The following is a 45698-nucleotide window of genomic DNA, read 5'->3' as shown; positions in this document are numbered from 1 at the left end:
ATAAAAAAATCATTAATTAAAATCGATTTTTTTCATTTCAAAAATGAAAAGATTTTGCATTTTTTTGTTAAGTACTTGTTCAGAAAGTAACTGTTAGGTTCAATTGGTTGCATTTATTTGTTTATTTTTAACAATGATCAAATAAGAAATAGTGACTAAGTATGCGACCTATAAAAAATAACGACAGGGCTAGTTTAACGACCAATTAAATTAAGCTCTTTTGAAAGTAATGTTGAAGTACGAATGAGATGTAAGCTCACGTTGTCAGCACCTTGGCTTTTCAAGTGTGCTTGACGGCTAATGCATCAAATTCGACAAGGAGTGCAAATGAGTGATTTCAACCCAGGAATCATGATCGGTGTCTTCAGCCTTCTCGTCTTTGCGGTGATCGCTTCCATTTTATTTATTAGTAAGTCTATAGGTGGATTTGGTCGTCGTTTTGATAAAGAACAGCCTTTCGAGTGTGGGCTTTTACCCTCTGGAACAACAAAGCATAACTTTTCTATTAGTTATTACCTCATCGCTGTTGCGTTTCTCATTTTTGAATTAGAAGCCGCAATCCTTTTTGCATGGGGAGTCGACTATTGGCAACTCGGTATACCGGGTGTCATTGCTGGCGTCACCTTTTTGGTGATTTTACTTTTAGGGTTCATTTACATGATACGTAAAGGTGTCTTTCAAATCGGAGTGTATGAGTCATGAGCGATATAATTCAAACCGTTAACGTCGGTAATTCCTCGAATGAAAAAGGCAACAACATCATTACCAATATTGTTGGTAAAGTTGATGAACTTATTTCCTACAGCCGGAAGCATTCGCTCTGGCCTTACAACTTTGGGACATCTTGCTGTTTCGTTGAAATGATGACAGCAGCGACGCCTCGCTATGACATGGCAAGGTTTGGTTCTGAAGTACTTCGTGGCTCGCCACGCCAAAGCGATGTACTTATCACAGCTGGTACCTGCTTTGTGAAAATGGCACCGTTAATGAAGCATATTTATGATCAAATGCTTGAGCCTAAATGGGTTATTTCAATGGGGTCTTGTTCAAACTCTGGTGGTATGTATGACATTTACAGTGTTGTACAAGGCGTCGATAAAATTCTTCCTGTTGACGTCTATGTCCCTGGTTGCCCACCTCGTCCAGACGCCCTACTCGAGGGGTTGATCATGCTTCAAGAGCACGTTCAAGCTAACCCAGTCTCTGTGCTAAGTAAAAACCGTAAACCACTCGGTTTGAGGGTCGAATAATGAATAATAACGATCGTCAAATACTCATTGAGCGTTTCGGTGCTAAAGCGCCAAAACACGAAATCATTGGTTGTGAAAGTTTCGAGATAAAAAAAGAACACCTTATCGATACCTTGCACTTCCTAAAAAATGCGGCTTCTTCACAATTTGAAATGCTGTTCGACCTTTCAGCAATTGATGAATGTGAACGTGGTGGCGGACTCAGTGTGTTTTATTATCTGCTGAGTGTGAAAAATAAGCAATTTATTTCCATTCGCACACACATTGCTAATGACACCATTGAAGTACCTACTGTAGTTGGGCTTTGGCCTAACGCGAATTGGTATGAGCGTGAAGTCTATGACATGTTCGGGATTAAATTCACTGATCACCCCGATCTACGTCGTATCTTAACTTTTGATTTTTGGAAAGGTCACCCACTACGTAAATCTTATCCTTGTCGTGCGACCTTAATGGATGAACCTTTCGATCTTGCAGGATCTGACTTTGATGATGTTATGAAGTCCTATGATATTCAAGGTAAGCAAGACGATGGCAGCATGGTACTAAACATCGGCCCTAACCACCCTGGTACCGATGGCGTTATCCGCCTCAAAGTTAAAATGAAAGGCGAGTTCATTGAAGACTTGGATCAAGAAATTGGCTTCCACCATCGCGGAGCAGAGAAAATTGCCGAGCGTCATACTTTTCATAACTACATCCCTTATACCGATCGCATCGATTACTTAGGTGGTGTAGCTGGTGAACTGCCCTATTTACTAGGGCTTGAAGCAATGACTGGAATTGAAGTCCCTGAACGCGCCAAGACCATGCGGATTATGTTATGCGAATTATTCCGAATTTCGAGCCATCTTGTATGGTTTGGAAGTATCACGCATAACCTAGGGGGTATGGCTCCAGCCTTTTATGCTTTCACCGAGCGTGAAAAAATCTTCGATGTTATCGAGTTAATCTGTGGCGGTCGTATGCACCCTGCGTTCTTCAGAATTGGTGGTGTATCTCAAGATTTACCTGATGGCTGGGAAGAAAAAGTTGAACAGGCTTGCCAAGGTATTGAGCAACTGGTCCCCGATCTTGAAAAGTTAATGACCCACTCAATGATCTTCAAAGTACGGACACAAAACATTGCGGTTTACAGTCAGTCAATGGCACTTGATTGGGGTTTAACAGGACCAAACTTGCGTGCGACTGGCATTAACTTCGATATGCGTAAAGATTTCCCTTACATGGGTTACGAAGATTACGACTTTGACGTTCCTGTTGGCCAAGATGGTGATGCCTACACCCGTACCGTTCTTCGTGTGCAAGAAGTGGTTGAGAGCTTGAAGATCATTCGACAAGCGGCGGCACGTATGCCTGAAGGTCCTATCCTTGCTGACAATGCGCCTAACTTTGGTTTTCCGCGAAAGCAAAATGCATTACGCGATATCGAAACCCTGATCCACAGTTTTGTTGATACCGGCAGAGGCTTTAATTTCCCGGTTGCTGAAACCTTTTACGCAACGGAAACCGCTAAAGGGGTCACAAGCTACCACACCATCAGTAATGGTACTGGGTGCCCTTACCGTGTCCGAATCCGCACACCTTCATTTACACATTTCCAATCCGTTAAAGCCGTTTCTAAAGGCGACTTATTGAGCAATATCATCTGTTTAATCGGCTCTATCGATTACGTACTCGCTGATATTGATCGCTAAACAATAAAAACAACATCCCATGTAGATGTTGAGACGAATAAGCGAATGTCGCTCGTCATAAATAAAGTCCGCAATGTGAGGAAATCATGTTAACAGATCAAGAAAGAGCTCATCTGGAAGAGCATATTGCTCATTACCCAGAAAAAAGAGCCGGTGCCATCTATTGTCTTTATTTTATGCAAGATAAATATGGCTATATCACGAAACCAAGTCTCAACCTTGTTAGTAAACTTACAGACCTATCAACAACGCAGTTAGATGAACTTATTACGTTTTATACGCTTTTGCGCCGACGTCCTGTTGGTCGCAATATCATGCGTGTCTGTGACAGCATTTCTTGCTATACCCGAGGTGCGAAAAAAGTGCTAGAAGCGGCAGAAAATGCAACAGGTAAAGCATTAGGAGAGATCGCTAATGATGGCAGCATTACCGTTCTACCCAGTATTTGTCTTGGACTATGCGATCGCGCTCCAGCCGCTCTAATCAATGATGATCGTGTTGAAGGTGAACTAACACCTGAACGCATGAGAATGATCTTAACTGAATTAGCAGAAGAAGAGATCAAGCTATCAGAGAAGCCTGATTACCAAAATATTATTTCGATGCTGACTCCTCAAGATGCGCCAGCAAAACCAAATGAGGAGGTGCTGTAATGGACTTAGTACTTTCACGCAACTTTCATCATCCAAAACCATTAAATTTTGCTGAGTACTGTGAAAATGGTGGTTACCAAAGCCTTAATTCCATTATTGGTCAACCAAGAGAGCCTTTACTGGCAGAACTAAAAGCATCTGGTCTACGTGGCTGTGGTGGTGGTGGTTTCCCAACGGGTGTGAAATGGGGTTTCCTTGCAAAAGATGCCAGTCACCCCGTTTACTTGGTGGTGAATTTAGATGAATCAGAACCGGGCTCGTTTAAAGATAGACAAGTGCTTTATCGCGATCCGCACACTATTTTAGAAGGCGTTATCGCAAGTAGTTACATACTTGGTGCAGACAAAGCATTTGTTTTCATTCGTGGAGAATATCGCGAAGGGGCAAAAGGACTTGAGAAAGCGTTACAAGAAGCACGAGCGGCTGGGCTTGTGGGTGAAAATGTCATGGGCTCTGGCTGGGATCTTGATGTTGACGTTCACTTAAGTGCTGGGCGCTATATCTGTGGTGAAGAAACCGCCCTACTCAATGCCCTTGAAGGCTACCGTGGTAACCCGCGTTCTAAACCGCCCTTCCCTATCGTAAAAGGTCTGTGGGGACAGCCAACCATAGTCAACAATGTGGAATCCATCTGTCATATTCCTTGGATCGTTCATAAAGGTGCCGAGTGGTTCAAATCTCAAGGTAAAGGTGATGCCGCAGGAAGCCATATTTACCAAGTGTCTGGTCCGGTCAAAAAGCCTGGCTTCTTTGAGTTGCCATTAGGGACTACAGCTAGAGAGCTTATTTTCGAGCACGCTGGCGGATTACTTGACGATCGTGAGCTTGTCGGTTTTCTACCAGGTGGTGCCTCAACGCAATTCATGCTCCCTGAACATCTCGACGTTCCCCTCGATTGGGACGGCCCAGCGACTGTGGGTTCACGTTTAGGTACTGGCGGGATCATTGTGATGGACGATGCGATTTGTCCAATAGACTTCATGATCAACCTGACAGAATTTTTCGCAAGAGAATCATGTGGCTACTGCACACCTTGCCGTGATGGCTTGCCGTATGTCGTGCATGTATTGAAAAAATTTGAAACAGGAGAAGCGACCTCCAAAGATCTGGCTCTGCTTCATGAGCTCTGTGAAACCATCTATCCCAACACCTTCTGTGCGCTTGCACCGGGGGCGCTAATGCCAATCATGACTGGATTAAAACACTTCAAACATGTTTTTGAATCCCATATTGAAGGGCAACGCTGTACTCACAACCACCAGCTAACTGCGGAGGCATGTTGATCATGGGAACTATCTATATAGATGACAAAGCGGTCGAATTTGAGCCAGGACAGAACGTGTTAGACGCTGCGCGTAAAGCGGGGATCGATACGCCTTATTTTTGCTACCACCCAGCATTAGATGCCGCAGGCTCTTGTCGTATTTGTGCCATGGAAACCGTGCCACAAAAAGAAGGTGAAAAACCGCGTACCGTCATGACTTGTAGCATTCCAGCACAAGATGGCCAGCAATTTCGTTTTAAATCGCCAAAAGCAAAACAAATCCAAAAAGCCGTGGTTGAGTTTTATATGACCAACCACCCCAATGACTGCCCTGTTTGTGATGAAGGCGGTGACTGTCACCTTCAAGACACAACCATCAGTGTCGGCCATGCTTACCGCCGCTATGATGGACAAAAACGTACCATGCCGGATCAATTCCTAGGTCCGTTGGTATACCAAACCATGAACCGCTGTGTGACCTGTTATCGCTGCGTACGCTTTTATCAAGACTATGCGCTTGGTGATGATTTTGGTGCAATGGGGTCAAGCAATCACGTACTTTTCCGCCGAACAGAAGATGGCGCATTCGATAGTCCATTCTCAGGCAATTTAGTCAGCGTATGTCCAACCGGCGTTTTTACCGATAAGGTTTACCGCCGTAAATACAGCCGTACATGGATGTTAGAAAAAGCGCCTTCAATCTGCTCAGGTTGTAGTGTGGGTTGTAATATCGAAGTCGGTGGACGTGAAGGAACCCTACGACGCGTTCAACCTAACAACAAAGCATCAAAAGTAAATCCTTATTTTATCTGTGATCGTGGTCGTTATGGGTCTCATGGCACCGAGTCGTACTCAAGACCTAAATATGTATCAGAGCAAGGCAAAGTCATAAAAACATCACCTCTAGATGCACTGAAAATAGCCCTTGTTAGAGCTGAAGGTCATGTGGGTATTTTAGGTTCCGTAGAAGAAGATCTCACGACTAACTTGGCACTGAAAGCTATTGCAAAAGAGATGAATGCGCCGTTCTCACCATTTATTTCACCGCAACAAGAAGCTTTGACGAAAACCGCTGTAGCAGCGAATCACAATGCGCCTTCTATATCAGATATAGAGCAATCAGATGCGGTTTTCGTGGTAGGAGAGCTCACTGAACATGCGCCTATGCTTGATCTTGCGGTACGCCAAGTGATCAAGGCTAAAAAAGATGTGTATGTATTACATGCAACACCTTCTCACCTCGTCACAGCCTTGAATAAACTTCAGCGAGGCCATGTTAAAGCGTTAGCACCAAGCCAATGGCAAGACTGTTTAACACAAATTAACACAGCTGTTCATGATGGTGCTGTGGAAGATCTCTGGATTAAAGATGTTGCCAATGCACTAAAACAGGCGGAAAAACCTGTCATTATTGGTGTGGCTGAACTGCTTAACACTGCAGATATCTCTCTACTTAATACCATTACAGAGTCACTTGCACCTGCAGCCAAAATGGCGATTACTTTACCGAGTGCCGGTTCTGTTAATGCAGTATTAACAGCACAAGAAAACTCATGTGCTGAGCTGATGACGCAAATAGAGAGTGACAAAATAAAGACATTAGTTGTTGTCGGCAGCGATCCGCTGAATACCAATAACCCACAGTGGCATGCACTGCATGACAAGCTAGACCAATTGATTGTGATCGACAAAGTCTTAACCAAAACAGCACACTTAAGCGACACCTTATTGCCACTCGCAGCATGGCCAGAAAGGGACGGTATGACGATTAACTATGAAGGTAGACTACAGCGTTTTAGCAAGGCTTTCGCGAGAAAAACAGCCACGATTGACGCTCATGGCATGATTGAAACCTTAATGAAATCACCTGAGACAATCGAGCAATGGTTAACTGAGCTCGCACCGACGCTACCTCAAGCTGGTGATGACGGGATCATCATCGAAAAAGACAAGCTTAAGTGCACACAATTACCACTTGAACAGAAAACAAATCCACCTGCAATTCAAAGTACTCAGCCGCAAGTTGCACTAAGTAAATGGTTTGGTGAAGGATATGTTGCCGATCATGCGCCTGAAATCCGCTCTCTCAAGCCAGGATCTTCCGCTTCAATAAATCCTAAACTGGCTGCCTCGCTAAACCTTAGCAATAGTGATCAATTAATGATTATTTGCGGTGATCAGAAGTTGGTACGCCCTGCGGTGATTTCCTCTCAAGTTGCTGACCTCACGGTTGCTTTAAATCAAGCAGATATGCGCCTACTTCAGGCTGATATTGCTTCACCATTGTGTCTTGAGCGCACCTCTGAGCTTTTTATTGATGCAGATAAAAAGGAGGAAATCAAAAACATTATTGGTAGTGCATCGGTCATTATGATGGGAGAAGCCTAATGGATTCATTGCAGTACTGGATTTTTATTCTGGTCGGTATGGTTATCACTATCTTTGGTTTGATTTTAGTTGCAGGCTATACCGTTCTGTTTGAACGTCGCTGTCTAGCACTGTTGCAAGACCGTTACGGCCCTAACCGAGCAGGTCCATTAGGGTTATTCCAAGCACTATGTGATGCAGCAAAATTGCTAACAAAAGAATATTTCATGCCCGGGTTTGTCGACAAAAAGCTCTACGCTTTAGCACCAATCCTTGTCGTGGTATCGATTCTTGTTAGCTTTGCTTTACTGCCTATCGGTAAAAATATCTCATGGGCAGCAGACTTAAACATCGGTCTGCTCTTTTTAATGGGATTAAGCTCCATTCACGCTTATGGGGTCTTTTTAGGCGGATGGGCATCAAGCTCGAAATACACCATGCTTGGCGCAATTCGTACTATTGCTCAGTTAATCAGTTATGAATTAGCAATGGGTATGGCGGTATTGGGTGTGGTTATGCTTGCTGGCAGCTTTAGCTTAACGCAAATTGTTGATGCACAAACGACACCGTATATCCTCCTTCAACCGGTTGGCTTCCTTGTATTCCTAATCGCAGGTATTGCAGAAACTCACCGCTTGCCATTCGATATGCCTGAAGCCGAAAACGAGCTTAATGCAGGTTTTAATACCGAATATGGCGGTATGCCTTTTGCGATGTTTTTCCTTGGTGAATACCTAGGTGTGATCCTCGTCGGTGCAATGGCAACAACCTTGTACCTCGGCGGATGGCATGGACCATGGGCTGAAGCCTATCCGCTTGTTGGCGTCTTATGGTTTGTATTGAAGACCTTCTTGTTAGTTTTCTTCTTTGTATGGATGCGTGCCAGCTTACCGCGAACGCGTTACGACCAGCTAATGGCATTCGGTTGGAAATTCTTACTTCCAATCGGCATCGTCAACATCATTGTTACCGCCCTTGTCGGTACATTCTGGATGTAGCCCCCAACATTAGAGAGAGACAATCATGAAAGTTATACAGATTTTACAAGAGGTCACAGGGGCTTTTGCGGCAACCATTAAGCACGTTTGGGCACCACGCGATACGGTTTGTTATCCAGAGGTAAAACCAGACTTACCTGAACGCTGGCGCGGTCGCATTGTATTAACGCGCGATCCTGACGGTGATGAACGTTGTGTTGCTTGTTATTTATGCTCTTCAGTATGCCCTGCTAATGCAATCACCATTCAAGGTGCTGAGCGAGAAGATGAGCGTCGATATGCCAAAACATTCGAACTGGATTTCAGTCGCTGCATTTTCTGTGGAATGTGTGAAGAAGCATGTCCAACCCTATCGATTCAATGCACCACTGATTTTGAAATGGGTAAATATTCTCGTGACAAGCTGCTTTATGAAAAAGAAGACTTACTCATTGATGGCACAGGTAAACACCCAGACTTTAATTACTACAAGCAAGCAGGTGTAGCAATTACAGGTAAAGCTATCGGCGATGGTGAAAATGAAAAACCACCAATCGATGTGTACTCTCTGCTGCCATAAGGACATCATCATTCATGTTAACTTGGAATATTATTTTCTATGCCAGTAGTGCCATCATGCTATTGGCAGCAATCAGTTTACTGTTTGTCAAAGAGCCTATGCATGGTGCGGTGTATTTAACCACATCGCTACTCGCACTGGCTGTTATTTTCTATTTATTGGGTGCGCCGTTTATTGCCGCGTTACAAATTATTTTGTACGTCGGGGCAATCATGGTGTTGTTTGTCTTCTTCATTATGTTGAGTCCGGCAAGCCGAACCTTCCCACTCACGGCTAATCGCACTGTAATTTTACCGGTGATCTTACTAACCGTTATGTTAGTTGAGGCTTTCATCGTTCTAAATCACGGTCATCAGTTCTATACAATTGAAACGATCAAAACCATCAGTCCTAAAGCTGTTGGTGCGGATTTATTTAATCATTACAAACTCGCGATAGAAGCGCTATCAACGCTCTTACTTGGTGCGTTAGTCGCTGTGATTTATCTCGCGGCACAAATGAAAGCTCGCCACTCAGAGACTGATGATAAAGTGGAGGAGCACGCATGAGTCCACTGACTATCTTAATTTTATCCTTTGCCATGTTCATTATTGGCCTCCTCATTGTTGTTGTTCGCCGACAGTTGTTGTTCGTACTTATGGGTATCGAAGTCATGCTTAATGGCGTTGCGTTAGCCGCTGTTGAAGCAGGTCAACATTGGGGAAATCCAACAGGACAAATCATTACTATCTTTTTGATGATTGCAGCAGGCTGTGAGCTTTCTGTTGTCTTGATGCTCGCCATGTTGTCGTACAAACACCTAAAAACAACCCGTATCGACAAACTTAACCAGCTCAGCAATACATTAATGAGTAAGGGAGAACTGTAATGAATACATGGTTATGGTTAATTCCTGCCGCTCCGCTTTTCAGCGCCGCCTTAATTGTCTTATTTGGCAAGCACTTTCCGACTCGTGCAAGCGGTATACTCGCTTCACTCTCCGTCTTAGTATCGGCTGTACTCACTGGCATGCTATGGCTATCCAGTGATTTTAACCCAGCTTTCCACCAGCAATTATGGACGTGGATGGCTGTTGGTGATTGGAACGTCAACATTGGTTTATCGGTTGATCGTCTCTCGCTAGTAATGATGACAGTGACAAGCTGGGTTGGATTTCTTATCCACTTGTTCTCCGTTCCCTTCATGCGCCGTGATTTTGGTGAAAGACGCTACTTTTGCTATTTAAATCTATTCGTTGCTGGGATGTTGTTCTTTGTGATGGCGGATAATTTAATTCTGCTATACACAGGTTGGGAAATCATGGGGCTATGTTCATACGGACTGATTTCTCATTACTACAACAAAGAAAAGAATGTGTACTCAGGACGTAAAGCATTCGTCGTAACACGCATTGGCGATACCTTACTTGCGATTGGTATCTTACTGACATTCACCGTGTTCAAAACCGTTAACCTTAACGAGATCTATACTATTGCTAGCCAGCAATCGATGAACTTATGGTTAATTGGCGCGATTTGTCTTCTATTCTTGTTCGGCGGTATGGCCAAATCAGCCCAGTTCCCGTTTCATGTTTGGCTGCCTGAATCAATGGCAGGTCCTTCTACGGTATCGGCATTGATCCACGCAGCAACCATGGTAACGGCTGGGGTGTACTTGATTGCACGTAATCATGTGCTCTTTAATTTAGTACCTGATGTCACATGGTGGGTATCACTTGTGGGTGCATTTACGGCGTTTTATGCAGCAACATGTGCGCTGGCGCAGAATGACATCAAACGTATTCTCGCCTACTCAACCATCAGCCAAATTGGCTATATGTTTGCAGCGCTAGGTGTAGGCGCTTATGATTTAGCTATTTTCCACGTCATTGTTCATGCGTGTTTTAAAGCACTGCTATTTATCAGCTCTGGTGTCATTATCGATATGTTTAATCACGATCATGACATTCGCAAAATGGGCGGTCTCGGCAAACGACTTCCTTGGCTTAAGTGGACTTACCTAGCAGGCTCTGCAAGTTTAGCCGCACTACCTGTCATCACTGCAAGCTTCTTCTCAAAAGATGCCATCATAGCAGCAACGGAAACGGGCCATTTAGGTTGGTTACTGGGTGCACTTGGTTTAGCGGGCGCATTATTTACCAGTATTTACAGCTTCCGTATGTACTTTATGGTCTTCAATGGTGAAAACCGTACAGCGTTTAGTGAACCTCGCTACCTGAAAAATAATGGTCTTCCTTGGCAGATGAAAGTTTCAACGGGTATTTTAGCCGTTGGTTCGATCGCTATTGGTTGGATGCAGTTTCCTAACGAATGGTCTTTTGGTCCTCACCTATTCCTTCCGTGGATTGATAGTCAATTAGGTACAGCGCCAGAGATTGCAACCTCTGCAGGTCTTATGCTGCAAGTTGTTGGCTCATTAGTCGCTATTGCTGGAGTATGGATTGCATACATCTTAGTAAAACAAGAGCTTAAACAGGGACATGGCATCGGTGATTGTCAATTCCTGAACTCAGCATGGTATATCGACGACCTGTCAAAACTAACGGTTATTCGTGGCTTCAAAGGTCTTTCCAAGCTGCTAGAAACGGTTATTGAACGATGGGTGCTGAATCAGGCCATTGTGAAAGGGATCGCGGCAATGTTATCTCACTCAGGCGAAGCCGTTAGTGATGTACAAGGCAGCCAGCTTTCTCGTTATGTCATTATGATGATTGCAGGTTCTGTCCTTCTGCTTTTTTACTTGGTTTGAGCTAGTTAGGTTTGATATATGCTTAGTTTATTGATTTTCTTACCCATGGTAGCTGCACTACTTATCGGCTCAAGTTGCCGTAAGCTGCCATTTATTGCACGCTCCATGACATTAACCACACTCATTATTGAGTCAATGTTAGTAGCTTGGATATTTATCACCCATCAAGTTCATGGTTTTTCCATGACAGAAAGCCTCAACTGGATCCCTGACTTCGGCATTAAATATTTAGTCAGCATGGATGGGATCAGCTTAAGCCTGATTGGTTTAACCTGTACCTTGTTCATCGTTGCAATGCTTGTTGCTTGGCACCAAGTGAATCGTTGGCAGGCTTTTGGCCCACTAATGCTATTAACACTCAGTGGCATTATGGGGGCATTTCTTGCTCTTGATCTCATGCTCTTCTACGTATTTTGGGAGCTGATGTTAATTCCGATTTACTTCATGTTGAGTTTCTGGGGCGGTAAAGATACCAAACAAGCAGCATTAAAATTTGTTCTTGTGACCATTACAGGCTCTTTATTAATGCTTGTATCTCTTGTTGCCCTTTACATCATTAATGGTAACAACACAGGTGTATGGACATTTGATTACTTCTACTTAGCTTCCCATCCAATTATGGGTGAATTGGCTATTCCAGTTGTATGCGGATTCTTAATTGCTTTCTTAATTAAGATCCCAGGTTTCCCATTTCACTTTTGGGCGCCTGACACCTACCGCGAAGGGGCACCTGCGGTATCACTGCTGCTATCTGGTGTTATGGCTAACGTCGGCGCATACGGTATTTTGCGTTTCTGTTTAGCTATCTTCCCTGAAGCAATGCATCAAATGATGTATATCGGTATGGCACTGGGTGCAATCGGTAGCTTATACGCCGCCCTACTCGCTTTCCGTCAAAAAGATCTCCGTAATGTGATTGCTTACTCAAGTATCAGTCACATGAACTTAGTGGTCTTAGCGATTTTTGCATGGCAACTTCAAGCATTGAATGGTGCAGTGATCCAATTAATTGCTCACGGTCTTTCAGTAGCAGGTCTGTTTGCCGTTGTACGTATGCTTCAAGCGCGCGGGTTTAGCGGTAAGTTTGATGAAATGGGCGGCTTATATAAAGTCCTCCCGGGTATTGGCGTCTTCCTACTATTTATTGTTGCTGCAAGTGTTGGTATTCCAGGATTAGGTAACTTTGCAGGTGAAATCTTACTCCTCGCAGGTAGTTTCTCTGTCTCACCTCTTTGGACAAGCTTGGCTGCATTCTCGATAGTGTTAGGTGTGGTTTACTTCTTAAGAGCCTATGGACTGGCATTCTTAGGGCCAATCTCTGCCGGCAATGAACAACGTAAATTAATCGATCTGACAGCACGAGAAAAGCTAACAGCATCCATCATTGTCATTGGGTTATTCTGGGTTGGCTTAGATCCGAACTATTTACTGCAACTTATGATGTCATCAACCAAAACACTGGCATCCATTCATTCGGGTTCATATTCATTGATTGAAGGGGTTATCAATGTCATCTCATGAGTTAATTAGTGCAATACCCTTTGCCATCCTTGGACTAGGTGCTTTAGGTGTCCTCCTGTTAGGTGTTCTGCCGGGTAAGAACAACCAACAACTCCCTTATATGGGATCGATTGTGGTGCTATTAGCGACCATGTTGTCAGTGGCTTCTTTATTCGGACACAGTGCGAATATTGAAAACTTTGTGGTTATTGATCATTTCACACTCGTTGCTTTTGAATTATTCGCAGCAGGAGGACTGGCAACCATATTACTGGCTAAAAACTACCCAGCCCTCAACAAGCATGTTGCAGAAGAGTTTTACGCCCTGATACTGATAGCTGTACTCGGTACATTTATCTTGGCCTCAGCAAGTAATTTGTTAGCAGCATTCCTAGGAATGGAAACCATTGCCATTCCAATGTTTGCACTCATCGCATGGAACCCTCAACGTAAAGGAGCCATCGAAGGGGGGCTTAAGTATGCTGTCACAGCCACTGTTGCTGCAGCATTCTTTATGTTTGGTATTGCACTGATCTATTTTGGTGCGGGCACTATCGTTATTAGTGAAATACCCAAAGCGCTCACCAGTGCTAACGCGATGCCGATGGTCGCATTGATCGGCTTTATGTTGCTATTTGTAGGCATATGCTTTGAACTGGCTTTAGCACCATTTCATAGCTGGCTGGCTGATACACTGCAAGCCTCACCTACGCCTGTGATGGCATTTATTGGTAGTATCGCCAAAATTGCAATGCTGACATTTGTTATTCACTTCGTGATTCAGATTGAACCTATTTGGGATCAAATCTCGTTTGTGCTTTGGGGCTTTGTGTTATTTAGCATTGTGTTTGGTAACCTATTGGCTTTCCGCCAAACTAATATCAAACGTATTCTGGCTTATTCATCCGTTGCCCACTTCGGCTACGCACTCATGGCACTAACCAGTGTGATCCCGAACAGTAGCGCCTCTTTATCAGAAGCGGTTCATGCTACTGCTTATTACGGGCTGAGTTATGCCGTGATGAATCTGGTCGCGTTTGCTGTGATTGCAATGTTAAACAAACATAACCCAACGGGTGAATTAAAAGGTTATCGCGGTTTAGGTCGACGTTACCCACTCGCTGGTATTGCAATGGCGATTGCTGTGCTTTCATTGGCGGGCGTTCCCCCTACTGCTGGCTTTTTTGCCAAGTTCTTCCTGTTCGCAAGTGTACTTGGCAACGGATATTTAGGCATGGTTGTACTCGCTGCATTAGCTTCTGCAGTCTCCGTATTTTACTACCTTCGTATCCTACTGGCCTTTTTCGCTAAAGAGGAATATCACCACCACAACCAATCTGCGGATGTTGAAAGTGTAGAGTTTGGTTCAACAGTGGTGATCAGTGTCAGTGCGTTTGCCACTATCGCATTGGGCATCTTTGCTCAAGCAGTGCTTACTTATATGTTTTAACAAATGAGCAACCTCGCTGTACAAGCAGCGAGGTTCTTCATTGCTTTCTCTTTATTTCTTTCAACCCACACCTTCCTCATTTAATTTTGCCCTATCCCTCACGAAAAACCCTGCGAAAAAGCGCGTTACTAAAAGTACAATCCTCTGTTATATCAACAAAAAGTTAAATCCTCACCTAACCAAACAGAATATAAAACTAATTAACGTTGATTTTTGATATTAAAAATCAAAACCTCTTTTAGAAGTAAAAAATGACATCAAAAACACAAGAAACATAAAAATAAAAAGTCATAAAAACCAAAATTTAAATAATAAAAAGACCTAAATACTGCAATGACAAATAAAAAACAGTTATTAGAACCAAAAAACAACCATCAAAACAAACTATCAACTGTGACGAATGTCTAGTTTGGTTTTTAACACCAAAAACAAACGAAAAACTGGTTTCTTTTGTTGGTTATTAGTTAAAAAACAGTGACACATTTCAGGTTATTTTGTTTAACCTATTAATCATTCCAATAACAAGTAATAAACAAAACAACAGATATTAAGGCTTAAATTATGATCATTGGTATCCCTAAAGAAATCAAAACACATGAATATCGCGTAGGTATGATCCCAGCGTCAGTTAAAGAAGTGGTCTCTCATGGTCATCATGTTTTTGTCGAAACCAACGCAGGCACAGGTATTGGCTTTAGCGATCAAGACTACATTGATGCGGGTGCACAAATCCTAGCAACAGCATCTGATGTTTTTGCAAAAGCAGAAATGATTGTAAAAGTAAAAGAGCCTCAAGCTGTTGAGCGTGCGATGCTTCGCGAAGGGCAAATTCTATTTACTTACCTACACCTAGCCCCGGATCCAGAGCAAACGCATGATCTCATTAATAGCAAAGCCGTGTGTATTGCTTATGAAACCGTGACAGATAAAAACGGTCGTCTACCACTACTTGCACCAATGTCAGAAGTGGCTGGTCGCATGTCTATTCAAGCTGGCGCATTCGCATTAGAGAAGTCACGTGGTGGAAGTGGCATACTACTTGGTGGCGTACCAGGTGTTGAACCAGCAAAAGTTGTGATTATTGGTGGTGGTGTTGTAGGTGCAAATGCAGCACAAATGGCATTAGGTCTACAAGCTGATGTCACAGTTATTGACCGTAATATCGATGTACTTCGCCAACTAGATGTACAGTTCAACGGTAAACTAAAAACAGTTTACTCAACCAATGACTCAATTGAAAAACATGTGCTTGAAGCAGATCTTGTTATCGGTGGTGTGCTAGTCGTTGGTGCTGCGGCTCCGAAACTGGTTACTGCTGAAATGATCAAGAAGATGAAGCCAGGCGCGGCAATTGTCGATGTTGCTATCGACCAAGGTGGCTGTGTAGAAACATCCCATGCAACGACGCACAGCGAGCCTACCTACATTGTTGATGAGGTGGTTCACTACTGTGTGGCAAACATGCCAGGTGCGGTTGCTCGTACATCAGCTGTGGCACTAAACAATGTAACACTGCCTTACATTGTTAACCTTGCAAATAAAGGCTACAAAAAAGCGCTACAAGACGATAAGCACCTATTAAATGGCCTAAATGTTTACCGTGGACAAATCACTTGTGAGAGCGTAGCAACATCATTGGATTTACCTTACGTTGATGCAGACTCTGCTATCGCGTGATTCATAGCATTCCCCCCTCCTCCTGCTGGTTATCTCATTCACTCCTCCAGCAGGAGTTTTTACGTCCTCAAAACCCCATCAACACAAAATATTAAACCATTAAAATCACACTCAGCAAAATAAAATCAAATAAAAATCTAAACAAACCAAAATATTAATGCGATCAAAGTAACAAGTATTCCTATTTAGAATACTGCAAAGATTACCAATTTGTTAACATTGTATTCGATATGAAAAAACCTATAACAAATACATTAACCAATAAGGTCAATCACATGTCGACTTCCAATAACATTGAAATATCCACCCACGCAGAACAAAAACTCACCCTCAATAAACACGATAAAACTTGGATCATAAGCTTATTTGGCACAGCCGTTGGCGCAGGGATATTATTCTTACCAATCAATATTGGTGTAAATGGTTTCTGGCCTTTGATCACTATAGCCTTGCTGGCAGGACCAATGACATTTTTGGCCCACCGTGGCTTGGCGCGATTTATTTTATCGTCAAATAACTCGAAAGCTGAGTTTACTGATGTGGCCGAAGAACATTTTGGTCACCGCTTCGGTTTTCTGATCTCACTCCTCTACTTCTTATCTATTTTTCCGATTTTAATGATTTATGGAGTAGGATTAACCAATACCGTTGAAAGCTTTATGGTAAATCAGATGGGTATGGCTACACCGTCGCGGGTGTTGCTATCTGGTGTTCTAGTTGCCCTCCTAATTGGAGTGATGACAGCCGGTGAAAAAACCGTATTACGTGCCTTTGAAGTGATTGTTTATCCATTAGTCTTCATCTTATTTGGGATCTCGGTTTATATGATCCCTAATTGGCAAATGCCAAACTTTACCGATATGCCAGATGCAAAAACATTTACTCAAACTCTATGGCTCGCTATTCCTACCACCATTTTTGCATTCAGCCACACCGCTGCGATTTCCACTTTTTCTGTTGCCCAAAAAAGACATTACGGAGAGCAGGCAGGTAAACGTGTCGACTTTATCTTAAAACACACATCGATGATGTTAATCACCTTTGTATTATTCTTCGTTTTCTCTTGTGCGCTAAGCTTAACCCCCGCTCAATTAGCCGAAGCTAAGGCACAAAACATTTCTATTTTGTCTTACCTTGCAAATGTGACTGGAAGTGGCTTGATTGCGTCATTTGGTCCCTTCATTGCTTGTATTGCGATAGTCTCATCGTTCTTTGGTCACTTCCTTGGTGGACGAGAAAGTTTAAGCGGGATCATTGCCAAACATACCAACCTAAAACCTAAGGTTGTTAATAAACTTACCATTGGTATTTTATTTTTCTCTGTATGGTATGCCGCAGTAAAGAATCCAAGTGTACTGGGTATTATGGAAACATTTTCAGGCCCTGTGATCGCCCTGATTTTATTTATTCTGCCGATGTATGCGATTAGAAATGTTGAATCAATGAAGAAATATCGCGGAAAGATAAGTAATATTTTCGTGACTGTTATCGGCTTAATTGCTATCTCAGCGATTCTATATAATTTGGTATAAATCGTGCGATAAGAAAACAGCTGATTCGTTAGCTGTTTTCTTTACTGATAAATATATCAATTAAATAACTTAGGCTATTACCCCGTCCCCCCCCTACCTCCACATCCCCTTTAAAAACAATCAATAAGCATAAAATCAAAACCTTACGGTGACAGCTTTTATTCAAAAATGGGAAAAATGAGACGACATTAATGACATCGCAGTGTCTTAAAATAGGCAAAAAGCATGACGTATTGATAAAAATTGCTGACGGGCAACGTTGAATAAATTCAACATACACTATACCCATTAATCCCCCCCTTTTTTTGTGTGTTTACATCACAGTTTTTACACTGCAAATTGCGCGCAGATAAAACTGTGAGCTGTCCCTCTTTCCCCATCTTAAAATGAAAATAAACTCCACTTATCGCAACATGCAAAGACAATTCTAATTTTACGGAGTTTTTCACCATGTTAGACCGCATCAAAAATGGCTTTTTTGAACAAGCACAAAAGTTCGGAAAATCCTTAATGTTACCCATTGCCGTATTACCCGCAGCAGGCTTATTGCTCGGTATTGGGGGCGCACTTTCTAACCCAAATACATTGCAAGCTTATCCTTTTCTCGATATTTGGTTACTGCAATGTATCTTCACGCTCATGGCCAGTGCCGGCTCTGTTATTTTTGGTAATTTACCGGTCCTTTTTGCAGTTGGTTTAGCCGTCGGACTCGCACGCAGTGATAAAGGTACCGCAGGTCTTGCAGCGCTATTAGGTTACTTTGTCATGAACGCGACCATTAATGCGCTATTGGTGCTTAATGGACAACTTCTTACCGAAAACTTGGGGAATGCCGGTCAAGGTATGATCCTTGGTATGCAAGTGTTAGATACTGGGGTTTTTGGCGGGGTCATCGTGGGATTGATGACTTACAGTCTCCATAACCGTTTTAGCAAAATTGAATTACCTCAAATTCTTGGCTTCTTTGGCGGCTCTCGCTTTATACCGATTATCACCTCATTCAGTGCTATTTTGCTGGGTGTCTTGATGTACATTGTTTGGCCGTTTGTCCAATCCGGCATTGGTACGCTGGGTTCACTCGTCGATGCTTCTGGTTACCTCGGCACGTTTATTTACGGCTTTGTGCTTCGTTTACTTGGTCCTTTTGGTCTTCATCATATTTTTTACCTTCCATTCTGGCAGACCGCATTAGGTGGCAGTTTAATCGTTGACGGCACGCTAGTTGAAGGGACCCAACGTATTTTCTTTGCCCAACTCGCCGATCCGAATACACAACAGTTTTATGAAGGCACTGCCCGTTTTATGTCTGGTCGCTTCATTACCATGATGTTTGGTCTATTGGGTGCCGCATTCGCCATCTATAAGTGTGCTAAAAAAGAGCATAAAACACGCGTCGCTAGTCTGATGTTCACCGCTGCACTGACTTCTTTCTTAACGGGGATCACTGAGCCTCTAGAGTTCGCTTTCTTGTTTGTCGCTCCTGTCTTGTACTTCATCCACGCCATCTTTGACGGTCTGGCTTTCATGATGGCTCATATCTTCAATATTACGATTGGACAAACATTCTCAGGTGGTTTTATTGACTTCATTTTATTTGGTGTTTTGCAGGGTAACGCAAAGACAAACTGGGTCATGGTTCCGGTGATTGGTAGTGTGTGGTTTGCACTTTATTACTTTAGTTTCTCTTTCATTATCAAACGAAAAAACCTGAAAACACCAGGTCGTGAAGATGATGACAGCGCCATCATCGAGAACATTGCAGGCTCTGAACGTACTGAAAAAATCATCGAAGGACTGGGTGGCCGCGACAACATTAAAGACGTTGATTGTTGTGCGACACGATTACGTATCTCCGTCATCAAGGGTGAAAACGTCAATGAAGCACTATTAAAAATGACGGGCGCACGTGCCGTGATCATCAAAGGCAATGGGATCCAAATCGTCTATGGACCACAAGTCACCATTATTAAAACTGAAGTAGAAGAAGCAGTAGGATGTTAAGTATGAATATGTTGTCAATCGTGAAAAATAATCTGATTGTTTCTTGCCAAGCATTAGAAGATGAACCGCTGCATAGCAGTTTCATTATGGGTCGGATGGCATTAGCGGCAAAAGAGGGCGGAGCCAGTGCAATACGGGCTAACTCACCACAGGACATCATTGAAATTAAGCAAGTTACGCAATTACCTGTTATTGGTATTTTAAAGCGAGATTACGACAATTCGTCCATTTACATTACCGCAACGATGAAAGAAATCGATGAACTCATGGTAGCGAATCCTGACATGATCGCGCTTGATGCCTCATTAGGGTTACGTCCTGACGGTATGACACTTCAAGAGATGATCAAGAACATTCGACAGCGCTATCCATCAGTGTTATTGATGGCCGACATCGCCACATTAGAAGAAGCATTAACGGCACAAGAATTAGGATTTGATTGTGTATCCACTACCCTTCATGGGTATACTACTGAAACGAAAGGAATGAAACTTTACAACCATGATTTTTCATTCTTACGTGCTGTCGTTGATGCTGTTTCTATTCCGGTAATTGCAGAAGGAAATGTCGGTACGCCGGCGCAAGCAAAACGCTGCCTTGAGCTAGGTGCCTACTCCGTCGTTGTTGGTGGTGCAATCACTCGACCAAAGCAGATCACTACAGCATTTATTGATGAAATTAAAATGTGTTAGGTCATAACAATGAGGCCTAACCTTGTTAGGCCTTTTTATGACTTCAACAACATCATTACTAAAAGAAATTCAAAAAAACCAAGAAACCTTTACTAAATCGGGCCGAAAACTAGCAGAATATATTCTGATGCATAGTGATGATGTCGTCACTATTTCCATCTCAGATCTCGCCCTAAAGGCTACTGTTGGTGAAGCCAGCGTGACACGTTTTTGTCGTCAGTTAGGATTTCATCGCTTCCAAGATTTCAAAACAGCGCTTGCTGTTGACGCTACGCAACAAGAATACGGTATTGATCCTAATCTTGGCTCTTTTGAATTATCAACAACAGATGATGTTATTGATGTCGCTAGTAAGTTAAAGAACAACCTCAATACAATTTTAAACGATACCATATCACCTATTAAGCCAAACGAAATAAAATTACTTGTAGATAAAATCACTCGCTGTCGTGACATTTGCTTTTTTGGTATCGGATCATCCGGTATTGCTGCCAATTATGCCTACACAAAGTTAATGCGTATTGGATTAAAGGCAGAATCACTCCACAACAACCACATGATGTATATACGTGCGAGCTTGTTAAATAAGGAAGATATTGCTTTTTTTATTTCTCATAAAGGCGAGTCACAAGAAATCATCAAATCACTTTCCTTAGCTAAGGAAGAAGGTGCAACAACGATAGCACTCACACATTGTCATCAATCAACGGTAGCAAAGATGGCAGATCATGTATTGATCACCGGTGATGATCAAACTTTCATTCAGGGGGACTCTATCGGAACGGTTATGTCGCAATTGTTTATGATCGATCTTATTTATACACTCCTCATTCAACGCGAACCTCAAAAAGCACAAGACGTTAAAATGAAGACAATTAAAGCATTAGGATAATGTAAAAATATTTAAAACTGGCAATAGTGGCTTTTATTCTTGCTATTAAAAAAAAGCCACCGTACTTACATACGATGGCTTTCAATATTCTTTTTACTGTACGTTTTTATTCAGCGTCAGCGTGACCATGGATACGGTGTTTAGTGACAAAGCCGACTAAGAAACACATCAAGAAGACAACCGCATACAAACCGTTCGCGGTAACTAATGCCGCATGTGTGCCAAAGTTCTCCACGATTGGGCTGGTTACCACAAAGGTCAACATAGTACCGATGGTGCCACAAAGTAAAATGAAGTTCACCAACTTCGGTGATGATGCTTTAGTCTGCTGTGAGCCTAGCGTAATAATAGATGTGTAAATCGCACTACTAAAGAAGCCAAGAATAGAGATCACATACAGTAATGTTTTGGCATCAGTATCTTTATTAAACCAATACATTAATACTGTCGCTAATGCCGATAACACCATGACAAGACGCTGTAAGTCGAACTTTTTCAAAATAGCACTGAAGATCCACATACCAACCATGTATGCACCCCAGAAGTAACTGACTAAATGACCCGCATCGGTGATCGACATGCCCAAATCTTTAGTGGCATATTCAGGGATCCAAGAAACAAAACCTAGCTGACCAAGAATGTAGCATAAGGCCGCAATCGCTAAGAACACAACGCCTAAGCCCCATTTCTCTTTTTCAGGAATGACATCAAATTCTTCTTCGTCTTTTTTACCCAGTACAGGAAATTCAGCAAATAACGTCAGCACAAAAATCGCTAGATAAATAATACCGATAGCCACATACACCCAGTACCACTGAAGATGATGAGCCAGAACCGCTGCAGAAATTATTGGGAAAATCATCCCTGCCATACTAAAAAATGAGTCTGTAAACAGTAGACGCGAGCCGCGTTGCTTACCTTCATAGATATGGGTAATCAAATAGGTACCAATCGACATGGTGATACCACTCACCACACCTAATACAAACATGCAGCCAGAGAAAATCGCGATACTATGCCCAAACATCAGCCCGAATATCGCCAAGACCATAAGACAAAAACCAAAGATGAGCTGGCGTTTTAACGGCACAATTTCCATCAACCATACATTAAGGAAGATGGAGATTAAGATACCTGTATTTAAAAAGGTAAAGGTGTTACTCATGCTTGATATTGGTAAGTTGAAGTACTTAGCAATATCCCCCATCACGATACCTGTGACGATAATCAATGAGCCTGTTAGCGCATATGATAAAAAACTAATCCATGTCAGGAGGTTGCGATTTGTGTTTGTCATTGCAAATCCTGAAAACGTTCTAATAGATAATAATATGATGAATGCTATCAATTCATATTACTCTTAATTGTGATTATACTCACAAAGAATATTTATTATGGGTTTTACTCCGATTAAACACCAATTTTTTCAGTTTTTATTCAGCCATCAATACACAACAGAGTGAGTATTAATCTAACTACTCAAACTATTTGCTGGTTAAAACTTACTCTTTGACTGCTATTACATTGCTAGCTACCATGATGGATTAGCTAAATACCATTCGACTGTTTTTCTTAAACCCGTTTCAAAACTCTCTTGCGGCGTCCAGCCAAGCTCTTGAGGAATTTTGGATGCATTAATCGCATAGCGTTTATCATAATTATGGCGACAGCCTTCTACTTCTAGTCACTGGTTAGGAGATACTAAATTAAGCATTAATTACCTAACTTCCAAAGCAAAAGGTAGCAGTGAATATGAAGACTTTGTTGCCGTTAGTATTGCCATCCCATTAACACCTTGGCGTGATATGAAGCCTGACTATGCTCAGGTACGTGGTATCGATCAGTTTGTATACTCATTGCAAACACGCGTAGGTGAAAGCCACAATAACTTAAACTCTGGTTTAGGGGCTTCATCGGATCTTCAGCATAACATTGTTCGTCAATATGAGAACCGTGGCCGACTTTCTCCTGCTTACTTCAAAGCAAACACTCAACGTTTAAGAAATGCATACATCAAATATGTGAAAGTAACCGTAGAGTAAAATAATAAAGGATTTTAGGACTTCGCTAGTTAAAAATATTTATTTATCAACATAACTATAATTATAATATCCGTAGGTATTACTGATTTTTTTCTCTACCGAGTTAAGTATAAAGCCGGTGATCTCTACGCCAGCATGATTAAATCGCTCTTTTGCTACTTCAATTTCATGTATAGATGTCTTTTTAAATCGACCAACTAAGAAATTAGCCCCTGCATACTTACCAACTAATGCTGCATCAGTCACAGCTAATAATGATGGGGTATCTACAATAACAATATCATAGTTTTCATTAGCCCACTCCATTAATTCAGATAACCTATTTCCCATTAGTAACTCAGAAGGATTGGGGGGTATACAACCACAAGAAATAACATCTAAATTATCAACATTAGCTTTTTGTACAATTTCATCTAAATTACCTTGATAACTTAAATATTCAGAAAGTCCATTTTTACCTTTTAAATTAAATACTTTAGTACTCTTTCCTTTTCGCATATCAGTATCAATAAATAATACTTTCTTTTTAGCTTGAGAAAATACTATGGCTAAATTTTTCGATAAAAATGACTTACCAAGATCAGGACTTGAACCTGAAATCATTATTATCTTATTTTTCGCAGTAGATATTGAAAAATATAAACTTGTTCGTAACGATTTTATTGCCTCTATCGCTAAGTCATCAGGGTAAAGACACGCAAGTAACATCCCCTCTTCATTAAATTCACGACTGCTTTTACTTTTTTTAAGTAATTTACTTTGATTAACGGAGTATGGCACAGTTGCATAAAGAGGAAGTCCTAACGATGATATTTGACGAGGATCATCAATACCACTCATAACAGTTTTCTTTACTAAAACAATTACAATAGAAAGCATCCCACCAAGTAAGGTAGCGAGAACAACGATAAGGGCTTTTTTAGGTTTAATTGGAATTGGTGACGTTTCTGCTGAGTCAATTAATCTTACACTACCAACTGTACTTTCTTGACTTATTCTTAATTGCTGAACTTTATTAATAAGCGATATATATATATGTTGAGCTGCCATCACATCACGATTTAACGTAATTATTTTTTGATTTGTTTTAGGCATAGCGCTAACTTCATTTTCTAATTCAGCTTTTCTTTTTAGTAGTGTCCTTTGTTGTTGTAATAATGAAACATATGCAGGATGCTCTTTGGTATATAATTTAGATATTTCAGACTCTTTGAAACCCAAATCAATTAATTTACTTTCAACTGATGCTAAAACATTAAGTGTCGACTTAGCTTGATAATCCATATCAATAGAATCGCTAGACACTTTAAATGCATTTAGTTTATTTTCAGCAATATCCAACTCTTGTTTAACTTCAGGTAACTGATTTTCTATAAAAGCTAAACTTTTAGCTGCTTCTAGCGCATTATGATCGATATTTTGTGCCAACTCATTATTAGCGATATCATTTAAAATAGTCTCCATCCGCAGAGGATTACTACCTACTAATGAGAGCTGTAAAATACCCGTGTCTTGGCCAGACTCCTTTATAGATAAGCTTTTTCTAAGAGATGATACCGTATTATAACGATTAAGTTTCTTAATGATAAACTTCTGCCCAACCTCACCATTCAGGTGTAAAATAAGTAACTGATATCCATTTTTATTTACTAGTTTTCCAACTTCACCGGAGAAAATCAGTTCATTATTTTTATTAAAAAAATCGTATACCCCTTTCTTAGCATCACTTATTTTTACAATATAGTCACCCTCTCTATTGTCACTTGATCTATTATCATTTTCAGGTGTTATCAATAATGAAACTTTAATCTCGGGTACATCTCCTAAAAAATACGCGACCTTTTTACCTATGATAGGCGTAAATATGGGTGAGGAATATAACGTTAGATTTAGATTATCAACAGTTCTCCCCAGCACCATACGAGATTTAATAATTTCTATTTCTGTATTTGCTGTAGACTGTGATAGAAATAAGTTTGAAATATCATTCACGTGAAAATCTAAGTGCTGATGCTGTGTCTCTACTTGTAGTCTTGCTACAGCTTGATAAGTTAAAGGTGTTGACTTCACATAGAGCACACCTAATATAGTAAAAAAACACGTGATACTTAAAATCAGTTTCCAAGATTCAAGTAGCGATTTAAATAAATTTATTAAATCAAGCTCATCATGATTTAAATTACTGTTATCATCCATTCTTATTTCATCCCTAATTTAATCATGTTATTTAAGATCCGTATAATAATTCACACCTTGAGTGAGTGTTGTAAAGTTTGTAATGGTTGGTAAAACCTGCGCCATTACTCTATTCCACCCTCCCATTGGTGAAGCGGTAACATAGATTATATCTTGAGGTTTTAATTCGAATTGATTTGCAATAATCATAGCTGCTGCATTTTTCATATTCAGTTGATAAATGTTTGCGACTTTATTCTCTTTATTCTCTTTATTTATTCGAATAACAAAGACACCTTCAGCATCAGCACTAATTTCATTAATCCCACCAACATTGCTGAGCGCCTCAGTTAAATTCATTCCTGAACGGTCAATTTGAAGCGTTTGGGGATTATTCACCTCCCCCATTACGAATACTTTTAAATTATCATTATTGGCTATATGTATAATATCATTATTTTTTAATAAAATATTCTGAGTTAAATCTCCATTTTGAATAAGATCGTAAGCCGATAAATGAATAACATTATTATTTCTTGTTACTGTAACATCATGCCAATCGGCATCAGCACTAAACCCCCTAGCCTTATTAATAGCAAGCAATAATGTTAATGCCTTATCTGTAATAGCTTGCTCTCCAGGAAGCTTCACTGAGCCTGTTACATAAACTTGTTTTGATTTATAGGCAGCGACTGAAACTTCAATTTGTGGCATTTCAATGTATCTAGCTAACTTCTTTGTTAACACACTTTGTATATAAGATAATTTGTGTCCTGCAACATGAATAAAGCCAACATAAGGATAAAAAATACGCCCATCAGCATGCACGCGAGTACCCGCCTCTTCAGGTGTACGATCTGGTCCTTGCGGAATTGTTAGCTCTGGATGATTCCAAACGGTAATATTTAATACATCAGTGGGGCCAACAATATAACTATAATTGTTTATATCAGTTTGTAACTGTTCATTCGTCTTAGCTTTTACTTCTTTTTTTCTTACTTTGTTTATCACACTACTATCTAAATAATAAATATTTACCTTGTTCAAAATAGATTCATTTTTAGTGTTTTTTATCTCTTTATTTTTTATATTCAAATGCATTCCAGGCATACTGCAACCGGAGAGAAAAAACAGACAAAAAAAACCAACTAAACATACATTTTGTAAAGCTTTACATCTATAGAAGGGCATTATTTAAATATTCATAAGTCAATAAATGATAACAACTATACCAAATAAGAATCATAAAAACTCATTGCATAGTATTTATGTATGTTTTTAATGACCAACATCATAATAATTAATGAAATATAACCCACAATCAAAAAAAACACATAAGTATGACAATTAAATAAAAATAGTAATAAATCTATTTAAATAGCTTTTTACAGTTTTTTATTTTTAAAATATAAAAAAGGTGAGATATAAACCTCACCTTTTGGAGCAATAATGCTTTAATTACTGTTTATAGCTTTGCAGCTAATTCAACACCTTGACGAATTACACGTTTAGCATCTACCTCTCCGGCAACATCCGCACCGCCAATCACATGAACATTAATGCCTTGCTCAGTGAGCTTTTCTGACAGTTCTTCAACCGATGTTTGACCTGTACAAAGTACAATATTATCGGCATCTAATATTCGAGATTGTCCTTCAACAGTAATATGTAAACCTGCATCATCGATTTTGTCATAACTAACCCCACCAAGCAGTTCAACACCGCGTTTTTCTAATGTTCTACGGTGGATCCAGCCTGTTGTTCTGCCCGGACCTTTACCGACTTTGCCCGGTTTTCTCTGCATTAACCATACTTGTCGCGGACTAATGTATTCATCATGTGGCAATAACCCACCTTCATGAGTCAATGTTTTATCAATCCCCCACTCTTCAAGCCATTGATCAAGATTTTGATTTTCAGGCTCTGTTAGCATGGTAGATACATCAACCCCAATACCACCAGCACCAATAACAGCGACTTTTTGTCCTAACTGTACTTTATCTCTAATCAAAGTTTGATAATCGATAACCTTAGGATTATCGACGCCAGGAATAGGCGGAATACGCGGTTTAACCCCCGTTGCGATAATCACTTCATCATAGTTAGCTAAATCATCTTCCGGTGCAGCATAACCAAGTTTTACGTTTACACCTGTTTGTTCTAAACGACGAGTAAAATAACGAATCGTTTCTTTAAACTCTTCTTTTCCTGGTATTTGCATCGCAAGGTTAAATTGCCCACCAACGTGGTCATTTTTCTCAAATACATCGACGGTAAAACCTCGCTCTGCAACAGCAACAGCGCACGCCATTCCAGCAGGTCCTGCTCCAACAATCGCCACTTTTCTATTTTGTGCTACCGGGGTTAATACCAGTTCGGTCTCATAACACGCTTGAGGGTTAACTAAACAACTCGCACGTTTACCAACAAAAGCATGATCTAAACAGGCCTGGTTACATCCAATACAGGTATTAATATCATCAGCGCGATCTTGCGCGGCTTTTTCGACAAAATCAGGATCGGCAAGGAACGGTCGTGCCATCGATACCATATCAGCTTGCCCTGACGATAGAATATCTTCAGCCACTTGTGGGGTATTAATACGATTACAGGTAACTAAAGGAATAGAGACTTCTTGTTTAAGCCTTTCTGTAACCCAAGCAAATGCGGCACGTGGGACTTGCGTGGCAATCGTCGGAACACGTGCTTCATGCCAACCAATGCCGGTATTTAAAATGGTTACACCAGCTTGTTCTAGAGCCTTTGCAAGCATTACTACTTCTTCATGAGTACTGCCTTGCTCGACTAAATCCAGCATTGAAAGACGGAAGATAATAATAAAGTCACGTCCAACTCGCGCGCGAACCGCTTTCACAATTTCTAGTGGGAAACGAATTCGATTTTCATAACTCCCACCCCAATCGTCATAACGTAAGTTCGAACGCTGGCAGATGAACTGATTAATCAGATAGCCTTCTGATCCCATCAGTTCAACCCCATCATAGCCAGCTTCGCGAGCAAGCTCGGCGCTTTTTGCAAAAGCATTGATGGTTTTTAAAATCTGACGTTCAGACATTTCACTTGGGGTGAATTTAGAAATTGGAGAACGAATAGCAGAGGCACTCACTGCAAAAGGCGACATTGCATAGCGCCCTGCATGTAGTAACTGAAGCGCTATTTTTCCACCTTCATTATGTACTGCATCTGTAATGTTTTTATGTGCCCGAGCTGCACGTGATGAACTAAATTCAGCACTTAACGGATGTAGTCGCCCACGAAAGTTGGGAGAGAAACCGCCAGTGACAATTAGTCCTACACCACCACGCGCACGTGCGGCATAGAACGCAGATAATTTTTTAAATCCATCTCGTGATTCTTCAAGCCCTGTGTGCATAGAGCCCATTAACACACGGTTTCGTAGGGTAGTAAAACCAAGATCCAATGGCGCTAACAAATGAGGGTATGCTTTATTGTCCATGGCTTTTGCTTCTCTTTTTATTATGGTCTGACCAGTATATTAACCCTGTTATGCCATTTCAAACATTTGTTTACATTAAGTTAACATTTGTGCTTTCGCGCACTTTTCTTATGCCTTGGATGACTAACAATACGGCTATTTATTCAATACCTTGTTTTGATATCTCTTCTTAATAGTAAATTTACTGAAATTAGTTAATGAGTACGATACGATATGTCTCAAGAATCATTAAAGAGAGCATCCATGAAAGCCATATTCAAAGGGATTGGAGCGTTTTTCAGAACAATCTGGAAGTTAATCAACTTTGCCCGTAAGTTTATTCTTAACTTAATTTTCCTACTGATTGTAGGTGCCATTATTTTTGCTTTTAGTGATAACGATGATAACGCTGAAAAGCCAGAAGCATCGGCGCTGGTACTAAACCTATCAGGCCCGATTGTTGAGCAGAAAAACTATGATAATCCATTAGATAACGTTATTAGTGATGTGATGGGGCAACCACCTGTTGAACAAAACGTTTTATTCGATATTGTCGAAGCCATCCGCACTGCAACTACCGATAGCTCTATCACTGGCCTTGTATTAAATCTTAAAAACATGCCAGAAACGAGCCTGACAAAACTACGTTACATTGCAAAAGCCATTCAAGAATTTAAAGCATCCGGTAAACCTGTTTATGCTTATGGCGGTCATTACAGTCAAAGCCAATACTACCTTGCAAGTTATGCCGATAAGATCTTTATGTCACCTGATGGCGGTATCATGTTAACGGGTTATGGCACCTATACGCTTTACTATAAAACATTATTAGAAAAGCTAGATGTCACTACTCACGTTTTCCGTGTCGGTACTTACAAATCATTTGTCGAACCGTATATCCGTGATGGCATGTCAGCCGCAGCAAAAGAAGCCAATACGGTTTGGTTAGATCAATTATGGGATGCTTATACCTCCGATGTGGCGAAAAACCGCAATATCGATGCTAAATCATTGACGCCTGAAATGAACAGCTTTGTTGAACAACTCACTGCTGTTAATGGCGATTTTGCTCAACTGAGTAAAAAAATGGGTCTTGTTGATGAGTTGGTAACCCGTCCTCAATTAAGCCAAATCTTAATCAAAGAATTTGGTGATAACGGTGAGCACAGCTTTAAACAGATCAGCTACTACGATTACTTATCGATGCTGGTTGATGATCAACAACCATCCGATAACAAAGTAGCTGTCGTTGTTGCAAGTGGCGCCATTGTTGATGGCAAGAGTAGTCAAGGTACAGCAGGTGGTGACACGATTGCAGCACTACTTCGCAAAGCTCGCTTTGATAACGATGTTAAATCTGTGATCTTACGTGTCGATAGCCCAGGAGGCAGCGCCTTTGCTTCTGAAGTGATCCGTAATGAAGTCGATGCCTTAAAAGCGGCGGGGAAACCTGTTGTTGTTTCGATGTCGAGTGTTGCAGCATCAGGTGGTTACTGGATCTCTTCAAGTGCCGATAAAATTATCGCACAACCAACAACGATCACCGGCTCTATTGGTATCTTTGCGATTTTAACCACATTTGAAAAAAGCTTAGAAAAGCTAGGCGTTTACAGTGATGGGGTGGGAACGACTCCTTTCTCAGGTGTCGGCGTAACACGTGCTCTACCTGAAAATGTCGGCAAAGTTTTCCAGCTTGGGGTTGATAATGGCTACCAGCGCTTTATTGGTTTAGTCAGCAAATACCGCCATATGTCACTTGAGCAAGCAGATAAAATTGCCCAAGGCCGAGTATGGACAGGTAAGGACGCGAAAGAACGTGGTTTAGTCGATGAACTCGGTGACTTTGATACTGCAATAACGGAAGCTGTGTCGCTCGCTAAAGTAGATGATTACCAATTGGTGTGGATGCAACAGCCTCTTTCTCCTATCCAGCAATTCTTTAAAGAAATGTCAGGTGAAGTAAAAGCACAGGTTGTGGCAATGGTTCTTGGTGACACGCCAAATGCATTAGCGCCAGTGACTAAAGTTGCAAAAGATCTGACTTCTCTTAGTAACTTTAACGATCCTAATGGTCGTTATGCGTTCTGCTTAAATTGCAGCACCGTTAACTAGTAACAAAAACGTTATCAGCAACCAATAATTAAAAAGCTCGGCGATATGTCGAGCTTTTTATTATGCAAAAACGCTTAAATAACCCAGCCAATCAACATTAGTGATAAAAACCGCAATAACTCAAAAGATAAGCACATCAATCTTAGTTCACATTTCAATGCAATAAGTATCACTCTAAAAATCGCTTAACTCGCATCTTCATACAGTTTGCGTATAATGCGCACACCAACCGTTAACTCTGTGCTTAAAAATGGAAAGAAAACATATTTATATCGCCTACACTGGCGGCACCATTGGTATGCAAAAATCTGATCATGGCTATATTCCTGTATCAGGTTTTATGCAAAAGCAATTAGCTAGCATGCCAGAATTCCATCGCCCAGAAATGCCTGAGTTCACTATCCATGAGTATTCACCTTTAATCGACTCATCAGATATGACACCTGCGGATTGGCAACGCATTGCCGACGATATAAAAGATAATTACGAAAAGTATGATGGTTTTGTGATCCTTCATGGCACAGATACTATGGCGTACACCGCTTCTGCTTTATCTTTTATGTTCGAAAATTTAGATAAGCCTGTCATTGTCACCGGTTCTCAAATCCCGTTAGTTGAACTTCGCTCTGATGGTCAAAGCAACTTATTGAATGCGTTACACATTGCGGCTAATTACCCGATCAATGAAGTGACCGTTTTTTTCAACAACCAACTGATCCGTGGTAACCGCAGTACTAAGGCTCATGCCGATGGTTTTGGCGCGTTTATCTCACCAAACTTGCCACCATTATTAGAAGCAGGCATTAACATAACCGTTAATAGCGGAACGGAATTAAACAAAAAACCGAACGGTGAATTTAAAGTTCACACCATTACGCCACAGCCTATTGGTGTGATCACCATGTATCCAGGGATCTCACCAGAGGTTATACGTAATACCCTACGCCAACCTGTAAATGCGATGATCCTACTGACTTTTGGCGTAGGTAATGCGCCTCAAAATAAAGAGCTGCTAGATCAGTTAAAAGAAGCATCGAGTCGCGGTGTGATTGTCATGAACTTAACCCAATGTTTATCAGGTAAAGTTAATATGGGTGGATACGCAACGGGTTGTGCGCTAGCAGATGCTGGCGTGCTAAGTGGCTATGATATGACACCTGAAGCGGCATTGGCTAAATTACATTACTTACTCAGCCAAGATTTACCGATAGAAACAATGCGCACGCTGATGCAGCAAGATCTCCGTGGTGAGTTAACCTTGTAAGTTAGCAGTACTTGTTTAATAACGAAAAGAGCCGAACGGGCTCTTTTTTATTTTTAGCTATCATAAAATAAAAACACCACTCCCCCAAAATTTTCCAACCGAACTACAATTACAGCTAATAGCAATCTACCTTCATGGGTTGAAACAATGATGATTTTACACGGTGCCTCTATTTCGCCCTTCGTCAGAAAAATCATGTTGGCACTTAATTACAAAGGGATACGTTATGAACTCCAACCTCTCAACCCCTTTTTAGAAAAAGAGCTTGCGCACAAACGCCACCCAATGGGAAAAGTCCCTGTACTTGAACATAACGATACAACAATCATTGATTCAACCGTTATTGCCCATTATCTTGACGATACCTACCCCGTTCCCCCACTTTATCCGGGCGACGCTAAACAACGAGCGAAAATTCGTTGGTTTGAAGCTTATGCTGCAACGCGTGTCACGTCATTACTCGGTGGCGTTTTGTTTTACCAAAAAGTATTGCGCGATAAAATGCAAGATAAGTCGTGTGATGGAGAAGCAGTGGCTCAATGCCTTACTCATCATCTTCCTAATGTGTTGAATTACCTTGAAGAGCAACTCCCCGAGCTAGGGTATGTTGGCGATCATTTCTCAATGGCTGAAATAAGTATCTGGAGTATTTTTAGAACGGGATGGATGGCAGGGCTACGATTGCAACCCCATTATCCTACTCTACACCACTATCTACACCGTATAGAGCAAGAGCCATGGATAGCCAATATTGTGTCAGAAGAAGATCATCAATTACAAAGTTTCTATTGCGAAGCTATGATATGGCCTAACCTGCATGATAAAGTCTAATGTTAGATATCATCATGTTCAAAGCGAGCTATCTCTGGCGACTTTCCAAGAGTCCCTTGAGTCGCAAAATCACGTTTTAATTCAGCTTTACTCTTAAATTTTATTTCGCCACCGGCTGCAACCGTCATATGTTGCGCATCACTATTATGGCGAGACTGATAAAGCATCACAGCCTGCATAGCAGAATCTCTTTGATTAGCCGTTAATACTGAACCATCAGGCCACTTTCCGGTTTCTACTGCAGTTGATATCCGCTCAAAAACTTCTGGCGTCATAGCCTTCAATAATTGCGACACATCCATATCCACTCCTCATTTTGATACTAACAGGCTTGTTTAAGTACATCGCTGTAGCTTATAAAATACGTAATAACAGTCAACGCTTTCCCCTCAAACTGTAATAGCGATCACAGGTTGATAGCTCTATCAAAATAAATTCACCATTTTCGAGATCATCCGTCGATAACAACAAATGACATCGTTATATTTATCCTTATTCGTAACCAACATGTAGGTCACTATGGCGTATTACTCCGCAATTATAGAAACATCAAAAAGAGTAGTGCCGACAAGGTTGCTCTTAAACAGTACTAAACGTCTTATCACAACGATCAGTATGAGCTTATTATTAACTGGCTGTTTTGAACGACACCGTACCACAGATAGCTTATGTGAAAGTTATCCTGAATTGTGTACCCAGCTCAACGTCAATGATGGTCAATGTCGTATTCAACGAACAGGATTAATTTGGCAACGTTATGATGTGTTGAAAAATCCAACCGACCAAGAAAAATTTAAAGAGCTTGAAGCGACGCAAAAGTACATTTTTTGCTTGGAATATGCCGCTCGTATTGAACCAACAGAGCTAAAAGATCGAAAGACTATTCGCATGAACGCACTCTACGATAGCTATAACAATGTAACACGCCTAAACAAAGAGCTATCGTTGTCGACCGATCCAGAGATTATTTACTACCGTTGGAGTCAAGGTGATGAACAAGCACAACAACAATTTCTCGCTCTCGAAGGTAAAAAGGAGTTAGAAACCCCGGATCTTCAGCTTGCGCTTGCCAGCTACTACATCAGCAAAGATAAGGATAAAACCTATCAATTACTGCATCATGCACTTTCACTCTATAAGAAAAATGAAACAGTAAACCAAGATATTATTAAATCATTGGCAACCTTATCTCAGCAGCAAAAAAAACTGAAGGAAGCTTATATCTGGGTATTAATTGCTAATGATATGAATATGCCTGTAGTCGAGGCCAAAAATATCGCCAGCTTATTTTTATTAACAGAAGATGAACAGAAGGTTTTAAATAAAAAAGCAGTCAATATTTTAGATAATTTACAAAATGGCAGCTATGAACGAAAAATGATTAATTAAAATTTTATTGCAAATATCAAATAATTTTATAATTGATACATACAAGATTTAATCATTAAACTTATTTAATTTTAAGCGTTATATTTTAGATATTTATTTCAGCGACGGTCAATAATTATATATTACCGTCACTCATACGTTTTATTCATCTGCAAAAATTAGAGAAACAGAATTAACACAGTAACGTTCACCTGTTGTTTGCGGGCCATCAGTAAAAACATGTCCAAGATGACTATCACAATGCTTACAGCGAATTTCTATGCGCTGCATACCATGACTATTATCTTCTAAATAAGTGATACAATCGTTATCAATAGGCGCATCAAAGCTAGGCCAACCGCACCCTGAGTCATACTTATTCGCTGAAGAAAACAGTGGGGAATCACAACAGACACATGAATAAACACCTGTTTTATGATTATGAAGAAGCGTACCGCTAAAGGGAGGTTCAGTTGCCTGTTGTCGACAAACTTGATAAGCCTCTGCTGATAATTTCTCTTGCCAATAAGTATCAGGTTTATTTTTCATCACACCCTTCCCTTCTTTCCCTCAATATTACTTTTCAAAATATATTTTTTATTTATAAAGACTGTAACACATATGGCTGTTTTAAAAATTCACAGTTTAAAGAAAAACCGTCTAATGTATTTATCAGCGATATAAAATTGAAAATTACGCCGCTGTTAAATCACACAGTATTTGTATGATTTACCGCCGTTGTAGTCGAAATGTAAATTAAATCCGATCTTTTTTTTGATTTTAAGCAATATAAACGATTTTTTTGCTTGCAGGGTCACGTAGTATTATGTAATTTTACTACCAGTTATCTTTCATTAGAAATTAAGTTGTGGAGCAACTGTAATGACAATTAAAGTAGGTATTAACGGTTTCGGCCGTATCGGTCGTTTTGTTTTCCGTGCAGCGCAAGAGCGCAACGACATTGAAGTTGTTGGTATCAACGACCTTATCGATGTTGAGTACATGGCATACATGCTTAAGTACGATTCAACTCACGGCCGTTTCAACGGTACTGTTGAAGTTGAAGGCGGTAACCTAATCGTTAACGGTAAAACTGTTCGTGTAACAGCTGAACGTAACCCAGAAGATCTTAAGTGGGATGCAATCAACGTTGACGTTGTTGCTGAAGCAACTGGTCTTTTCCTAACTGACGAGACTGCACGTAAGCACATCACTGCTGGTGCTAAGAAAGTTGTTCTTACTGGTCCATCTAAAGACGCAACTCCAATGTTCGTTATGGGTGTTAACCAAGACACTTACGCAGGTCAAGATATCGTTTCTAACGCTTCTTGTACTACTAACTGTCTAGCGCCTATCGCTAAAGTTCTTAACGACAAGTTCGGTATCGAATCTGGTCTTATGACTACAGTTCACGCAACTACAGCTACTCAGAAGACTGTTGACGGTCCTTCTGCTAAAGACTGGCGTGGCGGTCGTGGTGCTTCTCAGAACATCATCCCATCATCAACTGGTGCAGCTAAAGCTGTAGGTGTTGTTCTTCCTGAGCTAAACGGCAAACTAACTGGTATGGCTTTCCGCGTACCAACTGCTAACGTTTCTGTAGTTGACCTAACAGTTAACCTTAAGAACGGTGCATCTTACGAAGCTATCTGTGCTGCTATGAAAGAAGCATCAGAAGGCGCTCTAAAAGGCGTTCTTGGTTACACTGAAGATCAAGTTGTTTCTCAAGATTTCATCGGCGAAACTCAAACTTCAGTATTCGATGCTAAAGCTGGTATCGCACTAACTGATAACTTCGTTAAAGTTGTATCTTGGTACGACAACGAAATCGGCTACTCAAACAAAGTTCTAGACCTAATCGCTCACATCTCTAAGTAATGTAAGCAATTAGCTCGCTTTCTTTGAAAGCAATTAAAAAGGCGGCGCATTTTGCGGCGCCTTTTTTATATCTAGTACAATACAAAAAACGATCAGAACTCTTCACTGCTTTAACAAATTAATTTTCATATTTTTTGATATTTTAAAGCGAAAAATAAGTGTTTTTTTGCTTAATGTTTAATGTACGAATAAACGCTAAACAAATAAGCACTTCCTGCTTTTAACTTTTAAGGAATGAAGATGAATCTACGTCAACTTTCTACTGTTAACGCTTTATCCGACAACGTAACAGTTTGTGAATATCAAGGGATTAATATCATTCGAGTGATCCACCCTCTTGCTGAAGCTGGAATTTCACTGCATGGTGGCCACCTGTTATGGTTTAAACCACAAGGTGAAAAAGACATTATTTGGTTAAGTGAAAAAGCCATTTTTGATCAGTCAAAAGCGGTACGCGGCGGTATTCCAATTTGTTGGCCTTGGTTTGGTCAAGCTGGTACCCCATCTCATGGTTTTGCCCGCACATCGCAGTGGTCATTATTAGAACACCGTGAAAATGAAAACGGCGTTATTGTCAGCCTAGCACTGGAAGATAATGAAGAAACCTATGCGATTTGGCCGCATAAGTTTAAAAACGTCTTAACGTTTGAAATCGGTCAAGAACTCAAAGTAAGCCTGACATCGACTAATACCGACAATCAACCATGGTCATACAGCGGCGCATTGCATACTTACTTTGATATTGCCAATATTAACGATATTGATATTACAGGAATGGGGCCAAACTACCTTGATAGCACACAGCAAGGTAAAGCGTGTGAAGGTGGTTCTACACTGACCTTCAACAGCGAAACTGATCGTGTATATACTCAGCCAGAAGCCACTATCACGATTATTGATAAAAACAATAATCGTGAAATTTTGGTCACTAACGAAGGTCACAATGCTGCTGTAATTTGGAACCCTTGGCAAGCTCTATCCATTAGTATGGGTGATATGGCTGATAATAGTTTTGAAACTATGGTATGCGTGGAATCAACAATCCACCAACCAAGTATTGAGCTAGCGCCTGAACAGTCACATACTTTAGTGACAACGATTTCTAGCCGTTAATTAGAAACGAACCACGGGCAATATTATTGCTCGTGGTTCAAGCATACATTTTTGCAGAAGCTTCAATCAATACCCAGCCATTTCCATCGGGATCATTAAACGTAGCAAACTTACCACCGACTAAATTAACAATACTTGATAATAATACCCCACGTTGCTTGAGCTCTTTATGTGTTAGCTGTATATCATCCGTTTGTACGACTAAACCTTGCACTGTACCTGCTTCCATTCCGCCAAATGGCGTCACTAAACTGATTGTCGTTTCTGCACCTCTTGGTGCTAATTGCAGCCAGCGTTTTTTATTATTCGAACAATGATCTCGGATCAATTCAAAACCAAGTGCATCTCGATAAAACTTCAAAGCCTGATTTTGATCCGAAACCGGAATGGAAACAGTATCGACACGTGAAATTGTCATAAAGCCACCTACCTATACAATTTTTAGGACTTCATTTCAGCTTATGTCAGAGAAAGCTGTTTCGTGGAAAAAAAATATCTTAGGCTCAAATACACAAAAAAATTCTCAATAATTGTCCTTCTCTATCAATAATTCAAAAAAAAACAAATAAAACCAAACAAAGCCAATAGGCCAAAACAATAATTCAACACAAAAAAGTTTTATAGTTTTTTACTTCAACATAAACCACAAAAACAAGATTCTTCATTAATTACTATAATTAACAGTAGATTTACATATTAACAATAAAAAACAAAAGCATTTTAGCGTCAAAAGCGCTTGCAGAACCCATCCCATAAGAGGATAGTAAAAATATACGGTTAAAAAACATCCAGTTTTAAACCGTTATCACAAGCTATTTTTTATTTAGAAATCATTAACTCAGTACAGCAAATTGATTAGTTCGGTCTAGGCTTACAGTAAGGGATGCAAAAGAGGTTGATTTTCGTCCTGTCTAAATGATCAAAGAACGATTCAGGGGGCATACCATGAGTATTTTTGACCACTATCGTCATCGCTATGAAGAATCCAAGGACGAAGAACTTTCATTACAAGAATTCCTTGATATTTGTCGTAACGATCGCAGCGCCTACGTCAACGCCGCAGAGCGTCTATTGATGGCGATTGGCGAACCAGAAATGATTGATACCGCACAAGACCCATATCTTAGCCGTCTCTTCTCTAATCGGGTCATCTCTCGTTATAAAACGTTTGAAGACTTCTACGGTATGGAAGATGCGATAGAACAAATCGTCTCTTACCTCAAACATGCAGCCCAAGGGCTTGAAGAGCGTAAGCAAATTCTTTATTTATTAGGCCCTGTCGGCGGTGGTAAATCGTCGCTAGCAGAAAAATTAAAAAGCTTAATGCAGAAAATGCCTATTTATATTCTAACGGCAAATGGTGAGCGTAGCCCAGTTAATGATCACCCTTTCAGTTTATTTGATAAATCAGAAGATGGTGATCTACTTGCCAATGAATACAATATTCCATCACGCTATTTAAATACCATCATGTCACCGTGGGCGGCAAAACGACTCCATGAATTTGGTGGCGATATTACACAATTTAAAGTGGTGAAAGTGCGTCCGTCCATCCTTGACCAAGTCGGTATCGCAAAAACTGAACCGGGAGATGAAAATAACCAAGATATTTCATCGCTAGTTGGTAAGGTAGATATACGTCAACTTGAACATTATTCTCAAGACGATCCTGATGCTTATAGTTATTCAGGTGCTCTATGTAAAGCTAACCAAGGCTTAATGGAGTTTGTTGAGATGTTTAAAGCGCCGTTAAAAGTACTTCACCCACTTCTTACCGCAACACAAGAGGGTAACTACAACGGTACTGAAGGGTTATCCGCATTACCTTTCGATGGAATGATCCTTGCTCACTCTAACGAGTCAGAATGGCAGACCTTTAGAAATAACAAGACGAATGAGGCTTTCTTAGATCGTGTTTACATCGTCAAAGTCCCTTATTGTTTACGGGTTTCTGAAGAAATAAAAATCTACCAAAAACTACTTGAAAATAGTGAGCTATCAGCCGCGCCTTGCTCACCAAGTACGCTTGAGATCCTTGCTCGATTCACCGTTCTGTCTCGCTTGAAAGAGCCTGAAAACTCAAGTGTGTATTCAAAAATGCGAGTCTATGACGGTGAAACACTAAAAGATACCGATCCAAAAGCAAAATCTTACCAAGAATATCGCGACTATGCCGGTGTCGATGAAGGTATGAATGGGTTATCAACTCGTTTCGCCTTTAAGATTTTATCAAGGGTCTTTAACTTCGATCATTCAGAAGTTGCAGCAAACCCTGTTCACTTGTTCTATGTGCTTGAGCAACAAATTGAACGTGAACAATTCCCACAAGATATTGCTGAAAAATATCTTGAACATTTAAAAGGCTTCCTTACACCGAAGTATGTCGAGTTCATTGGTAAAGAGATCCAAACCGCTTATCTCGAATCTTACTCCGAATATGGTCAAAACATTTTTGACCGCTATGTCAGCTACGCCGACTTCTGGATTCAAGACCAAGAGTACCGTGATCCTGAAACTGGACAGCTCTTTAATCGCGAAGCACTTAATAACGAATTAGAGAAAATAGAGAAACCAGCGGGGATCAGTAACCCTAAAGATTTCCGAAATGAAATTGTTAACTTCGTTTTACGTGCTAGAGCAAACAATGCAGGCAAAAACCCCAACTGGACCAGCTATGAGAAACTCAGAACAGTCATAGAGAAGAAGATGTTCTCAAATACTGAAGAGCTACTTCCTGTTATTTCATTTAATGCAAAAACATCAACAGATGAGCAAAAGAAACATGATGATTTCGTCGCTCGTATGATGGAAAAAGGCTATACCCGCAAGCAAGTACGCTTATTGTCTGAATGGTATTTACGCGTACGTAAATCGTCGTAAACCAGCTGCAAATGAAATAAGGGGGAGCTATGGCATATTTTATCGACCGCAGGCTCAATGGTAAAAATAAAAGTACGGTTAATCGCCAGCGCTTTTTACGCCGCCATAAGCAGCAAATAAAAGAATCTATTGCTGATGCGGTAAATAAACGCTCGATCACGGATGTTGATAGTGGTGAAGATATCACTATCCCATCTCGTGATATCCGAGAACCTAGCTTTCATCAAGGTAAAGGTGGACAACGTGATGTTGTCCACCCTGGCAACGACCAATTCACACCCGGTGATCGTATCGAGCGACCGCCAGGTGGCGCTGGTCAAGGTGGGGCTGGTAAAGGAGATGCAAGTCCTGATGGCGAAGGCAATGATGAGTTTGTTTTCCAAATATCTAAAGATGAATATCTTGATCTTTTATTTGAAGATCTTGAATTACCTAATTTACAAAAAAACCAAATGAACAAAATAGTCGAGTGGAAAACCTTCCGTTCAGGCTATAAATCACAAGGTGTTCCCGCAAATATTGCCATTGTGAAAACCTTGCAAAATTCATTAGCAAGACGTACCGCAATGACCGCAGGAAAAAGAAGAAAACTGCGTGATTTAGAGCAAGCGCTCACTTTATTATTTAACACTGAACCTGCACAACCTTTTGAAGAAGAAAGGATAAAGCAAGAAATCGAGTCATTGAAACAAAAAATAAATAGAACACCATTTATTGATACCTTTGATCTTCGCTATAAAAATTATGAACGCCGACCGCAACCATCAAGTCAAGCGGTGATGTTTTGTTTGATGGATGTATCAGGCTCGATGGATCAAGCCACAAAAGATATTGCTAAACGTTTTTATATTTTGCTTTATCTCTTTTTAAACCGTACCTATAAAAATGTGGATGTTGTTTTTATTCGCCACCATACCCAAGCAAAAGAAGTGGATGAACACGAATTTTTCTATTCACAGGAAACTGGCGGCACCATTGTTTCAAGCGCACTACGTATGATGAATGATATTGTAAAAGACCGATATCGTCCTGAAGAGTGGAATATTTATGCGGCTCAAGCTTCTGATGGCGATAACTGGGCTGATGACTCACCCGGTTGTCGAGAGCTATTAGATAAGCATATATTGCCATTTTCACGTTATTACTCATACATAGAAATCACACGACGAGCACATCAAACATTATGGCGTGAGTATGAAGCGCTACATAACAGCCATGATAATTTTGCGATGCAAAACATACGGACTGTAGATGATATTTTCCCAGTATTTAGAGAGCTATTTAAAAAACAAGTAAGTTAATATTTGAAAGCTTACTAAACGATAGTCAGCGATATTGAAACAATATCGCTACTCTTTCTGGCCGGTATCACGCGCTTTAAGGGGATCTTAGTCATGAATACAAAGACAAAAACAAAAACACTCAGCGATGGACCGGATTGGACCTTCGACTTATTAGAACAATACCATGTCGAGATCAAGCGAGTTGCAGAGCACTATCGCCTAGATGCCTATCCGAACCAAATTGAGATCATTACTGCCGAACAAATGATGGATGCCTATTCAAGCATTGGTATGCCCATCAATTATCATCATTGGTCTTTTGGTAAACGTTTTATCGAAACCGAGCGAGGCTATAAGCATGGGCAAATGGGACTCGCTTATGAGATCGTTATCAATTCGAACCCTTGCATCGCTTATTTAATGGAAGAAAACACCATCACAATGCAAGCCTTAGTAATGGCACATGCCTGCTATGGTCATAATTCATTTTTTAAAGGTAATTACCTGTTTAAAACATGGACTGATGCAAGTTCAATCATCGATTATCTTCTCTTTGCTCGAAAGTACATTACTGAATGTGAGGAGAAATACGGCGTCAATGACGTCGAAAAGCTCATTGATTCCTGCCATGCATTAATGAACTACGGTGTGGATCGTTACAAACGCCCACAAAAAATTTCATTAGTCGAAGAAAAGGCGCGTCAAAAAGCCCGTGAAGATTACCTTCAATCACAAGTTAATTCGCTATGGCGCACCATTCCTGTTCAAGCCGAAAAAGAAACCGTGATTGAAGAAACACGATTTCCTTCTGAGCCACAGGAAAATATTCTCTATTTCTTCGAAAAGCACGCTCCGTTGCTTGAACCTTGGCAACGTGAATTAGTCCGAATAGTACGTAAGATAAGCCAATATTTTTATCCTCAAAAACAAACTCAGGTTATGAATGAAGGCTGGGCGACATTTTGGCACTACACGATTCTTAATCACCTCTATGATGAAGGCTTGGTGACTGAGCGTTTCATTATGGAATTTCTCCATAGTCACACTAATGTTGTTGCCCAGCCTGAATATAACAGCCCCTATTACAGTGGTATAAACCCTTATGCTTTAGGGTTTGCTATGTTTCAAGATATACGTCGAATATGTGAAAATCCTACAGAAGAGGATAAGCATTGGTTTCCTGATATAGCAGGATCTAATTGGCTTGATACCCTACATTTTGCGATGGAAAATTTTAAAGACGAAAGTTTTATTAGCCAGTTTCTTTCACCTAAAGTTATGCGAGATTTTAAACTTTTTGCAGTAAATGATGATGATCGTAATAACTATGTTGAAGTGAGCGCTATACATAATGAAGAAGGTTATCGTGCGATAAGAGAAAAACTCTCTTCACAATATAACCTCAGTAATAATGAACCCAATATTCAAGTCTGGGATGTTGCTTTGCGCGGTGATCGCTCATTAACACTACGCTATATTCCCCATAATCGGATCCCACTTGGTGATAGCCATAAAGAAGTAATTAAACATCTTCATCGACTTTGGGGATTTGATGTTACATTAGAAGAAGAATTACCGGACGGACGTACCCAAATCATTGCGACTTGTCCAATTAAGACACAATATAATACTGAGATTTAAATTTTCTATCTCTCGTTAAAAACAACGCCACTGAAATCTTTAATTTCAGTGGCGTTTTATTTATTAGAGTAAATTAGTAATTAAAACTTATAGGTTGCGCCTAAGTACCAAGAGCCAACAGACATATCATAATCTTTATTCGTCGCTTCAAGTGTATAGAAGTCTGCTTCATAAGCTGTTCGAATACCTAAACCTGGTGCTTGTTTAATTTGATACTCGAAACCCGCACCTAAACGAATTAAACCACCATCATCTTTAAATCCAGGCTCTTTAACAGAGATTTGACCTAAACCAACAAGAGCAAAAGGGCGTAAACCATTATCAAAGGTATAACCCAAGTTTGCAGCTAGGCTGAAAGATTGATGCTCTGTTTTACCAGTGAACTTGTGACCTTTTACTTCTAATGTATTTTTAATATCACCATAGGTCGTGTATTGCGCTTCTAAAGCAACTACGCGGTTAAACTGATAACCCGTAATTAGTTTATAACTTTCACCATCAGCTTTATTTGAATAACCAATTTCGTGGTTATTTTCAAAACTGTTTGTAAGTGATTTATCATAATGAAAATCAGTAGTACCCACACCAGCACCAATATAAAAACCATTATATTTATTAGATGGGTTTTCAGATGCTGAAGCATAAGATGAAGTTAGTGTGCCAATAAGTGTCACTAATAATAATTTTTTCATATTTTTACGTTTTAAACTGCTTTACAAAAGAGGTGCCCAGCTTAGTAAATCATGTATAAAAAAAACAAACGAAAACCAAACCTTAACTACACTAAAAATAAATCAACATAAAAAACAAACAAAATCATAATGATACATTTAAATTGGTTACTGCTTGTCGGTATAACAAACCATATCAAACGCTTCATTTTTGCTATCAGTGAAAAAATACAATCTATTATCTATTCTCTTATAGCGATAATAGATGCTGTAGCCTTCATAATCTTTATAGGCTCTATTTAAATTAGGATCATCATGTTCTTTTAAAATTCTAACACGATTAAAATTCAAGGTTAAATGTTCTCTCGTTTGTATATAGTCGCCTTCATAATAAAGCTCCATCAGCTTATACTCATCATCCCCTTCCTGAGCTTGTATAAATTCATTAATCAAAAAGCTTCTTTTAGAGCTAAATGTTAAGATCATACTTTCAGATATATGACTATATTTAGTATAAGATTTTGATATAAACCCCGACTTTATTTGGTCGCATACCCATGTCGTTGACACTAAATTATCTTTATTTGTAAATAAGTAACAAAGACCTAATATAAGGAGAAAAACAACGACCATTAATACTGCATTAATATACTTCAACATACTACTTTTTTACTCTTCAAATAGTCATTTAACTGTTTAGAAAATCTACCATTAATAAATTTTGACATTCTAAAATTAAATGTTCTACCATCTGATGTAATTATAAACACTACGACTGCCGTATTGTTCGCTATTCTCGTATTATAATAAAATTGTATAAAAACCTTAGAGTCACATATTGATGAAACACCTTTCTTTATATCTTTAATAAAGAAAACTTTATCAACCTTATATTTATCGATATTATTGAAATATATATTATTACTACCAATACTGAGTTCATTACTATAATTTTTAGTATCAATAAAATACGGTAATGAATGTATTTTATTATTTGTATAAATAAATATGCTTACTAACACAACAGTCAGAAAAAGTAGCAAATAAAAAAAACGTTTATGAGCATAGAATGACAGTTTTATTTCTTTAATCTTATCATCACCTTTCTCGATAGCATCATCCTCTGAAACTGGTTCAGGTGTAATATCGCAACTTTCTTGGTGGCATTGAGTTATAAAACTTTTTTCTTTTATTTCAAGTAAATACCCTGATTTACTGACGGTTGTGATCGTAATCATCTCTAAAGCATGATTGGCTAATACTTTTCTAAGTTTAGAAATCACATTCGTTAAGGCCTGCTCAGATACAATCGTATCTCCCCAACACTGAGATAATAAAAACTCTTTTTCTACACATTTTCCTTGGTGCGCCAGTAAAAGTAAAAATACATCACTCACACGAGGCGTAAAATACTCTGTCTGTCCATTGTCATGAGTAAGAGTTCGTGTGGAACTGTCGTAGGTTACGGAACCAATTCGGTACACTTCACTGCTTGCCATACTGACCATTTTATTAACATAATTAATCCTTAATTATTAGTTATGCTAACTATACAATCAACTTACAATCGAGTTATTGTAGTGGTCAACAAATACTAGCCACGGTTTTAGAGGTTAACCAATATAATCGTTCTGATTCATTCGGTGTTAATCCGCCATTATATTGATGTGGTCGTAATTGGCTGTAATAACCAATAATATATC

Annotated in this window: 38 protein-coding genes and 1 pseudogene; 28 read left to right on the top strand and 11 right to left on the bottom strand. The window is 40.1% G+C overall.

Annotated features, from left to right (window positions below):
- The first annotated feature begins 327 nt into the window (after positions 1-327).
- From C9J42_RS19655 to C9J42_RS19570, 18 genes are all read left to right on the top strand, one after another.
- Positions 328-702, top strand: a complete 375-nt coding sequence (locus C9J42_RS19655; protein WP_006646494.1) for an NADH-quinone oxidoreductase subunit A — start codon at positions 328-330, stop codon at positions 700-702.
- Positions 699-1250 carry an NADH-quinone oxidoreductase subunit B gene (locus tag C9J42_RS19650; RefSeq protein WP_107290479.1) on the top strand — a complete coding sequence of 184 codons (552 nt, stop codon included), beginning with the start codon at positions 699-701 and terminating at the stop codon, positions 1248-1250. Before C9J42_RS19655 ends, C9J42_RS19650 begins: the two co-directional genes overlap by 4 nt.
- Positions 1250-2947 carry an NADH dehydrogenase (quinone) subunit D gene (gene nuoD, locus C9J42_RS19645; RefSeq protein WP_107302260.1) on the top strand — a complete coding sequence of 566 codons (1698 nt, stop codon included), beginning with the start codon at positions 1250-1252 and terminating at the stop codon, positions 2945-2947. Before C9J42_RS19650 ends, nuoD begins: the two co-directional genes overlap by 1 nt.
- An 86-nt stretch (positions 2948-3033) precedes the next feature.
- On the top strand, positions 3034-3600 hold the full coding sequence (gene nuoE, locus C9J42_RS19640) for an NADH-quinone oxidoreductase subunit NuoE (protein ID WP_107302259.1): 567 nt from the start codon (positions 3034-3036) through the stop codon (positions 3598-3600).
- Positions 3600-4883: an NADH-quinone oxidoreductase subunit NuoF gene (gene nuoF, locus C9J42_RS19635; RefSeq protein ID WP_107302258.1), complete on the top strand. Its 1284-nt coding sequence runs from the start codon at positions 3600-3602 to the stop codon at positions 4881-4883. Before nuoE ends, nuoF begins: the two co-directional genes overlap by 1 nt.
- Before the next feature lie 2 nt (positions 4884-4885).
- Positions 4886-7252, top strand: coding sequence for an NADH-quinone oxidoreductase subunit NuoG (gene nuoG, locus C9J42_RS19630; protein WP_107302257.1), 2367 nt, complete (start codon positions 4886-4888; stop codon positions 7250-7252).
- Positions 7252-8229 (top strand): NADH-quinone oxidoreductase subunit NuoH, encoded by a 978-nt coding sequence (gene nuoH, locus C9J42_RS19625; protein ID WP_045062688.1) that lies wholly within the window; start codon positions 7252-7254, stop codon positions 8227-8229. The genes nuoG and nuoH overlap by 1 nt, the downstream gene beginning before the upstream one ends.
- 22 nt (positions 8230-8251) lie before the next feature.
- Entirely contained in the window at positions 8252-8788 is a 537-nt protein-coding gene (nuoI, locus tag C9J42_RS19620; RefSeq protein ID WP_369750685.1) for an NADH-quinone oxidoreductase subunit NuoI, read from the top strand.
- A 14-nt stretch (positions 8789-8802) separates the two neighbouring features.
- Entirely contained in the window at positions 8803-9336 is a 534-nt protein-coding gene (locus tag C9J42_RS19615; RefSeq protein ID WP_045129807.1) for an NADH-quinone oxidoreductase subunit J, read from the top strand.
- On the top strand, positions 9333-9656 hold the full coding sequence (nuoK, locus tag C9J42_RS19610) for an NADH-quinone oxidoreductase subunit NuoK (RefSeq protein ID WP_107262043.1): 324 nt from the start codon (positions 9333-9335) through the stop codon (positions 9654-9656). The genes C9J42_RS19615 and nuoK overlap by 4 nt, the downstream gene beginning before the upstream one ends.
- Positions 9656-11536, top strand: coding sequence for an NADH-quinone oxidoreductase subunit L (gene nuoL / locus C9J42_RS19605; RefSeq protein ID WP_045151986.1), 1881 nt, complete (start codon positions 9656-9658; stop codon positions 11534-11536). Before nuoK ends, nuoL begins: the two co-directional genes overlap by 1 nt.
- 18 nt (positions 11537-11554) lie before the next feature.
- Complete coding sequence (locus tag C9J42_RS19600; protein ID WP_107302256.1) at positions 11555-13057, top strand: NuoM family protein; 1503 nt, start codon at positions 11555-11557, stop codon at positions 13055-13057.
- Positions 13044-14486 carry an NADH-quinone oxidoreductase subunit N gene (locus C9J42_RS19595; protein ID WP_107302255.1) on the top strand — a complete coding sequence of 481 codons (1443 nt, stop codon included), beginning with the start codon at positions 13044-13046 and terminating at the stop codon, positions 14484-14486. The genes C9J42_RS19600 and C9J42_RS19595 overlap by 14 nt, the downstream gene beginning before the upstream one ends.
- A 561-nt stretch (positions 14487-15047) precedes the next feature.
- A complete protein-coding gene (ald, locus tag C9J42_RS19590; protein WP_107206112.1) occupies positions 15048-16163 on the top strand; it encodes an alanine dehydrogenase in 1116 nt (371 codons plus the stop codon).
- Between the two features lie 275 nt (positions 16164-16438).
- Entirely contained in the window at positions 16439-17695 is a 1257-nt protein-coding gene (locus C9J42_RS19585) for an aromatic amino acid transport family protein (protein WP_107302254.1), read from the top strand.
- Positions 17696-18145: 450 nt separating this feature from the next.
- Positions 18146-19696 (top strand): maltose/glucose-specific PTS transporter subunit IIC, encoded by a 1551-nt coding sequence (locus C9J42_RS19580; protein ID WP_045151991.1) that lies wholly within the window; start codon positions 18146-18148, stop codon positions 19694-19696.
- 2 nt (positions 19697-19698) lie between these two features.
- Entirely contained in the window at positions 19699-20388 is a 690-nt protein-coding gene (locus C9J42_RS19575) for an N-acetylmannosamine-6-phosphate 2-epimerase (RefSeq protein ID WP_199187017.1), read from the top strand.
- A gap of 37 nt (positions 20389-20425) precedes the next feature.
- A complete protein-coding gene (locus C9J42_RS19570; protein WP_107206109.1) occupies positions 20426-21280 on the top strand; it encodes a MurR/RpiR family transcriptional regulator in 855 nt (284 codons plus the stop codon).
- Between the two features lie 106 nt (positions 21281-21386).
- Here C9J42_RS19570 and tsgA read toward each other — a convergent pair whose 3' ends face one another.
- On the bottom strand, positions 21387-22577 hold the full coding sequence (gene tsgA / locus C9J42_RS19565) for an MFS transporter TsgA (protein ID WP_107287167.1): 1191 nt from the start codon (positions 22575-22577) through the stop codon (positions 21387-21389).
- A 234-nt stretch (positions 22578-22811) separates the two neighbouring features.
- Positions 22812-22946 (bottom strand): annotated as a pseudogene (locus C9J42_RS21765) (dTDP-glucose 4,6-dehydratase); the annotation flags it as partial.
- Positions 22947-23085: 139 nt separating this feature from the next.
- Between C9J42_RS21765 and C9J42_RS21760 the strand changes: the two are divergent.
- Complete coding sequence (locus tag C9J42_RS21760) at positions 23086-23322, top strand: hypothetical protein (RefSeq protein WP_233219350.1); 237 nt, start codon at positions 23086-23088, stop codon at positions 23320-23322.
- Between the two features lie 39 nt (positions 23323-23361).
- Here the strand turns inward: C9J42_RS21760 and C9J42_RS19550 are convergent, their stop codons facing one another.
- The 3 genes from C9J42_RS19550 to C9J42_RS19540 form a co-directional block, all read right to left on the bottom strand.
- The gene (locus C9J42_RS19550) at positions 23362-25518 is read right to left on the bottom strand and encodes a polysaccharide biosynthesis tyrosine autokinase (RefSeq protein ID WP_107287168.1); all 2157 of its coding nucleotides are present in this window, start codon (positions 25516-25518) and stop codon (positions 23362-23364) included.
- 27 nt (positions 25519-25545) lie between these two features.
- On the bottom strand, positions 25546-26688 hold the full coding sequence (locus C9J42_RS19545) for a polysaccharide export protein (protein WP_255418588.1): 1143 nt from the start codon (positions 26686-26688) through the stop codon (positions 25546-25548).
- A 274-nt stretch (positions 26689-26962) separates the two neighbouring features.
- Positions 26963-28975 (bottom strand): NADPH-dependent 2,4-dienoyl-CoA reductase, encoded by a 2013-nt coding sequence (locus tag C9J42_RS19540; RefSeq protein ID WP_107287169.1) that lies wholly within the window; start codon positions 28973-28975, stop codon positions 26963-26965.
- Between the two features lie 243 nt (positions 28976-29218).
- Between C9J42_RS19540 and sppA the strand changes: the two genes are divergently transcribed.
- From sppA to C9J42_RS19525, 3 genes are all read left to right on the top strand, one after another.
- On the top strand, positions 29219-31066 hold the full coding sequence (gene sppA / locus C9J42_RS19535) for a signal peptide peptidase SppA (RefSeq protein ID WP_107260128.1): 1848 nt from the start codon (positions 29219-29221) through the stop codon (positions 31064-31066).
- Between the two features lie 250 nt (positions 31067-31316).
- Positions 31317-32330, top strand: a complete 1014-nt coding sequence (ansA, locus tag C9J42_RS19530) for an asparaginase (protein WP_107206102.1) — start codon at positions 31317-31319, stop codon at positions 32328-32330.
- 147 nt (positions 32331-32477) lie between these two features.
- The gene (locus C9J42_RS19525; protein WP_107260126.1) at positions 32478-33161 is read left to right on the top strand and encodes a glutathione S-transferase family protein; all 684 of its coding nucleotides are present in this window, start codon (positions 32478-32480) and stop codon (positions 33159-33161) included.
- 2 nt (positions 33162-33163) lie between these two features.
- On the opposite strand, the gene C9J42_RS19520 is transcribed toward C9J42_RS19525, so the two are convergent.
- Complete coding sequence (locus tag C9J42_RS19520) at positions 33164-33463, bottom strand: YeaC family protein (protein ID WP_107206100.1); 300 nt, start codon at positions 33461-33463, stop codon at positions 33164-33166.
- 313 nt (positions 33464-33776) lie between these two features.
- Here C9J42_RS19520 and C9J42_RS19515 point away from each other — a divergent pair, with 313 nt between their 5' ends.
- On the top strand, positions 33777-34550 hold the full coding sequence (locus C9J42_RS19515; RefSeq protein WP_107206099.1) for a DUF2989 domain-containing protein: 774 nt from the start codon (positions 33777-33779) through the stop codon (positions 34548-34550).
- Between the two features lie 141 nt (positions 34551-34691).
- Here the strand turns inward: C9J42_RS19515 and msrB are convergent, their stop codons facing one another.
- Positions 34692-35078: a peptide-methionine (R)-S-oxide reductase MsrB gene (gene msrB / locus C9J42_RS19510; RefSeq protein ID WP_107206098.1), complete on the bottom strand. Its 387-nt coding sequence runs from the start codon at positions 35076-35078 to the stop codon at positions 34692-34694.
- Between the two features lie 333 nt (positions 35079-35411).
- Between msrB and gap the strand changes: the two genes are divergently transcribed.
- The gene (gene gap / locus C9J42_RS19505; RefSeq protein ID WP_105059727.1) at positions 35412-36407 is read left to right on the top strand and encodes a type I glyceraldehyde-3-phosphate dehydrogenase; all 996 of its coding nucleotides are present in this window, start codon (positions 35412-35414) and stop codon (positions 36405-36407) included.
- 240 nt (positions 36408-36647) lie between these two features.
- Positions 36648-37520, top strand: a complete 873-nt coding sequence (locus C9J42_RS19500; RefSeq protein ID WP_107302253.1) for a D-hexose-6-phosphate mutarotase — start codon at positions 36648-36650, stop codon at positions 37518-37520.
- A 37-nt stretch (positions 37521-37557) separates the two neighbouring features.
- Here C9J42_RS19500 and C9J42_RS19495 read toward each other — a convergent pair whose 3' ends face one another.
- Positions 37558-37938, bottom strand: coding sequence for a VOC family protein (locus tag C9J42_RS19495; protein WP_107206096.1), 381 nt, complete (start codon positions 37936-37938; stop codon positions 37558-37560).
- Positions 37939-38465: 527 nt separating this feature from the next.
- Here C9J42_RS19495 and C9J42_RS19490 point away from each other — a divergent pair.
- The 3 genes from C9J42_RS19490 (at position 38466) to C9J42_RS19480 (ending at position 43324) form a co-directional block, all read left to right on the top strand.
- On the top strand, positions 38466-40400 hold the full coding sequence (locus tag C9J42_RS19490; protein WP_107206095.1) for a PrkA family serine protein kinase: 1935 nt from the start codon (positions 38466-38468) through the stop codon (positions 40398-40400).
- Between the two features lie 29 nt (positions 40401-40429).
- Complete coding sequence (locus C9J42_RS19485; RefSeq protein ID WP_105059723.1) at positions 40430-41701, top strand: YeaH/YhbH family protein; 1272 nt, start codon at positions 40430-40432, stop codon at positions 41699-41701.
- 93 nt (positions 41702-41794) lie between these two features.
- Positions 41795-43324: a SpoVR family protein gene (locus C9J42_RS19480; protein WP_107302252.1), complete on the top strand. Its 1530-nt coding sequence runs from the start codon at positions 41795-41797 to the stop codon at positions 43322-43324.
- An 80-nt stretch (positions 43325-43404) separates the two neighbouring features.
- On the opposite strand, the gene C9J42_RS19475 is transcribed toward C9J42_RS19480, so the two are convergent.
- From C9J42_RS19475 to C9J42_RS19465, 3 genes are all read right to left on the bottom strand, one after another.
- Positions 43405-44016: an outer membrane protein gene (locus tag C9J42_RS19475; protein WP_107206093.1), complete on the bottom strand. Its 612-nt coding sequence runs from the start codon at positions 44014-44016 to the stop codon at positions 43405-43407.
- A gap of 147 nt (positions 44017-44163) precedes the next feature.
- Complete coding sequence (locus C9J42_RS19470) at positions 44164-44565, bottom strand: hypothetical protein (protein ID WP_233217659.1); 402 nt, start codon at positions 44563-44565, stop codon at positions 44164-44166.
- A gap of 83 nt (positions 44566-44648) precedes the next feature.
- Positions 44649-45494 (bottom strand): winged helix-turn-helix domain-containing protein, encoded by an 846-nt coding sequence (locus C9J42_RS19465; RefSeq protein ID WP_233219352.1) that lies wholly within the window; start codon positions 45492-45494, stop codon positions 44649-44651.
- Positions 45495-45698 lie beyond the last annotated feature (204 nt).

Source organism: Photobacterium sp. GB-56 (genome assembly GCF_003026105.1).
In the GTDB taxonomy this organism is placed as follows: Bacteria; Pseudomonadota; Gammaproteobacteria; order Enterobacterales; family Vibrionaceae; genus Photobacterium.
This window is presented reverse-complemented; position numbering and strand designations above follow the sequence as displayed.

Coding starts and splice junctions, on each gene's coding strand:
- C9J42_RS19655 (WP_006646494.1), top strand. CDS start 328: ATGAGTGATTTCAACCCAGGAATCATGATCGGTGTCTTCAGCCTTCTC.
- C9J42_RS19650 (WP_107290479.1), top strand. CDS start 699: ATGAGCGATATAATTCAAACCGTTAACGTCGGTAATTCCTCGAATGAA.
- nuoD (WP_107302260.1), top strand. CDS start 1,250: ATGAATAATAACGATCGTCAAATACTCATTGAGCGTTTCGGTGCTAAA.
- nuoE (WP_107302259.1), top strand. CDS start 3,034: ATGTTAACAGATCAAGAAAGAGCTCATCTGGAAGAGCATATTGCTCAT.
- nuoF (WP_107302258.1), top strand. CDS start 3,600: ATGGACTTAGTACTTTCACGCAACTTTCATCATCCAAAACCATTAAAT.
- nuoG (WP_107302257.1), top strand. CDS start 4,886: ATGGGAACTATCTATATAGATGACAAAGCGGTCGAATTTGAGCCAGGA.
- nuoH (WP_045062688.1), top strand. CDS start 7,252: ATGGATTCATTGCAGTACTGGATTTTTATTCTGGTCGGTATGGTTATC.
- C9J42_RS19615 (WP_045129807.1), top strand. CDS start 8,803: ATGTTAACTTGGAATATTATTTTCTATGCCAGTAGTGCCATCATGCTA.
- nuoK (WP_107262043.1), top strand. CDS start 9,333: ATGAGTCCACTGACTATCTTAATTTTATCCTTTGCCATGTTCATTATT.
- nuoL (WP_045151986.1), top strand. CDS start 9,656: ATGAATACATGGTTATGGTTAATTCCTGCCGCTCCGCTTTTCAGCGCC.
- C9J42_RS19600 (WP_107302256.1), top strand. CDS start 11,555: ATGCTTAGTTTATTGATTTTCTTACCCATGGTAGCTGCACTACTTATC.
- C9J42_RS19595 (WP_107302255.1), top strand. CDS start 13,044: ATGTCATCTCATGAGTTAATTAGTGCAATACCCTTTGCCATCCTTGGA.
- ald (WP_107206112.1), top strand. CDS start 15,048: ATGATCATTGGTATCCCTAAAGAAATCAAAACACATGAATATCGCGTA.
- C9J42_RS19585 (WP_107302254.1), top strand. CDS start 16,439: ATGTCGACTTCCAATAACATTGAAATATCCACCCACGCAGAACAAAAA.
- C9J42_RS19580 (WP_045151991.1), top strand. CDS start 18,146: ATGTTAGACCGCATCAAAAATGGCTTTTTTGAACAAGCACAAAAGTTC.
- C9J42_RS19575 (WP_199187017.1), top strand. CDS start 19,699: ATGAATATGTTGTCAATCGTGAAAAATAATCTGATTGTTTCTTGCCAA.
- C9J42_RS19570 (WP_107206109.1), top strand. CDS start 20,426: ATGACTTCAACAACATCATTACTAAAAGAAATTCAAAAAAACCAAGAA.
- tsgA (WP_107287167.1), bottom strand. CDS start 22,577: ATGACAAACACAAATCGCAACCTCCTGACATGGATTAGTTTTTTATCA.
- C9J42_RS21760 (WP_233219350.1), top strand. CDS start 23,086: ATGAAGCCTGACTATGCTCAGGTACGTGGTATCGATCAGTTTGTATAC.
- C9J42_RS19550 (WP_107287168.1), bottom strand. CDS start 25,518: ATGGATGATAACAGTAATTTAAATCATGATGAGCTTGATTTAATAAAT.
- C9J42_RS19545 (WP_255418588.1), bottom strand. CDS start 26,688: ATGCCCTTCTATAGATGTAAAGCTTTACAAAATGTATGTTTAGTTGGT.
- C9J42_RS19540 (WP_107287169.1), bottom strand. CDS start 28,975: ATGGACAATAAAGCATACCCTCATTTGTTAGCGCCATTGGATCTTGGT.
- sppA (WP_107260128.1), top strand. CDS start 29,219: ATGAAAGCCATATTCAAAGGGATTGGAGCGTTTTTCAGAACAATCTGG.
- ansA (WP_107206102.1), top strand. CDS start 31,317: ATGGAAAGAAAACATATTTATATCGCCTACACTGGCGGCACCATTGGT.
- C9J42_RS19525 (WP_107260126.1), top strand. CDS start 32,478: ATGATGATTTTACACGGTGCCTCTATTTCGCCCTTCGTCAGAAAAATC.
- C9J42_RS19520 (WP_107206100.1), bottom strand. CDS start 33,463: ATGGATGTGTCGCAATTATTGAAGGCTATGACGCCAGAAGTTTTTGAG.
- C9J42_RS19515 (WP_107206099.1), top strand. CDS start 33,777: ATGAGCTTATTATTAACTGGCTGTTTTGAACGACACCGTACCACAGAT.
- msrB (WP_107206098.1), bottom strand. CDS start 35,078: ATGAAAAATAAACCTGATACTTATTGGCAAGAGAAATTATCAGCAGAG.
- gap (WP_105059727.1), top strand. CDS start 35,412: ATGACAATTAAAGTAGGTATTAACGGTTTCGGCCGTATCGGTCGTTTT.
- C9J42_RS19500 (WP_107302253.1), top strand. CDS start 36,648: ATGAATCTACGTCAACTTTCTACTGTTAACGCTTTATCCGACAACGTA.
- C9J42_RS19495 (WP_107206096.1), bottom strand. CDS start 37,938: ATGACAATTTCACGTGTCGATACTGTTTCCATTCCGGTTTCGGATCAA.
- C9J42_RS19490 (WP_107206095.1), top strand. CDS start 38,466: ATGAGTATTTTTGACCACTATCGTCATCGCTATGAAGAATCCAAGGAC.
- C9J42_RS19485 (WP_105059723.1), top strand. CDS start 40,430: ATGGCATATTTTATCGACCGCAGGCTCAATGGTAAAAATAAAAGTACG.
- C9J42_RS19480 (WP_107302252.1), top strand. CDS start 41,795: ATGAATACAAAGACAAAAACAAAAACACTCAGCGATGGACCGGATTGG.
- C9J42_RS19475 (WP_107206093.1), bottom strand. CDS start 44,016: ATGAAAAAATTATTATTAGTGACACTTATTGGCACACTAACTTCATCT.
- C9J42_RS19465 (WP_233219352.1), bottom strand. CDS start 45,494: ATGGCAAGCAGTGAAGTGTACCGAATTGGTTCCGTAACCTACGACAGT.